The sequence below is a fragment of the Pseudomonas sp. TH07 genome, assembly GCF_016651285.1.
Lineage (GTDB): Bacteria > Pseudomonadota > Gammaproteobacteria > Pseudomonadales > Pseudomonadaceae > Aquipseudomonas.
Map to the genome: position 1 here is coordinate 3,570,451 of NZ_JAEKED010000001.1, position 56,007 is coordinate 3,626,457.

The window sequence follows — 56,007 nt, forward strand, 5'->3', positions numbered from 1 at the left end:
GGCGTGCGCTCGATGTGGGCGATGGCGCTGCCGGCGGTCATCCAACTGACGTCCCCCGGGTTGACGAGTTGGTCTGAGCCGAGGCTGTCCTTGTGCTGGATCTGGCCTTCGAACAGGTAGGTGAGGGTGGACAGGCCGATATGGGGGTGCTGGCGGATATTCATGCCGCTGCCGGCCGGGTAGGCGGTGCTCAGCATATGGTCGAAGAATACGAAAGGCCCGACGCTGCGGCATTGTGCCGAGGGTAGGGGGCGCAGGATGGGTTGGCCTTCGACGTCCTCGGCGCGGGGACGGATCACGATTGATGTGGGCATGGGACATTCCAGGCAGGGCGGGTCATGCCCGAAAGCATAACCCGCCGCTGATGCCCGCGCCGCTACTGGCTGAAGGCGCCTTCGGAAAGGTGGGTCTCGATGCTGACCTCGGTCGTGGTCATCAATTTATGCACCGGGCAGCGATCCGCCACCTGGTGCAATTCGTCGCGCTGGGCGTCGGTCAGCACGCCCTTGAGGGTCAGTTTGACGTGCAGCGCATATTTGCCTTTTTGCTCCTGGCTGCTGTCGTGCTTGACCTCCACCGTGACCCCGGTCAGCGGGATGCCCTTCTTGTGGGCGTACAGCTTCAGGGTCAGGGCTTTGCAGGCGCCCAGCGCCGCGTCGAAGTAGTCGTGCGGGTCAGGAGCCGAACCTTCGCCGCCCAGGGTCTTGGGCAGGTCGGTAAACAGTTCATGGTCATCGATCTGGATGCTGTGGCGAAAACCTTCGCTGGACTCGGTATTGACGGTAATGGTCATGGCAAACCTCAGGCAGTGATGAAACTCGGACAGGCTTCAAAGGTGCTGAAGTTATAGAGCATTACGCTGCCGGTGCGTTCCCCTTTTTATGAACCGCAGCGCCTCGGGACGGGTCTATCCTGCTCGGAACGACTGGAGATTACCCCGTGCACTGGACTCATCTGACTGCCCTGTTGTTGCTGCTGCCCGCGGCCCTGACCCAGGCCCGGGACTACGCCTACAGCGATGCGCACCTGCATTACGTGGACTTTTTCCAGGAAACGGCGGGCATGGACAAGCTGCTCAAGTCCATGGCCGACAATCGCATCGAGCACGTGATGATTTCCGGGATTCCGGTGGCCAAGAAATGGCATGAGGATGAACCCAAGCGCCCGCGCTATTACGCCGGCGATGACGCCGATGCCTACTGGTACAGCGCCACTGACGTGATTGTCGCGGCGGCGGTCAACAAGCTGACGCCCGAGCAGCGCCAGCACTTTCATCCGTTTCTTGCGGGTTTCAATCCCAATGATAAAAACTCCGCGGCCCATATCCAGCGCATGCTCGATCTCAACCCGGGCCTGTGGCAGGGCATCGGCGAGGTCTTCACTCGCCACGACGATCTGACCGCACTGACCTCCGGCGATACGCCGCGTGCCAATAACGAAGCCATGACCCGCATCTATCATCTGGCGGCGGAAAACGATCTGCCGGTGATGCTGCATTCCAACATCACCTCCAAGCGCGAGCGCAACCCGCTGTATCTGGCGGAGATCGAAGAGCCGCTGCGCAACCATCCGCACACGCGCTTTATCTGGGCCCATGCCGGCACCAGCGCGGAGATCCATCGGCACCAGGTGCAGCTGGATTTTCTGCTGCCGACCCTGGCGCGAATGCTCGAGGCCTACCCCAACCTGTACGTGGACCTGTCCTGGAGCGTGCTCACGCCTTATCTGCTGGATGACAAGGGCAAGCCCCGCCCTGAATGGCTGGCGCTGGTCCAGCGCTTTCCGGAGCGCTTCATGCTGGGGTCCGATGTGGTCGGGCGTTTCAACAAGCTGGGCCGGGAGTTGCGCAGTTTCGAGCCGTTTCTCGATGCCTTGCCGCCGGAGGTGGCGCACAAGGTGGCGCGGGACAACTTTCTGGCGATATTGCCCCGCACCGTGGCGCGCTGAGCGCCGGTGCCTGGGGGGAGCGAGTGCGCCAGGCGCGCCTCAGACTGTCATCAGCCTGTCATGCCTGCGTCATAGGCTCGCGCCATCTCAATCAAGGAGCGCGATATGCACCTCACCCGTTTTAGCGCGTTGGCCGCGCTGATGATGCTCAGTGGCCTGGCCAGTGCCGAAGTCCGTGTCGAAGGCCCGGTGGAATATGGCGTGTTCAGCGGGCCCAAGGCCGAGTTGCAGTCGGGCGAGCGCGTGCTGCGCCGCAGCAATGAGAAAATCCAGCAGACCGAAGTGGTCCCGGCCAAGTTGGGCAGCAAGTTCGGCCTGCGTTATTCGCTGGTGGGCAAAGTGGCCGATGACGTGCCGCTGACCCTGCTTTACCTCACGCCAGGGATCCGCACCCCTGACGGCCTGCGCCATGACAAGTTCGAAGTCACCCAGAAGCTGGTACCCGGAGCACCGCAGGATGTGATGGCCTACGAATTCACCGAAAGCCATGAAGTGATACCAGGCGAATGGCATTTCATGGTGTTCCAGGGCGATCGTTTGTTGGCGCAGCAGCGTTTTACCGTACGCTGAATCGATTGAGCCCTGGTATGGAAGTGCTAGGGCGTTTTGATATCACGTTTTTGTCTTACGCAAAATTTCCAAGGGCCGATACCTTCTAAAGCAGCCAGCTGCATGGCGGATGCAGCGCTCTTGGAAGGAACCAGAGGATGAGTATCAGAAGTCTCAATATCGCGCCGCGTGCAGGCCTTGGTTTTGGCTTGCTGGCGCTGATGGTGTTCGGCCTGGGGATGTTCGCCCTGATGCAGATGTCGAACATGCGCCAGCAATCCGATGAGGTCGACAACAACTGGCTTCCCAGCGTTATGTCGGTTGGCGAGATGAATCAGGATCTATTGCGCCTGCGGGCCCTGACCATGCGCTTGCTGGTCAATCGCAATCCCCAGGCCCTGGCCCAGAACGAGGGCAAACTCAATGACATCAAGCGCGGCCTGAGCATTGCCCAGGACCGCTATGAAGCGCTGATCGTATTGCCCGCGGAGCGCGTGCTGTTCGACCGCTTCAAACAGATCGAGCGCCAATACCTTGAGCACCAGAGCCAGGTCATGGCGTTCTCCGGTCAGGGCCGGGTCGAGGACGCGGTGGCGGTGGTCAATGGCGAGATGAGTCAGCTGGCCGACGACATGACCCTGACCCTGAACGAGCTGATGGCCTTGAACAAGCTGAACGCCAGCCAGGCCACTGAACTGGCACGCACGGTATTCAGCAACTCCCGGGTGTGGGTGATCGGCATGATCCTGGTGACTGGGCTGGTGACCATCGCCCTGGCGCTACTGCTGACCCGCAGTATTGTGCTGCCGCTCTCGCAATCGCTGAATGTTGCCGAAGTGGTGGCGGGCGGCGACCTTACCGGAGATATCACGATCAGCGGCAAGGACGAGCCGGCGCGCCTGCTGCAGGCACTCAAGACCATGCAGCACAACCTGCGCGAGACCATCCGCCGGATTTCCGACTCTTCCAGCCAGTTGGCGTCCGCCTCGGAAGAACTCAGTTGCGTGACCGAGGACGCGACCCGTGGTCTGCACCAGCAGAGCCTGGAGATCGAGCAGGCGGCGACGGCGGTCAACCAGATGACGGCAGCGGTGGAGGAGGTGGCAAGCAATGCCGTGGCCACGTCCGAGGCATCGCGGGAATCGGATCGGATTGCCCAGCACGGTCGCGAGCAGGTGCATCAGACGGTGCTGTCGATCGAGGCCCTGGCCGACGATGTGACCGCCAACGCTTCACAAGTTGAAGATCTGGCGCAGAAGGTCTACGGCATCAGCAAGGTGCTGGATGTGATTCGTTCGATCGCCGAGCAAACCAACCTGCTGGCACTCAATGCGGCTATCGAGGCGGCGCGCGCTGGCGATGCCGGGCGCGGTTTTGCGGTGGTGGCCGATGAGGTGCGGGCCCTGGCCCATCGCACCCAGCAGTCGACCCAGGAAATCGAGCAGATGATTGGCGGTATTCAGCAGGGCACCGACCAGGCTGTCAGTTCCATGCAGCACAGCAACACCCGTGCCCGTTCAACCCTGGAGGTGGCCAAGGCCGCTGGCACGGCGCTGGAGGAGATCGCCTCGGCGTTCACCCTGATCAATGAGCGCAATATCGTGATCGCCAGCGCATCGGAGGAGCAGGCGGCTGTGGCACGGGAAGTCGACCGCAATCTGATGAACATCCGTGACCTGGCGTTGCAGACGTCGGCCGGAGCCAACCAGACCAGTGCCGCGAGCCAGGAGCTGTCGCGCCTGGCGGTGGACCTCAACAGCATGGTGGCGCGCTTCTCGGTATAGGTGGTCGGCCTGGAAAGGCCATTGTCCCAGGCATAAAAAAGCCCCGAACCAGTCGGGGCTTTTTCATGGTGCCAAGCTGCGGGGCTTACTTGCCCTGCCAGCGTTTCAGGACCAGGGTGGCGTTGGTGCCACCGAAGCCGAAGCTGTTGCTCATCACGGTGTTGATGGTGGCGTTTTCGCGAGTCTTGGTCAGGATCGGCATATCGGCCACTTCCGGATCCAGTTCGTCGATGTTGGCCGAGCCGGCCATGAAGTTGCCTTCCATCATCAGCATGCAGTAGATCGCTTCATGAACGCCGGCGGCGCCCAGGGAGTGACCGGACAGGCTCTTGGTGGAGCTGATGGCCGGAGCCTTGTCGCCGAACACTTCACGCACGCCCTTCATTTCGGCAACGTCGCCGACTGGAGTCGAGGTGCCGTGGGTGTTCAGGTAGTCGATCGGTGCGTCAACGGTGGACATGGCCATCTGCATGCAGCGGATGGCGCCTTCGCCGCTTGGAGCGACCATGTCGTAGCCATCGGACGTTGCGCCGTAGCCCACGATTTCAGCGTAGATCTTCGCGCCGCGAGCCAGAGCGTGCTCCAGCTCCTCGACCACGACCATGCCGCCGCCGCCGGCAATGACGAAACCGTCACGCTTGGCGTCGTAGGCGCGGGAGGCTTTTTCCGGCGTTTCGTTGTACTGGCTCGACAGGGCGCCCATGGCGTCGAACAGGAACGATTGGCTCCAATGTTCTTCTTCACCGCCGCCGGCAAACACGATGTCCTGCTTGCCCATCTGGATCTGTTCCATGGCGGTACCGATGCAGTGAGCACTGGTGGCGCAGGCAGATGCGATGGAGTAGTTCAGGCCCTTGATCTTGAACGGCGTGGCCAGGCAGGCGGAAACGGTGCTGCTCATGGTCCGCGTAACGCGGTATGGGCCGACGCGCTTGACGCCTTTCTCGCGCAGGATGTCCAGCGCTTCCATCTGGTTCAGGGTCGACGCGCCACCGGAACCGGCGATCAGGCCGGTACGCGGGTTGGAAACCTGCTCTTCGGTCAGGCCGGAATCGGTGATGGCGTCTTTCATGGCCAGGTAGGCGTAAGCCGCCGCGTGGCCGACGAAGCGATAAATCTTGCGATCGATCAGTTCTTCGAGGGGCAGGTCAATGGAGCCGGAAACCTGGCTACGCAGACCCATCTCGGCATATTCCGGGTTGAAACGGATGCCAGGGCGACTTGCACGCAGGTTAGCGGAGACGGTCTCTTTGTCATTGCCCAGGCACGAAACAATGCCAAGACCTGTGATAACGACGCGGCGCATGCGGATAACCCTTAGAAGTTGTCAGTGGAGGTGAATACGCCGACCCGGAGGCCTTCGGCGGTGTAGATTTCGCGGCCGTCGACACTGACCGAACCATCGGCGATGGCCAGGTTCAGCTTGCCTTTCAGGACGCGCTTGATTTGGATGTTATAGGTGACTTTCTTGGCAGTCGGCAGGACCTGGCCGAAGAATTTCACTTCGCCCGAACCCAGTGCGCGACCGCGGCCTGGCAGACCCTGCCAGCCAAGGAAAAAGCCAACCAGCTGCCACATGGCGTCGAGGCCCAGGCAGCCCGGCATTACCGGATCACCTTCGAAGTGGCAGGCGAAAAACCACAGGTCTGGAGTGATATCCAGCTCGGCGACCAATTCACCCTTGCCGTACTTGCCACCCTCTTCGCTGATATGGGTGATGCGATCCACCATCAGCATGTTCGGGGCGGGCAGTTGCGCGTTACCTGGGCCGAACAGCTCACCGCGACTGCAGCGCAGCAGGTCTTCCCGGGTAAAGGCGTTTTGTTTGGTCATGCGAGCTCCTCAATAGTCCCATGCGGCAGGTGGGGCAAATCTTCCCGGCCGATCGAAGCCTTCATGCCTCGAACCGGCAGCCTACTCATAGACTATTGCGTTGTGGTGAAAGTCACAGCACAAGGAACATGAATGTACACTTGTGCACTGAAAATTTAAAACCGGCCCGTTTCCGGGTCCGTTCGGGTGCCTAAGACTGCCGCACTTTCGCCCTTCACGCCAGTCGTAGCAGTACGAAAACCGCTTCTCAGCGCACCCAGCGTTGGAGAATTTGCTGCAAATCCGTGCGTTTGAACGGCTTGGCCAGGTAATCGTTCATTCCAGCCGACAGACAGGCTTCGCGATCACCCTGCAAGGCGTTGGCGGTCAGGGCGATGATCGGCAGATCGGCACAGCCGGGCAGTTGGCGGATCTGCCGGGTGGCTTCATAGCCATCGATCAACGGCAGCCGGCAATCCATCAGAATCGCTTCGAATATCAGGCTCTCGGCACTGCGGATTGCCTGGGCGCCGTCGGTGGCGATGCTCACGGTAAAACCCAGGCTGCGCAACATGGCCTGGATCACGGTCTGGTTGACCGGGTTGTCTTCCACCAGCAGCACATTGCGCCCCTCGCCGTGGGCGTTGCCGGCGTGGGCCCGTGGTGCCAGCACCGGCAGGCTCTGTTGAAACCGCGCCAGAGGGATTTCCAGGGTGAAGACCGAGCCCTGACCCTCTTCGCTCTGGGCGCGCAGGGTGCCGCCCATGCGTTCGGCCAGGGTGCGGGCGATGGGCAGGCCCAGGCCGGTGCCGCCATAACGTCGGGAGATCGAGCTGTCGGCCTGTTGGAAGGCATCGAACATCAGCTCCAGGCTTTGCGCGCTGATACCAATGCCGCTGTCGCGCACGGTGCAGGTGAACCAGAGCAACTCGTGATCCAGCGCTTGCCACTGCGGCTCGATGCTGACACTGCCTTTCTCGGTGAACTTCAAGGCGTTGCCCACCAGGTTCACCAGGATCTGGCGGATCCGCGTCGGGTCGCCCTTGACCTGCAAAGACTCCATGCCGGGCGGGATCTGCAGTTGCAGGTCGAGGCCGCGCTGCGCGGCGTTGTGCTGGAAGGCCTGGGCCGAGCTGATGATCAGTTCCGACAGGTTGAACGCAATATGCTCCAGCTCCAGGGCCGAACGCTCGATGCGCGAGAAATCGAGAATGTCGTTGATCACCTTGAGCAGGTGTTCGGTGGATTCGGAGGCCAGCGCTGCGTATTCAGCCTGCTCCTCGGTCATTTCGGTGGTTTCCAGCAACTGCAGCATACCCAGCACGCCATTCATCGGCGTGCGCAGCTCGTGGCTCATCATCGCCAGGAAGTCCGATTTGGCGTTGTTCGCGCGCTCGGCTTCTTCCCGGGTCTGGATCAGTTGCGCCATGGCCTGGTGCTGCTCGCGGCTGGCGAGTTCGAGGCCGGCGGCGAGGTTGTTGATGTGCCGCGCCAGGTCACCCAGCTCGGCGTCGTCGACAATGGGCAGCGGCGTCTTGAAGTCGCCTTCCTGGATCGCCTTGACCGCCTGGCCCATGGCACTGATGGGCTGCGACAGGCCGGCCGCCAGGCGCCGCGCTAGGAGAAAGGTGAACAGCAGGGCAAACAGCGCCAGCACGGCGGCCTTGAGCAGGATTTCCTGCTGGCGCTGGCTGAAGGCGTCGTTCGACATGCCGACGATGACCCGGCCCAGATACCCGTCGCCCAGGGTGCCGAGGTGGCTGTCTTCATTCTGGAAGAAGTCGTTCTGCACCTGGATCCGCTGCAGGCGTACCGGGGCCTGGAACACCTTGACCTGTTGCGAGCGGTTGTCGGCCTCCGACGGCTGTTCGACGTAGACCAGGATGTTGTTGGCGCTGTCCTGGACTTCCAGGAAGCGCACATGGGGCGTGGCCAGGGTGGCTTTGAGCAGGCTTTCGAGCCCCTCGCTGTTGCCCGAGATCACCCCGTACTCGGTGGCGGGTGCCAGTTGGTTGGCGATCAGTTGGCCGGTGTGGTTGAGCTCCTGGCGCAAATCCTGGATCCGCACGAAGGTGAAGAAACTGATCAGCAGCAACGTCAGCAGCAGGGCCGGGCCAAGGCTGATGACTTGGGTGCGGGTGTTGATGTCCCAATGGCGACGCAAACTCATGGGCGTTGTTCTCCTTCAGCCAGTCGGCGCGCGACGGACGTCTCGTCAATCTCTTCGATACCCAGTGACCGAGCCACCTGCGGGTTGCTCAGCACCTTGAAATTCGTGGGGTAGAGCGCTCCAGGCCAGCGCACCGGGGGCTGGTCGAGCAGGCTGTTGAGGGTGTGCAGCCAGTCTTGCTGATCGCTGTAGGTACTGACCAGGCTGCCGGCCTTGACGAAGCCGGCATTCGGGCCGACCAGCGCCAGGTGGCGGGCGTAGCTGCTGAGCAACAGGTTCTTGGCGGTCTTGGGGTTGTACAGCAGGGGATCGTCGAGCCCCAGCAGGACGTCGCTGTTTTTCAGCAGGGCCTGCAGCGGCCGGCTGTCAGCGGTGCTGTCCCAGCGCTCGGCAACGATTTCCAGCCCCAGGTGGGCGGCGGCGCTGCCCAGCTCCTTGAGCAGAAACTCGCTGTGGGCGCTGTACAGCACGCCGACTCGCCTGGCTTGGGGCAGGACGCTTTGGATCAGGCGCAATTGCCGGGCCAGCGGTGGATCGCTCCACAGCAGGCTGAGGCGTGGAGTGCGGCTGATTACCGGGTGTTTTTCGGCTTGCAGGCGGCTGATGCGCAGCACCAGAGTCCATGGTCCCTGGGCATCCTGCAGGCGCCAGTCGAGGCTGGGAGGGTCGAGCAGGATCAGTCGGGTATTGCTCGGCAGGCGGCTGGGGGCGGGCAGGTCGTGCAGGGCGACGAACCGTACGTTGTCCATCGGTCGTTGCCGGGCCAGTTCCTGGGTGAAGGCCTGGACGCCGAGGCTGTCTTCGCTGGCAGTCAGCAGAACCGAGGCGGCCCAGGCCGGCGCGGCGCCGCACAGGCTGGTCCATAGCGCCAGGCAGGCGACCAGCTTGCGGCCCAAAGCGGACGGTACCCGTGACTGAGCCCGGCCCATGTCAGAACTCCAGCTCCGCGCTGAAGTACAGGACGTGACGCTGGTCGTAATTGTTGTCGCTGAAGGTTGTCGGCTGTTTGTCCAGGCGTTGCTGGAGCATGGCGGCCAGCTCCAGGTTGGCCTTGCCCAGGGCCAGGTGCTTGGCGACACGGCTGTCCACCCGTTCGAAGCGATAGCCGTTGAGCGCATTGTCGCCATAGTAGAAGAGCGCGCTCGACCAACCCTGGCCCCAATCGCGCAGCCAACCCGCCGAACCACTGTTGCTGGCGGTCTGGCGCTGATCCAGGCGATTGCTGGCTTCGGCATGCACATAGGCGTAGGTCAGGCGCAGCCGGTCGGCGCGGCTCAGGTGCCAGTCCAGCTGGCTCTCGGTGCCGCTGAAGCGCGAGCTGTTGGCATTGCTGGCGATGTACTGATTGTTGCGCAAAGGCTCGCTGACCATGCCGGTGATTTCGTCATAGAACAGTTTGACGTCGAGGTTGAGCCCCAGGTCGACGAAAAAGCCGTTGTAACCCAGCTCCCGCGAACGCATGTGTTCCTGGTCGAGGTTGCCCGGACCCCGGGTCTTGACGAAGTATTCGGCGCTGGGCTGGCCATAGGCGCGAGGGCTGAGGCCGGTGACCCGGTAACTCCAGTTGACGTTGTTCTCGAACATGTCCGGTGAGCGGATCGCTTCCGAATACACCGCACGCAGACCATGGCGCGGGTTGATCAGGTAGTTGAGCGCGACCCTCGGGGTCAGCGAACTGCCGGTCAGTTGGCTGTTTTCAAACATGGCTCCGCCCTGCAACAGCCAGTGTTCGCTGGCGCGCCATTCAAGCTGGCCGAACAGGCGCCAGGTGGTGTCATCGAGGGTGCCATTGAAGTAGGTCTCGGAGTCCGCCCGGTCATAACGATAGTTCATGCCGCTGACCAGTCGCAGGCTGTCGGACAGGCTCAGGGTGTCTTGCAGCTCCAGGTCGTAGCGGGTTTCCCGGGCGCTCTGGTCGATATTGCCGCACACGGTCTGGCTCGCGCCTTCCCGCCACTGGGTCAGTACCTGGTTGGCCAGGGCCTGTTCGTCGCTGCGGCCCGCCGGCGCACCGGTGCCGAGGTAGCTGGGAATATTGCGCGCCAGGCGCTCGGCGTAATTTGGGTTGAGCTGCCACAGGCGGGTCAGTTCGGGGCTGAACGAGATCTCGGCATCGCAGGCGCGCCAGGTCTGCTGGCGGTCCCAGTGCTGGGCCGACCCCTGGATGTATAGGCTGTGCCTGGGGTTGAGGTCGAGGTTCCAGCGCAAGGAACTGGCGTAGTCCTTGGCCGCCACATCGGAGTCCTTGCCGGTCTGAGTGATGCCGGCAAACACCGGCCGGTAGGTATAAGGACGCTGGTTACTGCCTTCCTTGGCGCTGAACTGCCAGTCGATGCTCTGCCGCTCATCGAGCATCTGCCCCAGGGCCAGGCTCATGCGGTTCAGGCGCCTGCTGTCGCGGTAGTCGGCACCGCTGCGGTCGGAGTCGAAGCCGTCGTCTTCCTGGCCGGACAGCGACAGCCGCAGGTCGCCGCTGTCCCAGCCGGTGCCCTGGCTGGCGTACCAGTCGCTGATGCCGCGTTGGCCGCGGGTCATCTTGAGCCGGGTGCCGTGGCTGTCGGCCGGGGCGCGGGTAATGATGTTGACCACCGCCATCAGCGCGTTGGCGCCGTAGCTGACGGTGTTGGGGCCGCGGAAGACTTCGATGCGCTCGATGTCTTCCATGGCCACCGGGATATCGCTCCAGTCCACGGTCGCCAGGCCCGCGCGATACACCGAGCGGCCGTCGATCAGCACCTGCATGCGTCGCGCTTCGCTGGCGCTGGTGCCGTGATAGTTGACCGCCGCCTGGTTGCCGTTGATGGCGCCGACCATCATCCCCGGCACCAGGCGCAGCAGTTCGCCGATATCCCGGGAACCGCTGGCCTTGATCAGCTCGCTGTCGAGTACCGTCATGCTCCCGGGCACCGCTGCCGGGGACTGCTTGAGACGGGTAGCCGTCAGCACTTGCGGCAGCGGCTGGTTGTCCACAAACAGGTCGTCGGCCAGCGCCGCAGCACTGAACAACAGTGCCAGGAGCAACGACGAGGGGCGGCAGGGAGGGCCAAAACGCACGGTACAGCCTTGAATCGGAATAATGGCCGCGCATGTTAACCGAGATGGTTGAGTTTTCCAGTCGATAAGCCCGACATTCCCTGATCGAATCCGGCAGATCCCGACATTTCGCGCTAATTGTCCCAGGGGCTGGTAGGCGCAGGACCGAACCGTATAATGCCGCCATCGCCACTGGTATGGATTGACGGATTGCATATGACTGAACAGCGCCCTATTGCGGTCCTGGGAGGCGGAAGTTTTGGTACCGCCGTGGCAAATCTACTGGCCGAAAACGGTCATCGGGTGCGGCAGTGGATGCGCGATCCCGAGCAGGCCGAGGCCATTCGGGTCAATCGCGAGAACCCGCGCTACCTCAAGGGCATCAAGATTCATCCGGCGGTCGAGCCGGTCACCGACCTGTTGGCCACCCTCGGCGAATGCGACCTGTGCTTTGTTGCGCTGCCTTCCAGCGCCTTGCGCTCGGTACTGGCCCCCCATGCGCAACTGCTCAGCGGCAAATTGCTGGTGAGCCTGACCAAAGGCATCGAAGCCCAGACCTTCAAGCTGATGAGCGAAATCCTCCAGGACATCGCTCCCCAGGCGCGGATCGGCGTGCTTTCAGGGCCGAACCTGGCCCGCGAAGTGGCCGAGCATGCGTTGACCGCCACCGTGGTCGCCAGCGAAGACGAAGAGCTGTGCCAGCGCGTGCAGGCCGCGTTGCATGGGCGCACCTTCCGCGTGTACGCCAGTGCCGACCGTTTTGGCGTTGAGTTGGGCGGGGCGCTGAAAAACGTCTACGCGATCATCGCCGGCATGGCGGTGGCGCTGGGCATGGGGGAAAACACCAAGAGCATGCTGATCACCCGGGCGCTGGCGGAAATGACCCGCTTTGCCGTCAGCCAGGGTGCCAACCCGATGACCTTTCTCGGCCTGGCCGGGGTGGGCGACCTGATCGTCACCTGCTCTTCATCCAAGAGTCGCAACTATCAGGTCGGCTTTGCCCTGGGCCAGGGCTTGAGCCTGGAAGAGGCGGTGACCCGCCTGGGCGAGGTGGCCGAAGGCGTCAACACGCTCAAGGTGCTCAAGGTCAAGGCCCAGGAACTGGGGGTGTACATGCCGCTGGTAGCCGGGCTGCACGCGATTCTGTTCGAAGGGCGTACGCTGAACCAGGTGATCGAGTTGCTGATGCGTGGCGAGCCGAAAACCGACGTCGACTTTATCTCCACCAGCGGATTCAACTGAAAGCAGACAGGAGCGAGACATGAACGATAGCAATTCCGAAGCCAAATACGAGTCGATCCTGCTGCGGGTCCTGTGGATGCTGGTGTTTCTGCTGGTGTGGCAGGTGGCGCAATTCATCCTCGGCGTCCTGGTGCTGGTGCAGTTGATCTATCGCCTGATCTACGGCGCGCCCAGCGCCAGCCTGATGAACTTCGGCGACAGCCTGAGCCAGTTCCTGGCGCAGATCGGCCGTTTCGGCAGCTTTCATACCGATCAGAAACCCTGGCCCTTTGCCGACTGGCCTGCGCCGCGCACCCCTGAAGGCGAGGCGCCCCATGCCGTGCCGCCGGCCCCGCATCCGGCCCGTGACGAGGAGCCCAAGCTATGAAGCTCTGGGTGTTGCGCCACGGCGAAGCCGAGCCCCACGCCCGCAGCGATGCCGAGCGCAACCTGACCGAGCATGGGCGCAAGGAAGTCCTGAGCAGTGCCGCGCAATTGATCGGCCAGCCCATCGACGCCATCCTTGCCAGCCCGTATGTGCGGGCCCAGCAGACCGCCGAGCTGGTGCGCGAGGCCCTGGGCTTCGAGGCGCCGATCCGCACCGTGCCCTGGCTGACGCCCGACAGCAACCCGCTGACCGCGCTGGAGCGAATCGATTCGGCGGACAACCTGCTGCTGGTCAGCCACCAACCCCTGGTGGGCAACCTGATTGGCTTGTTGCAGCATGGTCACCTGCGCAGCCCGCAGGCGATGGGCACCGCCTTCCTTGCCGAGCTTGAAGGCGACTGGCCACTGGCCGGGCTGATGGCGCTCAATAGCCTCAAGCAGCCCTAGAGGGACAGCCCTGTCTCCAGGTGGCAGGGCGCAACATTTCTTAACTTGCAGCGCTCCTTTGTGCGTGGAATAGTCGGCCGAGCAAGTGCTTGGTTGGCTAGTCTCACGATCAGAACAAAAACAAGGAGCGAGTCGCATGTCTACTGCTTTTCGTTTGCCGCTGGAAGTGTTCTACGAGCGTGAAGCTCGTCATCCCCGCCAACGTTTTCTGGTCCAGCCCACGGGCGGTGGGCAGGTCGAGGAACTGGACTGGTCCCAGGTCGCTCACCAGGCACGCTGCGCCGCACATTGGCTGCGCGGGCGCGAGCTGCCTCCCGGCAGCCATATCGCGATCATCTCCAAGAACTGCGCGCACTGGATCATTGTCGACCTGGCGATCTGGATGGCCGGCCACGTCTCCGTGCCCCTGTACCCCAACCTGACCGCCGACTCGGTGGCCCAGGTGCTTGAACACTCCGAGTCGGCCCTAGTATTTATCGGCAAGCTGGATGACTGGCCCGCCATGGCGCCCGGGCTCAAACCGGGGTTGACCACCGTCAGCCTGCCGCTGCACCCCGAGGGCGATTTTGATTTCAACTGGGACGATCTGCAGCGCTGTTCACCGATCCTGGACAGCCCCACGCCGGCCGGCGAGCAACTGGCGACCATCATCTATACCTCCGGCACCACCGGCCTGCCCAAAGGGGTGATGCACAGTTTCGCCAACCTGGGGTTTGCCACCACCCACGGCGCCGGGCTGTTCGGCCTGGGCACTTCGGACCGCCTGTTGTCCTACCTGCCGCTGTGCCACGTGGCCGAGCGCATGTTTGTCGAGATGGCGGCCATCTATACCGGGCAGACGGTGTTCTTCGCCGAGAGCCTCGATACCTTCCTCACCGACCTGCAGCGCGCGCGCCCGACCGCGATGTTCGGTGTGCCGCGGATCTGGACCAAGTTCCAGATGGGGGTCTACAGCAAGTTCCCGGCCAAGCGCCTGGACTTCTTGTTGCGACTGCCATTCATCGGCAAGCGCGTGGGCCACAAAGTACTGGCCGGGCTGGGCCTGGACGCGTTGCGCGTGGCGCTGTCGGGTGCGGCTCCGGTGCCGCAGACGTTGCTGCACTGGTATCAGCGTCTGGGGCTGGATGTGCTGGAGGTGTATGGCATGACCGAAAGCTGCGGCTACTCCCATATCGGCCGCCCCGGGGAGCATATTCCCGGCTGGATCGGCAAGCCGTGCCCGGAGGTCGAAGTGCGCATCGATGAGTTCGGTGAAGTCCAGGTGCGCAGCGGCGCGACCATGCTCGGGTACTACAAGGATCCGCAGAAAACCGCCGAGACCCTCACCGCCGACGGGTTTTTGCGTACGGGCGACAAAGGCGAGCAGGACGCCGCCGGCAACCTGCGCCTGACCGGCCGGCTCAAGGAGATCTTCAAGACCAGCAAAGGCAAGTATGTGGCCCCGGCGCCAATCGAGAATCGCCTGGCGGTGCACCCGCGGATCGAGCAGGTGTGCGTGGTCGGCGACGGTCTGGGGGCGCCGCTGGGGCTGTGCGTGCTTTCGGCGGTGGGCGTGCAGGAGGCCGCCGGCGCGGCGCGCGGTGCCCTGCACAGCAGCCTGGAACTGCTGCTGGAGCAGGTCAATCAGGTCCTGGATAAACACGAGCGCTTGCGTCGCCTGGTGGTGGTGAAGGACAGTTGGGCGGTCGAGAACGGTTTCCTGACGCCGACCCTGAAGATCAAGCGCAACGTGATCGAAGCCGCTTACGGCCAGCGCTTTCAGGAGTGGAGCGAGCGCTCCGAAGCCGTGCTGTGGCAGGATTGACCCCCATAAAAACCCTGAAGGATGCAGCGATGAGCCTATGGCGTACCACTCCGAACATCGAACAACTCAATTCGCTTCAGAAAAACACCATCGGCGAAGTACTGGATATTCGCTTCGAGTCCTTTGACGAAGAATCCCTGACCGCAAGCATGGTCATCGATCATCGCACTCACCAGCCTTACGGCCTGCTGCATGGCGGCGCCTCGGTGGTGCTGGCGGAAACCGTCGGCTCCATGGCCAGCTACCTGTGCATCGATGCCAGCAAATTCTATTGCGTGGGCCTGGAAATCAACGCCAACCACCTGCGCGGCCTGCGCAGCGGCCGGGTGAGCGCGGTGGCCAGGGCGGTGCACATCGGCCGCACGACCCATGTCTGGGATATCCGCCTGAGCAGCGATGAGGGCAAGTCCAGCTGCATCTCGCGCCTGACCATGGCGGTGGTGCCGCTGGGGGAAACGCCGCCGGCCCGCTGAGCGGCGCAGGCTTATAGGCTGAAGCGGCGTGTCATCATTCGTGTTCGTTACGGTCATTGCCCTGGTGCGGTGACCTGCGGACAATCAGCCATTGTCCGGTTCATGGGTAACTCGGTATGTCGCAGCAGGTCTTTTTCGCTCACGCCAACGGCTTTCCTTCGGGAACCTACGGCAAGTTGTTTGCTGCCCTGGCGCCCGAGTATGACGTGGCCCATTTGCAGCAACACGCACACGATCCGCGTTTTCCAGTGGACGACAACTGGCAGAACCTGGTCAGCGAGCTGATCCACCATCTGCAACAGCAGGCGCAGCCGGTGTGGGGCGTGGGTCATTCCCTGGGCGGCATTCTGCATTTGCATGCCGCCCTGCGTTGTCCGGAGCTGTATCGCGGGGTGGTGATGCTCGATTCGCCGGTGCTGACCCGTGCCGACCAATGGGTCATCCGGGCGGCCAAGCGCTTTGGATTTATCGACCGCCTGACCCCGGCCGGCCGCACCCTGGGGCGGCGCGAGGAGTTTGCCAGCCTGGAGTCGGCCCGCAGTTACTTTGCCGACAAGAGCCTGTTTCGCCGGTTTGATCCGGAATGTTTCGAAGCCTATCTGCAACACGGCCTGCATCAGGTCGGCGATCGTCTGCGCCTGCGCTTCGACCCGGCGACGGAAATCAGCATCTACCGTGGGGTGCCCCACACCAGCCCGGGCCTCGCCCGCCAATTGCAGGTGCCGCTGGCCATGGTGCGCGGACGGCATAGCCGGGTGGTGATGCGGCATCACGCCAGCGCGGTCGGGCGCATGCCCCAAGGCGAGTCGCTGAGCATGCCGGGCGGGCACATGTTTCCGCTGGAGCGCCCCCAGGACACCGCAGCGCTGCTCAAGGAGCTGTTCAGCCGCTGGGACACACGCCGCGAACGGAGTTGCGCATGAGCCGGGTGGTCGAAGAGGTGCGCCTGAGCCTGCCCCATATCGAACTCGCGGCCCATCTGTTCGGGCCCGAGGACGGCTTGCCGGTGATTGCCCTGCATGGCTGGTTGGATAACGCCAACAGCTTTGCGCGCCTGGCGCCCAAGCTCGACGGCTTGCGTATCGTTGCCCTGGATATGGCCGGCCACGGCCACTCCGACCATCGGCCGGCGGGCGCCGGTTATGCCCTGTGGGACTATGTGTACGACGTGCTGCAGGTGGCCGAGCAACTGGGCTGGAAACGCTTTGCCCTGATGGGCCACTCCCTGGGGGCGATTGTCTCGCTGGTGCTGGCCGGAGCCTTGCCGGAGCGCGTCAGCCACCTGGCGTTGATCGATGGGGTGATCCCGCCCACCGCCGGCACCGAGAATGCCGCCGAGCGCCTGGGCATGGCGCTGCAGGCGCAACTCGCCCTGCAGGACAAGCGCAAGCGGGTCTATGCCACCCTGGAGCAGGCCATCGAGGCGCGGATGAAGGGCCTGGTGGCGGTCAGTCGTGAAGCGGCCGAACTGCTGGCCCAGCGCGGTCTGATGCCGGTACCCGGTGGCTATACCTGGCGCAGCGATAACCGCCTGACCCTGGCGTCGCCGTTGCGCCTGACCGAAGAGCAGGCCATGGCCTTCGTACAGCGGGTCAGTTGCCCGACCCGGCTGGTGGTGGCGGCCGATGGCATGCTGGCCAAGCACGGGCAATTGCTCGAGCGTCTACCCTTTGCCCGGGAGCAGTTGCCGGGAGGCCATCATTTGCACCTGAACGACGAGGCCGGCGCGATCTTTGTCGCAGACTGTTTCAATCGGTTTTTCGCCGTTCCTTGACTTGCGCCGGTCAACTGTCGAGGCTGGGCGGGTTGAAATCGGAGACAACCATGATAGATCTCTACACCGCTGCGACGCCTAATGGCCACAAGGTCTCTATCGTGCTCGAGGAACTCGGCATGCCCTATACGGTGCATGCCCTGAGTTTCGACAAAAAGGAACAGAAGGCTCCAGACTTTCTCAAGATCAATCCCAACGGGCGGATCCCGGCAATCGTCGACCGTGCCAATGGCGATTTCGCCGTGTTTGAATCCGGCGCCATCCTTATCTACCTCGCCGAACTCAGCGGCCAATTGCTGCCCGCCGACCCCAAGGGTCGTTCGCTGGTTCTGCAATGGCTGATGTTCCAGATGGGCGGGGTCGGCCCGATGCAGGGTCAGGCCAACGTGTTCTTCCGTTACTTCCCGGAAAAACTCCAAGGCGCCATCGACCGCTACCAGCATGAAACCCGGCGTCTGTACGAAGTGCTCGACGGTCGTTTGCAGACGGTGGAATTTCTGGCCGGTGACTACAGCATCGCCGACATCGCCACATACCCCTGGGTCCGCGGCCATGAATGGTCCGGGGTCTCGGTCGACGGCCTGCCGGCCCTGCAGCGCTGGATGGCGGCCCTGGCGGCGCGCCCGGCGGTGCAACGCGGCCTGCTGGTCCCCCAACGCACGGATGACGCCAGCGTTGTCAAAGGTGCCCAGGCCATGCTGATCCGATGAGCGTATTTCCAATGAAAGGACTCATCCGTTGCTTCAGCATGCTGGGTTTGTACTGTGCCAGTTCCATGGTGTTCGCCGCCGACGTGCCCGGTAGCCACGACTTGCCGCTGGTACCGCGCCTGGCCGATGCGCAGATTGTCGATTACCGGCCACTGGCGGAGCTGGAGCGCATCTACCCCATGGGGTCGATCCGCAGGATCAGCGGCCAGTTGCGCTTTGACGGCCAGGTTGGCGCCCGGGGCAAGGCCACTTCGGTGACCTATGAGTTGCCGCCCGAGCATTCATCCACCGAAGCCTTTACCGCCGCCCGTGAAGCCCTGCAGAAGCAGGGCGCCGAACTGCTGTTCTGGTGCCAGGCGCGGGACTGCGGGGAAAGCAGCCTGTGGGCCAATGAAGTGTTCGGCAACGCCAAGCTCTTTGGCGCCGACGACCAGCAGGCCTACCTGCTGTTGCGCCTGGCCGCGCCCCAGGACAATTCCCTGGTGGCGCTGTACAGCATCACCCGGGGCAATCGCCGGGCGTACCTGCATGTCGAACAGTTCGAGGCCAGTGCGCCACTGGGTGACTTGCTGCCGACTTCGGCAACCCTATTGCGCCAGTTGAAAGACACCGGCCGCCTGGACCTGCCCAAACTCGGTGCCGACCCGCAGCCGGTCTGGCTGACCCTGCTGTCCCGGGGGCTGAACCTGGATACCACGCTGCGGGTCAGTATTTCCGGGAGCAACGCCGAAGCCTGGCGTCAGGCCCTGATCGGCCAGGGCGTGCGCGCCGCGCGGATGGAAACCGGCAACACCGATACGACGGGCCTGCACTTCGAGCTGTTGCGCTAATACCCTCCAAGGCGAACACACCGGCCCTGTGTTCGCCTACTCTGTGTTCGACGTCCTTTCTCGAGATTCTTCATGCTCAATAACGATCGCCTGTTGGTGCAGATTCTGCTCCTGGTGTTGTTTGGTGCCAGTTTGTGGGTGATGGCGCCGTTTTGGTCGGCGCTGTTCTGGGGTGCGGTGCTGGCGTTTGCCAGTTGGCCGCTGATGCGCCTGCTGACACGCTGGCTCAATGGCCGCGAGTCGTTGGCCGCGGCCCTGTTGACCCTGGGCTGGATGGTGCTGGTGGCCGCACCCATGGTCTGGCTGGGCTTGAACCTGGCTGACCATGTGCGCGATGCCACGGCCTTTATCAAGGACGTGCAGGTCGATGGCCTGCCCGCTGCGCCGGTCTGGCTGGGCAGCATCCCTCTGGTCGGTGAGCGTCTGGTGGGGCTGTGGGACAGCATCGATCAGCAGGGCGCGGCGATGATGCTGGCGGTCAAGCCCTACCTGGGGCAGGTCGGGAACTGGCTGCTGGCGCGCAGCGCACAGATCGGCGGCGGCATCCTCGAGTTGACCCTGAGTATCGTCTTTGTGTTTTTCTTCTATCGCGACGGCCCGCGCCTGGCGCTGTTCGTGCACAAGCTGCTGGAACGCCTGATCGGCGAGCGGGCCGGCTACTACATCGAGCTGGTGGCGGGTACGGTGCAGCGGGTGGTCAATGGCGTGATCGGCACGGCAGCGGCCCAGGCGATCCTGGCCCTGATCGGCTTCCTGATCGCAGGGGTGCCGGGCGCCCTGGTCCTGGGGATCACCACCTTCCTGCTCAGTCTGATTCCCATGGGGCCGCCCCTGGTGTGGATACCGGCCACGGCCTGGCTGGCCTGGAAGGGCGAATACGGGATGGCGGTGTTCCTTGGGATTTGGGGCACGTTCATCATCAGCGGCGTCGACAACGTGCTCAAACCCTACCTGATCAGCCGTGGCGGCAACCTGCCGCTGGTGATTGTGCTGCTGGGGGTGTTCGGCGGCTTGATCGCCTTCGGTTTTATCGGCCTGTTTATCGGCCCGACCCTGCTGGCGGTGGCCTACAGCCTGCTCACCGACTGGAGCGCGAGCCAGGCGCGGGTCGAGGACCAGCGCTGACCGTGCGACCTGCTGGCGTGCAGGCGCTGGCAGGCCAGCGCCGCTTTCCGCGGATCAGGCGGCGACGTTGACGCTGCTGCCGACCTGCGCCACGTTATCGAGCTGATACTGCTTGTTCAGGTTGGCGATCATCTTGCCCAGGGCCTGGGCCAGTTCGCTCTTTTCGCTGGAGGCCGCGCTTGGCTGATCACGACCGGCCTGCAACGCGGCCTTTAGCTCGTCGCTGCTGACGCCACCGCTGTTATCGCTGTCCAGCACCTTGAGCAGGGCGGCACTGCTGTCAGTACTGGTGGTGCTGCTATTGCTGGCCTGCAGCGCGCTGCTCAGTTCGCTGGTGGTAATGCTGCCGTCGCCGTCGGTGTCCAGCTGGCTGAACAACTCCTCACTGGAAACCTGCTGAGGCGGCGGTGGAGGCGGGGCGAGGGCGGCGGCCATTTCTTCCTGGCTGACGCTGCCATCCTGGTTCTTGTCCAGGGCCGAGAAGATTTCCTTGCTGTCGGCGCTGCTGCCGGCACTGCTCAGGCCGTTGCTCAGCTCGTCGCTGCTGACAACGCCGTCACCGTCGGTGTCCAGGGCCTTGATCAGGGCATCGGCCAGCTCGGTATTGGGTGCCTGGTCCTGCGATGGCGGCGGCGGGGGCGCCATGGCGGCCATTTCTTCGCTGCTCAGGCTGCCGCTGCTGTCGCTGTCCAGGTCACTGAAGTTCTTGCTCAGGCTGACCAGGATGCCGTTGTCGCTTTTCTGCGACAGGGCGCTCTTGAGCTCGTCCTGATCCACTGCGCCGTCGCCGTTGCTGTCGAGTTTGCTGAACAGCTCTTTCTGCAACTGCTGGCTGCGGGTGTTGTTGGTCGTACTGCTGCTGGAGCTGATATAGCTCGAATAGTTACTGACGCTACCGATCATGGGGCTCACTCCCTGCGGATGGATAAAGCCGGTGGGTGTGCCGGCTTGTGCAGCCTCGCGGGGGGATTTGTCGTGGGTATGTGGGCTTTGTACCCGGGGCTACACATGCTGCTCGAGGGGGATCAGTGACGCGGCAGGCGGACCACCGCGGTCAGGCCGCCGCCAGGGGTTTGTTCCAGGCTCAGCTGGCCACCCAGGCGCCCGACCGCCTCGCGGGCGATGGTCATGCCCAGGCCGACGCCGCCGGAGTTGCGGTTGCGCGAGCCTTCCAGGCGAAAGAACGGCTCGAATACCGCCTCGCGTTGGGTGGCGTCGATCCCCGGGCCGTGGTCGATGACCCGGATCAGCAACTGTTCGCGGCTGTCCTGCAGGTCGATCGCGGCATGCCCGGCGTAACGCAGGGCGTTGTCGAGCAGGTTGTTCAGGCAGGAGCGCAAGGCCATGGGCTGTACTTGCAACGGCGCGCAGTGGCCGCTGGCCTGGACATCGGCGCCCTGGTCCTGGGCGTTTTCGCAAAGCGATTCAACCAGGGCCTGCACGTCCATGCGCTGCTGGGCTTCACTGGTGCGCTGCTCGTGCAGGTAGCTGAGGGTCGCGTCGAGCATGCTGATCATGTCGTCGAGGTCCTGGCGCATCTGCCCTTGTAGCTTGATGTCTTCGATCTGCTCCAGGCGCAGCTTGAGGCGCGACAGGGGCGTGCGCAGGTCATGGGAAACCGCGCCGAGCATGCGCCCGCGCTGCTGCACCTGCTCGCGGATGCGGCGTTGCATCAGGTTGAAGGTGTGGGCCGCTTGGCGTGCCTCTCGTGGCCCGGACTCATCCAGTGGCGGGCTGTCGAGGTTTTCACTCAGGCGTTCGGCGGCGCCGCTCAGGCGCTGGATCGGGCGGCTCAGCAGCTTGGCGCCGTACCAGGCGGCAATCACCAATGAAATCAGCTGAAAGGTCAGCGGCACGATGGGCCCACCAAACCACGGTCGTGGCGGCCGCGGTTCAAAATTCGGCGGCCCGCGGGGCGGACCGTTGAAGGCTTGTCCGGCCTGGGGAGGGGCGGCGGCGGTGGCGGGCCGTAGTGGTGAAACCAGAAAAAGGCCAGCAGGTGGGCGAGTACGATCGCAATCAGCAACATCCCGAACAGGCGGCTGAACAGCGTATCGAAACGCCCCCGCATCAGCCGATGTCTCGCGCGTCGAACAGATAACCCTCACCGCGTACGGTCTTGATCAGCTGTGGCGATTTCGGATCGTCGCCCAGTTTCTGCCGCAGGCGCGAGACCAGCAGGTCGATACTGCGGTCGAAGGCTTCGATGGAGCGGCCGCGTGCGGCGTCCAGCAGTTGCTCGCGGCTCAATACCCGGCGCGGGCGCTCGATGAACACCCAGAGCAGGCGGAACTCGGCATTCGACAACGGCACCACCAGGCCATCGGCGGAGATCAGTTGGCGCAGGACGCTGTTCAGGCGCCAGTTGTCGAAGCGGATATTGGCCCGCTGTTCGCTGCGATCGTCGCGCACCCGGCGCAGGATGGTCTGGATCCGCGCCACCAGTTCCCGAGGCTCGAACGGCTTGGCCATGTAGTCGTCGGCGCCCAGTTCCAGGCCGATGATGCGGTCGGTGGGTTCGCAGCGCGCGGTGAGCATCAGGATCGGGATGTCCGATTCGTTACGCAGCCAGCGGCACAGGGACAGGCCGTCTTCGCCCGGCAGCATCAGGTCGAGCACCACCACGTCGAAGTGTTCGGCTTGCAGTGCCACGCGCATGGCGGCGCCATCGGTGACGCCACTGGCGTGGATATTGAAGCGTGCCAGGTAGTCGATCAGCAGTTCGCGGATCGGCACGTCGTCGTCAACGATCAAGGCCCGGGTGTTCCAGCGTTTTTCGTCGTTGCTGACGGGCGCTTTCTGATCGTCGTTGAGAGGGGCTGGAGTGTTTTGCATGGGTGCGATCATCTGCCAGGTAGGCTGCCAACCACAAAGATGGGCTGCGAGGTTGTGGCTTCAGCATAGGCGTCCGGCCCGAGGGCTGGAAGTGCTGTTCGGGGTATAGCGGCTGGCGAGGGTAGCGCTGTGGATTGTTGCGGGCGTGTCGGAAGTGTATCGGGCTTGATACAAAGCCCGCCGGGTCGGCCATTGTGCCCGACCTGGCAGCTGATCGGGCGCTCCTGGCGACGATTTACCGATCACCGGGTCCCGGAACATCCCGGCTTGCGCTACAATCCGCGCCGATTTCGACTTGCCTGAGAGCCCATTCATGTCCGCCTGCCAGACTCCTATCATCGTCGCCCTGGATTTTCCCACCCGTGACGCCGCACTGAAACTGGCTGATCAGCTGGACCCGAAACTGTGCCGGGTCAAAGTCGGCAAGGAACTGTTCACCAGTTGCGCCGCCGAAATCGTCGGGACCTTGCGCGACAAGGGTTTTGAAGTGTTCCTCGACCTCAAGTTCCATGACATCCCCAACACTACGGCGATGGCGGTCAAGGCCGCGGCGGAAATGGGCGTGTGGATGGTCAACGTGCATTGCTCCGGTGGCCTGCGCATGATGGCCGCCTGCCGTGAAGTGCTCGACCAGCGCAGCGGCCCGAAACCGCTGCTGATCGGTGTGACCGTGCTGACCAGCATGGAGCGCGAGGACTTGGCCGGCATCGGCCTGGACATCGAGCCCCAGGAGCAGGTGCTACGCCTGGCGGCGCTGGCGCAAAAGGCCGGCATGGATGGCCTGGTGTGCTCGGCGCTGGAAGCCCAGGCGCTGAAAGCCGCCCACCCGTCGCTGCAATTGGTGACTCCGGGCATCCGTCCGGCAGGCAGCGCCCAGGACGACCAGCGGCGCATCCTCACCCCGCGCCAGGCGCTGGATGCCGGTTCCGACTACCTGGTGATCGGTCGCCCGATCAGCCAGGCGGCTGATCCAGGCCAGGCGCTGGCGGCTGTGGTCGCCGAACTGGCCTGAGGGTGAACAGGCCCTGAGTCGCCAGTCCATCGCCGGTGTGCCGGCGATGGACGGTGCCTTCAATCGTCAGCCGCGCTTAAACCTTCAGCACCAACTTGCCAAAGTTCTCGCCGCTGAACAGTTTCATAAGGGTTTCCGGGAACGTCTCCAGCCCTTCGACAATATCTTCCTTGCTCTTGAGCTGCCCCTTGGCCATCCAGCCGGCCATTTCCTGCCCGGCCGCCGCGAATTGCGCGGCATGGTCCATCACCACAAAACCTTCCATGCGCGCACGGTTGACCAGCAACGACAGGTAGTTGGCCGGGCCTTTGATCGCTTCCTTGTTGTTGTACTGGCTGATGGCACCGCAGATCACCACCCGTGCCTTGAAATTCAGGCGGCTGAGCACCGCATCCAGAATGTCGCCGCCGACGTTGTCGAAATACACATCGACGCCTTTCGGGCATTCGCGCTTGAGGCCGGCGTGCACGTCTTCGCTCTTGTAATCGATGGCGCCGTCAAAACCCAGTTCGTCGATCAGGAACTTGCACTTGTCCTGGCCCCCGGCGATGCCGATCACGCGGCAGCCCTTGATCTTGGCGATCTGCCCGGCAATGCTGCCCACCGCTCCGGCGGCCCCGGACAGCACCACGGTCTCGCCGGCCTTGGGCGCGCCGACGTCGAGCAGGGCGAAGTAGGCGGTCATGCCGGTCATGCCAAGGGCCGAGAGGTAGCGCGGCAGGGGAGCGAGCTTGGGGTCGACCTTATAGAAGCCGCGAGGCTCGCCGAGGAAGTAGTCCTGCACGCCCAAGGCGCCATTGACGTAGTCGCCGACATTGAAGCCCGGGTTGTTCGACGCAATCACCTGGCCCACGCCCAAGGCACGCATCACTTCGCCAATCGCCACCGGCGGGATGTAGGACTTGCCCTCGTTCATCCAGCCGCGCATGGCCGGGTCCAGGGACAGGTATTCGTTCTTCACCAGAATCTGCCCCGGCCCCGGTTCACCGACCGCAACCTGCTGGTAGGTGAAGGTCTCGCGGGTCGCCGCGCCTACAGGGCGCTTGGCGAGCAGGAACTGGCGATTGGTCTGGCTGGTCATGGCAGGCACTCAAGGTCAATGAAACCCTAGTTGATAGACCTTCAGCGCCGCTGCCGCAAGGATTGCCGGCGCAGCGAATAGGCGCCGATCCAGTGCAGTGATGGTCACCCCGGGCGGTTTATCACTGCCGCGCATAAGTCCTCAACCGGGCTTCTGATAGTGCTGCCGCAGGGCCCCGGCCTGTGGCTAGACTCCCGGCACGCGACCCGCATTCCATCGAGGACATAACAATGAGCATGACGTTTTCCGGCACAGTGGCCCTGGTTACCGGTGCCGCCGCCGGTATTGGCCGAGCCACCGCCCTGGCATTCGCCGGCGAAGGCTTGAAAGTGGTGGTGGCGGACCTGGATGTCGACGGCGGCGAAGGCACAGTGGAGCTGATTCGCCGTGCCGGTGGCGACGCCTTGTTCGTGCGCTGCAACGTGACCCTGGAAGCAGATGTACAGCAGCTGATGGCCCAGGCGGTGAATGCCTACGGGCGGGTCGATTACGCCTTCAACAATGCCGGAATCGAGATCGAGAAGGGCCGGCTGGCCGACGGTACCCAGGATGAGTTCGACGCGATCATGGGGGTCAACGTCAAGGGCGTCTGGCTGTGCATGAAGTACCAGTTGCCGCTGATGCTGGCCCAGGGCGGCGGTGCCATCGTCAACACCGCTTCGGTGGCAGGCCTCGGGGCGGCACCGAAGATGAGTATCTACGCCGCTTCCAAGCACGCGGTGATTGGCCTGACCAAGTCCGCAGCCATCGAGTATGCGAAGAAGAAAATCCGCGTCAACGCGGTCTGCCCGGCGGTGATCGACACCGATATGTTCCGCCGCGCCTATGAGGCCGATCCAAAGAAAGCCGAGTTCGCGGCAGCCATGCATCCGGTGGGCCGGGTGGGCAAGGTCGAGGAGATCGCCAGCGCCGTGCTGTATCTGTGCAGTGACGGCGCGGCCTTCACCACCGGCCATGCGCTGGCGGTCGACGGCGGCGCCACCGCCATCTGAGGAGATTTTTCGTCGAGGCGGGACGGTGATGTGCCCTGTCGCATCCAGGCCCGCCCGATCGACCTCGACCGTCCTGAAAACGACCTGCACCTAGCTTTTTGCCATTATTCCGACGCCAGAGACTTGTGTTGCGGTACAGCCCGTTGCGAACCTGCAGTACTCGAAAATGGCCTTGCCGCCATTGGGTATCGGAAGGGGACTGAGCGCAATGAATTCGGCCACGAGCGGACGTTTTGCCAACCTGGGCATGGCAAAGAAACTGGGCATCGGGTTTACCCTGGTCCTGTTGTTGACGGCAGTGGTGGCGGCCATTGGTGTCTGGTCGTTGCAAACCATCAGCCATCGTTTTGATGGCCTCAAGCAGATGTCGTCCCTCAACAGCGGTTTGCTCAACGTGCGCCTGCTGGAGCAGGAGTACGCCCTGCGTGGCGACCCCAAGACCGTCGATGCCCTGCATGAGGGGGTCGAGGGTTTGCTGCGGTTGGCGTCCGAGCTCAAAAGCCAATCGGTGGCGAACGTGCCGGTAATGAACGATGTCGAGCAGGCTTTGGCGGCTTATCGCAAGGCTTTCGATGAGTTTGTCGAGCTGACCCAGGCCAAGGACCTGGCGCTGGAGATGGCCAGTTGGTCGGTCTCCAGCGTGGCCAATAACCTCGATGTCCTCCAGGCCGGGCTGGCCGACGATGGCACCTACGGATTGAAGGAGTCCCAGGGCAAGGAGGGCAGCGAATTCATCGACCAGGCCAATCAGGTCAGCCAGGTCTCGCGGCTGATGTTGCAGGCCATGAATGAAGCGCGCCTGCGCCTGGATCAAAGCCGCAAGGGCGACGAAGAAAATGCCGGCCAGGGCAAGATCGAGCAGGCCGAGCAGGCGCTGGCCCAGGCCGAACAGCTCAAGACCGCAGTCAAGGATGCCGGCTATCAGACGGTGCTCAATGAGGTCGCCGGGCACATTGGCAACTTCGGCGAAAAACTCGCGGAGTACACCGGGCTGCTGGCTCAGGAGAAAACCGTTTACCAGCAGCTGCGCGAACGCGCCGCGCAGGTGACGGAGCGGGTCGACCAGGCCTACGCCGCCCAGGACCTCTCAATGCAGGCCGAGCTGAAGCAGAACGCCTGGCTGATCATCGGCTCTTCGGCCCTGGCCCTTTTGGTGGGCCTGCTGGCGTCGTGGATCATTACTCGGCTGATAGTCGCGCCGCTGCGCAGCGTGATTCGCGTGGCCCAGCAAATCGCCGCCGGCGATCTCAGCGCCACGGTCGAGGTCACCCGGCGCGATGAGATCGGTCAGTTGATGCTGGCGATGCAGCAGATGGGGGCCGGCCTCAGCAGTATTGTCAGCGGCTTGCAGGCTGGTATCGAGCAACTGGCCAGTTCGGCCCAGTCCCTGTCGGCGGTCACCGAGCAGACCAACCTTGAAGTCAGCAGCCAGAAGGAAGAAACCGAGCAGGTTGCTACCGCCATGAATCAGATGACCGCCACCGTCCACGACGTGGCGCGCAACGCCGAAGAGGCGGCGCTGGCGGCGCAGTCCGCCGACAACAAGGTGGAGAGCGGGCAACAGGTGGTGCGCCAGAGCATGCAGCGCATCGAGCAACTGGCCGACTCGGCGAACAGTGCCAGCAGCAGCATCGAAAGCCTGAGTGCCGAGATCCAGAACATCGGCGCGGTATTGGGGGTGATCAAAAGCGTGGCCGAGCAGACCAACCTGCTGGCCCTCAACGCTGCCATTGAGGCTGCGCGTGCGGGCGAGCAGGGCAGGGGTTTTGCGGTGGTGGCCGACGAAGTGCGGGCGCTGGCCAAACGGACGCAGCAGTCCACCGAGGAGATCGAGCGCCTGGTCAGTGCCTTACGTGCGGCGGCGGACTCTTCGGTGCAGCAGATCCAGGGCAGCGGCGAGCTGGTCAAGCTGGCGGTCAGTGATGCCCTGCAAACCGAAAGCGCCCTGGGCAGCATTGCCGCGGCGGTGTCCCTGATCCAGCAGATGAACCAGCAGATCGCCGCCGCCGCCGAGCAGCAGAGCTCGGTGGCCGAAGAGATCAATCGCAGCGTCACCAGCATCCGTGCCAGCGCCGACCAATCGTCACTGGCGATGCAGGGCAATGCCGCATCGAGCATTGAGCTGGCGCAGTTGGGGGTGGAGTTGAAGGGGATGGTCGGGCACTTCCGGCTCTGAGGCCGTGTGCTTCACCTGCGGGTTATTGGCCGCAGGTTGAGGGCAGGTCCTGGCCCTTGCCGCACGAGGAGCTCGTGGGGCAAGGGGCTGGCATCAATCGTAGATCGCTTTCTTCTTCCAGTCGGCATCGGTTTCGGCGGTCTTCAGGCCTTCGGTCAACTGGTTGACTTCGCCTTCGACCGGCTGGGTGCTGGCCAGCACCATCGAGTTGGCCCGGGCCAGGAGCTTCTCCAGGTACTCAAGTTGCTCCCTGTAGGTGTTCGGGTCCTGCTGCTTGCGCAGGTACTGGGCGCCGCGCTCGAAAGCCAGGCGCGCCTGGCCGGGCTGGCCCTGCTGCAGGGCATGCTGGCCAAGGTTGTTGAAGAACTCGATGTGCAACAGCACCAGCAGATGGCGGATCTCGCGGATCCAGCGCTTGGCTTCATTGGTCGGCAAAAAGCCGTCCTGGGCCGCGCGCGTCACCTGGCCGTGCATGGCTTCTAGCAGAAAGCGCACATCCTTGGCCTTGGCTTCGGTCTGGATCGGGCAGGGTGGGTTGTTCACCGGGATCGATTCGCCCTGGGCGATCAACGCATTGAGCTCGGCGATACGGGCCTTGATCCCGCTATCGGACTTGTGCAGGTTGAGCAGGCGCTGGTTGACGTTGAGTTCCAGTCGGGTCAGCAGCAGCTTGAGCGCCGGTGTCATCAACTGGCCGGGGAATGTCTCGGTGATTTCGCCGCAACGACGCAGGCGATCATTGAGTTCGACCTTGGTGCGGGCCTTTTCCAGTTTGCTGTTTTCCACCACATGGTTCATGTAGCCAATGGCGATCAGTATTACGATCCCGGCTACAACTAGCAGGGTGATCATGAGTGGTGTCACCGTTAAGACCTCTTTATAGGATTTCGCGTGCGAGTGTAGTGGCTTCGCATGGGGGCGCATAGCGCCGCTCGACGAGCCGGGCCAAGCTGCAACGCTGCTTATATAGGTAGTGGCGGCAATAGGTGCACATTGCCATCATTGGCAGCGCTGGACTATAACGCCTTGTCGGGTGCCAGAATATAGGCGTCAAAGCCCGGGCGACAGAAATGCTCGCCCAGCCTGGTAATCGGCGGGGAAGTCATTGATTTAAATAAATTTATATCAGGGGGTTGACGACCCCCCAATCCATCCATAGAATGCGCGCCACTTACAGCGTAAAGCACACAGCGAAACGCAGTAAGCAGTGAATGTTGTACGTGTGTCCCCTTCGTCTAGTGGCCTAGGACACCGCCCTTTCACGGCGGTAACAGGGGTTCGAGTCCCCTAGGGGACGCCATATGCGGGAATAGCTCAGTTGGTAGAGCACGACCTTGCCAAGGTCGGGGTCGCGAGTTCGAGTCTCGTTTCCCGCTCCAATTTTAAACAGCAGTGCCTTCGGGTGGTGCTGAGTGAAACCAGGACCAAGTCTCCGGATTCGGGTCTGGGCACTGGAATACACACCATGTATTTCAGTTAGCGTGTCCCCTTCGTCTAGTGGCCTAGGACACCGCCCTTTCACGGCGGTAACAGGGGTTCGAGTCCCCTAGGGGACGCCATTTGCGGGAATAGCTCAGTTGGTAGAGCACGACCTTGCCAAGGTCGGGGTCGCGAGTTCGAGTCTCGTTTCCCGCTCCAATTTCACAAAAACGCCGCTCATTGAGCGGCGTTTTTGTTTGTCCGCGATTTACCGATCCACTGTTTTTTCAAACAGTGGATTATTGATCTCCAGGCACGAATCCGAGCCTGCCATCCCTCCTGAAGTCCTCGAATCTCCCAAGAAGTTCCGCCTGCACCATGGCATATCAGCCATTTTTTCAGTCTTTCAGTCGGAGCCACTCAATCGCCTGACGTGGCGTCGATCCTAGGGAAACCGCTTTAGATCGGGCGTCTTGCCGCTATGGGCGCAGTCCTTTTTATAGAGCGACTCTATATTGTCGTCAAACAAATGGCATTTTATTGGCGTATTACCGTTTGTCCGCGAAAAAATACAAAGCAAAAACAAAATATTGACACTCTTGGGCGGGTATCTCACTATCGGCGCCGCATTCGATGGCGCATAGCCAGCTATGCGTCGCGGCGAATCGCGTTCAAATTCGGCCGAAACGCCGTCTTTGGCGGGGTTTTCCGACGAAAACAGCGGCAGGCATTGATGCCCTGCGCCGGCCCAGCCCCTTGGCAGGCTGAAAGTGGCAGGCGGATACAGTTTCTTGGAGTTTTTGCATGTTTTCTGAGCGGATATTGGTGACGGGCGGAGCTGGCTTTATCGGCTCTCATTTGGTCGAAGCGTTGCTGGCCATGGGCTACAAGGTCCGTGTGCTGGATAACCTGTCCACCGGTAAGGTGAATAACCTGCCCATGGACAATGGCAACCTGAGCCTGATCATCGGCGATGTCGCCGACAGCGATGCCGTGGCCCAGGCCATGTCTGGCTGCCAGGCCGTGGTGCATCTGGCTGCCGTGGCCTCGGTACAAGCGTCGGTGGACGACCCGGTCGCGACCCATCAGAGCAACTTCGTCGGCACCCTCAACGTCTGCGAAAACATGCTGCACGCCGGCATCCACCGGGTGGTGTTCGCATCCAGCGCGGCGATCTACGGCAATAACGGCGAGGGCACGGCGATCCCCGAGGACACCGCCAAGTCACCACTCACGCCTTATGCCGCCGACAAGCTGGCGAGCGAGTACTACCTGGACTTCTATCGCCGCCAGCACGGCCTGGAGCCGGTGATCCTGCGCTTTTTCAATATTTTCGGGCCGCGCCAGGACCCGTCTTCGCCGTATTCCGGGGTGATCAGCATCTTCACCGAGCGGGCCATGGCCAAGCAGCCGGTGGCGGTCTTCGGTGATGGTGATCAGACCCGTGATTTCGTCTATGTAGCGGACCTGGTCAGCATCCTGATCCAGGCGCTGCAAGCCGATCAGCCGGCCCCTGGTGCGGTCAACGTCGGCCTCAGCCGTTCCACCAGCCTCAATGACCTGATCGGCGAACTGGGCCGCGCCACCGGCAGCCCCCTGACCGTGATCCACCACGCGCCACGTCTGGGCGACATTCGCCACTCGCGCGCCAATAACACTCGTCTGCTCGAGCGCTTCACCCTGCCAGCACCGACCTCTATCGGCGATGGCCTGGCGCAACTGATCCGCAGTTTGTAACTCGGTCCGTCACATCAGCCGAGACATCCACGTATCGGCTCAGTCATCTCAAGAGTGAGTTATGGAAAACGTTTTTCGCGGGACGCACTTCTGCTCGGCCATCAAACGCCTGCTGGCTGCCCTGACGCTCTGTTTTACTGGCGCGGCGGTGCATGCCGCGGCCCCGGTGGCGCCTTCCAGTGTTGCGTTCTGGTACGCCGATAAACCGCCGTTGCCGGAGCTGGCGCAATTTGACTGGGCCGTGGTCGAGCCGGGGCACATGGCGGCCGCGGATGTCAAAACCCTGAGTGGGATGGGCAGCCAGCCGTTCGCTTATCTCTCGGTGGGTGAGTTCCACGGCGGCAAGCGCGAGCTGGACCAGCAAGCCCTGGGCGCCGCCGTCAGCCCGACGCGCAACAAGGCCTGGAACAGCCAGGTGATGAACCTGGCAGCACCGGCCTGGCGCGAGTATCTGTTCGCCCAGGCCAAGGCGCTGCAGGCCCAGGGTTATGCCGGTCTGTTCCTCGACACCCTGGACAGTTTTCAACTGCTTCCGGCCGCAGACCAGGAAGCCCAACGCCTGGCCCTGGCCAGTTTCCTGCGGGAACTGCATCAGCGCCAACCGGCCCTGAAGCTGTTTTTCAACCGCGGCTTCGAGGTGTTGCCGGAGCTGGAGGGTGTGCCTGCGGCGGTCGCCGTGGAGTCGATCCACGCCGGTTGGGATGCTTCGGCCAAGCGTTATCGCCCGGTCCCGGAAGCGGATCGCCAGTGGCTGGAAACTCACCTGCAACCGTTGCGCGCCAAGGGCATCCCGCTGGTGGCCATCGACTACCTGCCGCCGGAACGGCGTGAAGAGGCGCGCAAACTGGCTCGGCGCCTGCGCGACGAGGGGTTTATCCCTTACATCGGCACCCCGGACCTGGATTCCCTAGGCATCAGCAGCATTGAAGTCCAGCCCCGGCGTATCGCCCTGGTGTTCGACCCGCGTGAAGGCGACCTGATCCGCAATGCCGGGCACACCCTGCTCGGCGGCTTGCTGGAGTACCTGGGCTATCGCGTGGATTACCTGGCGGCCGATGCGCTGCCTGAGTACAGCTTCAGCGGCCTGTACGCCGGCGTTTTGACCTGGATGACCAGCGGTGCGCCGCAAGACAGCCAGGTGTTCAACCGCTGGCTCAACAAGCGCCTCGACGAGCAGGTGCCGCTGGTGTTTTTCGCCGGCCTTCCGGTGGAGGACAAGGTCCTGCTCAAGCGCCTGGGGCTCGAACGCTCCGCGCCGCCGGCGACCCAGGCGTTGCAGATTACCTACCAGGACAAGGCCCTGATCGGCGCGTTCGAAGCACCGGTGCAGCCGCGTTCCCGTGACCTGACCGCCATCTCTCTGTTGCCCAAAGGCCCCAAGGCCGCATTGCTGCTCAAGGGCGAGGGCGGCCAGGAGTTTGCGCCAGTAGCGGTCGCGGCGTGGGGCGGCCTGGCGCTGGCGCCTTATGTTCTGGAAGTGAACAACGAGCGCAGCCGCTGGATTCTCGATCCGTTTGCCTTCCTCCAGGCGGCCTTGCGCCTGCCGGTGCAGCCGCGTCCGGACACCACCACCGAAAACGGTCGTCGCATTGCCACGGTGCACATTGACGGTGACGGCTTCCCCTCGCGCGCCGAGGTCCGGGGTACGCCCTATGCCGGCAAGCAGGTGCTGGATGATTTCATCCGTCCCAACCCGTTCCTGACGTCGGTGTCGATCATCGAAGGCGAGATTTCCCCGCGCGGCATGTTCCCGTTCCTGGCCCGGGAGCTGGAGCCGATTGCCCGGGATATTTTTGCCGACCCGAAAGTCGAAGTCGCCACCCACACCTTCAGCCATCCGTTTTTCATGCAGCCGGAAGTGGCGAAGAAACGCGAAGGTTTCAACCCTGAGTACGGCTTGAAAATGGCCATTCCGGGCTACGACAAAATCGATTTTCGGCGTGAGATCTTCGGTTCGCGGGACTACATCAATCAGCACCTGACCACCCCCGAAAAACCGGTCAAGGTGGTGTTCTGGCCGGGTGACGCTTTGCCCGCGCCGTCGACCATCAAGCTGGCCTACGACGCCGGGCTAAAGAACGTGAACGGCGCCGAGACCATGCTGACCCGCGCCAACCCGTCGCTGACCGGGCTCAACCCGCTGCTGCGTCCCACCGAAGGCGGCTTGCAGTATTACGCGCCGATCATCAACGAGAACCTCTACACCAACCTGTGGAAAGGCCCGTACTACGGCTTTCGCGATGTGATCGACACCTTCGAGCTGACCGACAGCCCACGGCGCATGCGCGGCCTGCACCTGTATTACCACTTCTATTCCAGCACCAAGCAGGCCTCGATCAAGGCCATGAACGAGATCTACGGCTACATGAAAGGCCAGCAGCCGATCTCCCTGTGGATGAGTGATTACCTGGATCGCCTGCACGGCCTGTACCAGTCCAGCCTGGCGCGCACCGCCGATGGCGCCTGGCAGGTACGGGGCATGGATGCCTTGCGCACCCTGCGCCTGGACCCGCAGATGGGCTGGCCGGACCTGGGTCGCTCCAGCGGTATCGCCGGGGTTCGCGATTTGCCCCAAGGGCGATATGTGCACTTGAGCAGCGACCGTGCGTTGCTGGTTTTGCGGGCCGATCGCGACCCGCGTCCGGCCCTGGAGGAAGCCAACTTGCCGCTGCAGGAATGGCGCTACCTGGATGAGCGCCGGGTGAGTTTCTCTTTTGCCGGCCAGATCGATTTGAGCTTCTCGGTACGTGCGCCTGGCGTCTGCCGGGTTGAAGTCGACGGCCAGCGTTTCGCGGGTCAGGGGTCGGCAGGCCTCTGGCATTTCCAACTCCCCATGAAGCAGGTGAGTCATGCCCAACTCCTCTGCAACTGAAAGCAGCCGGCTGCTCAATCCCTGGGCACTGGTAGTGATAGCGGTCGCCGTGGGCGGCCTGTTGTGGCTGACCTTCCAGCGAGAAGAACTGTTCGAGCCCGATGGCCGGCAGCCGGACGCCGTGTCGGCCAATTACGCCGAACTGCTGCTGGCTGCGCACCCGGAAGATGACCGCCTGCGCTTGCAGTTGGTGGACCTGTTGATCCAGTTGGGCGACTACACCAAAGCCCGACAGAACCTGGACAGCTGGGCCCATCCGCAGCCGACGTTGCTCGCGTATTACCAGCTGGAAATCGACACCCTGGTCGCCGCCAGCAGCCAGGAACAGGGCGCCGCAAAGGGCCTGGTGGAGCGTCTGCAAGCCTTCGACCATCGCCAGTTGCCGCTGCCGCAATTGCAGCGCCTGGCCAAGTTGGCGCTGAGCCTGCAAGCCCCGGCGTTCGCCGCCGGGGTTTATGAAGAACTGGCCGAGCGCGACCCGCAGCAGCGTATCGAATCGCTCAAATCCGCTGCCCAGTGGTACCTGGCGGGGGAGGAGCCGGGCCGTGCCGCGGACATCTACCTGCTGCTCAAGCAGGACACTCAGCAACCCGAAGAGCGCCGTCGCTACGCGCAGCTGGCTTTCAACAGCCTGCTGGCCGCCGGACGTGGCGAGCAGGCGGCGCAGGTATTGGCCGATGAACTGGACCAGCTCAACAACCCGGAAACCGATGCGGCCTGGCTGGAACAGGGCGTGGATGTGGCCGTGGCCAACAAGCGCTTCGACCTCGCGCAGCGCCTGGTGCAGCAATGGCGCACCTTGCAGCCGGATAACCCGCGGATCCTGGCCAAGGACTTCACGATGCGCCTGGCTCTGGGCGACCTCGACGGCGCCTGGAGTGCCGGCCAGCAACTGCTGGCGGCTCACCCGGATGACCCCGAGCTGCTGGAGCAGATGGGCCACCTTGGCGAATGGCGGGGCCAGACCTATGAGGCACTGGGGTACTGGATCCGCCTGCTGGCGTTGCGTGAAGACCCGCAGACCCGCGAGCACGCCTGGCGCCTGGCGAGCCAGCAATTCGACTTTGATCGCAGCATCCCGTTACTGGCCGGCATCATGGACCAGCGGGCGCTGACTGACGTCGAGCTCGATGCGCTGATCTACGGTCATGAATCCCGCGGCACCCCGGAGCAGGCCGAGGCCTGGCTGCACACCTATCTGCGCAAGTACCCGAAACACCGCCTGGCCTGGACCCGCCTGCTGCAGAACCTGGAAAACACTGGCCAGTTCGCGGCCAAGACCAAGGCCTACAGCGGCATGTCGAGCCGCTTTGCCCTGACCAGCACCGAACGCGTCGACTGGGCCAACACGTGGCTCAAGCTCTTCGACAATCAGGCCGCCTGGAAGGTGTTGCAGGTGGATAACCGCAAGATCACTGACGACAGCTACTGGCGTACCCGCGCGGCACTGGCCTGGGACCTGGAGCTGGATGATGAGTTGCAGGTTTCCCTGGAGAAACTGCTGGCGCTCAAGGGCTCGCTGAACAGCGGCGACGAGAGCCAGTTGATCACCCTGTATCGCACCAGCGATCCGCAACGAGCCTTGGCCCTGATGGTCGCCGGCTGGCAGCGCAGCCATGATCCGCAGCGCCTGGTGGAAGCCTTGCAGCAAGCCCAGGAACTGCAGGACTGGCCGCAGGTGGCCGCGTTGATCAAGGACGCCGAGCAGTACCCGGCGGTCTACGATCAGGCCCAGGTGGTGGCGGCGCGCGGTGCCCTGGCGATGCAGCAGGGGCAGTTCGACGAGGCGCAGCGCCTGTACCTGTCGGGCCTGGCCCGCTTCCCCTACGACAACCTGTTTCGCGAACGGTTGATGTGGCTGTATGTCGATCAGGGCCGGGTCGAGCAGCTCAAGCCATTGCTCAGCCAGTGGCGGACCCAGGCGCGGCAGGACCGGACCCTGTGGCTGCCATTCGCCAGCGCCAGCCAGATGCTTGGCCGCAACAGCGAGGCCTTGGCCTGGTATCGCCTGTACCTCAAGGGCAGCCCCAACGATTGGCTGGTGCAGGCGGCCTATGCCGATGCCCTGGACGGCGCCGGTTATCAGGACGCGGCCCAGCGTTTGCGCCTCAAGCTGTTGCGCAGCCCCGAGGGCGACAACTTGCAGCCGCAATCGCCGCGCTACGGGATCTGGCTGCGCCTGGTGGCCAGCAGTTACTCGCCGCGCAAGGCCCAGCAGCAGGTGCTGAAGTGGCAGGACGGTTCGCCGGCCATGCTGCAGTTGTGGTTCGACCGCTTGCTGGCGCGCCTCGACGCGACCAATCAGGAAGCGCAAAAGGATCAATGGCTGGCCTGGGCTCGCCAGCAAGGCCTGAAGGTCGAGCGCTATGAGCAGATCCAGGAAGCCTTGCGCAGCCGCAACACGGCGCAGGTCGAAACCTTGCTTGCCAGCAGTGACCTCAACCCGGCCCAACGGGCCCAGGCCCTGAGTCGCCTGGGGCGTGACGGCGCGGCCCTGGACGTGAGCCTGTCGGCCCTCGGCGACGAACAGCCCCAGGCCGTACGCGAGCAGTTGCGACGCCAGGCCGTGGAGATCCACGAGCGCACGCCCCAGGGCGCGCAACTGTCGTGGCAGGAGCAAGACTACGGCGGGCTGGAGTTCAACGCGCCGCGCCTGCGGGTTGCGCGCAACCTGGGGGACCAGTGGTACGCCAACCTGGTCCTGGAGCAGGGCACCTACAACAGTGACCAGCTGATTTCTTCGCGCCTGGGTCAGGAGCGCAATGGCGAATTGACCTTGCAGCGTCAGGTAGAGAACGGCAGCTACAAACTGATCGCCGATACCAGCCAGCGTCGGGACGATGACCGCAATGGCCTGGGGCTCAGCCGCACTTGGCAGCTGGGCGTCAGCGATGAGCTGGAGACCGGGGTCGACTGGCACCGCAAGAGCGAGGACAGCGGGCTGATGCGTGCTTTCGGCCAGCACGACAGTGTCTGGCTGGCCGGGCGCCATGGGTTGTCTGCCCGTGACCAACTGAGCTGGGAAGTGGCACAGAAGTCGTTTTCCACCCGGGGTGGCGACTCCCTGGGCCAGGGGCAGGCATTGAAGATGGAATACAACCACACCCTGGAATTCGAAGGGCCGAACTGGACCCTGCGCAGCGGTATCGACTACCAGCACAACCGGGTCGATGACCGCACCCTGGACGACTTGGCCAGTGGCAACGGTGGCCCGGTGAAGAACCCGGACAACCCGCTTGAGTCGCCCACGGTGCTGGCCAGTGATCTGTTGCAAAGCCGTTACGGCCAGCTGTATGTGGGCAGTTCGTGGCGGCGCGGCATGCCCGGTGCCTTGAACCGCACACGTCCGCAATACACCTGGCTGGTGGATGTCACGGCCGGCTGGCAGTGGTTCGACAAAAGTTTCAACTACGGCCTCAGCACCGGTATCGGTGTCGAGATTCTTGGGGATGACGAACTGGCCCTGACCCTTGGCTACCAATCTGCGCCACAAGGCGGGGACGGGCAGTCCGGCGGCATCCTGGGTGTGAGCTACGGCGTGCGTTTCGGACGCTGATCATGGAATGTCTACAGGAGATAAAACCTATGCAATCAATTCGTAACCTGAGCCTGGCGCTGGCCGCCCTGCTCATGGCCGGTTGCGCCAGCTTCACCAGCGAAACCAGCCCGGGCCTGCCGCGCAATGCACAGTGGGGCATCGTGCCGATGGTCAACTACTCGCAGACGCCCCAGGCCGGTGAACGCAGCGAGCAGATTCTGCTCAGTGTGCTCAGCAGCCATGGCGTGCAGCCGCAGGTTTACCCGGTCTCGACCCAGGGCGAACAGGCGCTGATGGATGACAACGAGCGCCTGGCCGGTGCCCTGGATTGGGCCCGTGAGCAGAAGCTCGATTACGTGGTCGCCGGCAGCGTCGAGGAATGGCAGTACAAGAACGGTCTCGACGGCGAGCCGGCGGTAGGCATCAGCCTGCGCGTGCTGGAAGCCGGCACTGGTCGTGTGCTGTGGAGCAAGAGTGGCGCGCGCGCCGGCTGGTCCCGTGAAAGCCTGGCCGGCACTGCGCAAAAGGTGCTCGGCAAACTTGTTGGCGCCCTTCGGTTCGAGTGATCGCAATGAATTCTCCGCACATGGATTACAGCCTGGCGCCTCGCGCCAGCGGCCCGGTGTCTTGGCTGGAAACCTTCCTGGTCACCGGCCTGGCCATCGGCCTGGGGCTGTGGCTGGCCCCGAACGACCCGCTGCAGATGTTCGCGCCCTTTCCCTGGCCGGTGCTGGCGCCCTTGCTGGTCGGGGTGCGCTACGGTTTTGTCCGCGGGCTGCTCAGCGCCGGGCTGTTGGTGCTGGCGGTGTTTGTCCTGCGTCATAACGGGCTTGAAGGTTATGCCGAGATCGAACCGTCATTCATTGTCGGCGTACTGGTCTGCGGGATGCTGGTGGGCGAGGTCCGGGATCTGTGGGAGCGGCGCCTGCAGCGCTTGCAGATGGCCAACAACTATCGCCAGTACCGCCTTGACGAGTTCACCCGCTCGCACCAGATCCTCAGGGTCTCCCACGACCTGCTCGAGCAGCGTGTGGCGGGCAGTGACCAGAGCCTGCGCAGCTCCCTGCTGGGCCTGCGCGACAAACTGCGGCTGATGCCGGGGCAGGGCGATGGCCTGGCGCTGTTGGCCGATGCGGTGCTGGCGGTGTTGGGCCAGTACGGCTCGTTGCGGGTGGCCGGTTTGTACCGGGTGCATGAGAACGAAAAACAGGTGCTGCCTGAGGCCTTGGCCAGCATCGGGGTCATGGGCGCGCTGGATGTCGACGACGAGCTGATCAAATTGTGCCTGGAGCGCGGCGAGCTGGTGAGCGTGCGTCAGGAACTGATCGATGCCGGTCATTCGATGCAGTTTTCTTCGTTGCAGGCCTGCATCCCGTTGATCGACGCCGAAGACCGCCTGCTGGCGATCCTGGCGGTGCGGCAGATGCCGTTCTTCGCTTTCCAGGAGCGCACCTTGAGCTTGCTGGCGCTGTTGGCCGGGCACATCGCCGACCTGCTGCGTCGCGACCAACAGGTTCTGCAACTGGCGGATGCCGATGCGCAGCATTTCACCCAGCAGCTCAAGCGTTCGCTGGTGGATGTCGAGCAGCACGGCCTGACCGCCGGCCTGTTCGGTTTCGAAATGACCCGCGCCAACGACGAACTGGCGCGCCTGTTCGAACGTAGCCAGCGTGGGCTGGACCTGCAGTTACCGTTACTCAACAGCCGAGGCAATCGCCTGCTGCTGGTGCTCCTGCCTCTGACCAGCCCGGAAGGCGGCGAAGGTTATCTGGCCCGTATCGGCCTGATGCTGCACGAGCACTTCGGCATCGACAGCGACCTGGCCAGCCTGGGTGTGCGGGTGCTGCCTTACAGCCTGGAACCTGCCGGTGAGCGTAATGAGCTGCGTAATTTCCTGTTCAATGAGTGTGGTCTGAATGATCAGCAAGTGGCTGTTTAGCGGCGCACTGCTGCTGGAAGCGGGGAGTTGGGCCAGCCTGTGGATGGTCGCCCCGCAATGGCAGCAATTCCTGGCGTTTACCCTCAGCCATGGCCTGGCCAGCGCGCTGTTGTGCGCGGCCGTGTGGCGCCTGTTGCCGGCACGCTACCGTGCGCCGCTGCCCTGGAGCCCGCTGTTTATCTTCAGCCTGGCGTTCTTCGTGCCGGTGCTGGGCACCCTGGGCGTGGTGACGGCGATCTTCCCGGCGCTGTACCTGCCGCGCAAACGCGACAAGCAGGCCTGGCAGGCGGTGGGCATTCCCACGCTGCCATTCCGCGCCCAGGTGCAATTGCATTCGCCAACCTTCGCCGATGCCGGGCTGCAGGATGTGCTGCGCCATGCGCCGGACCCGGATCAGCGCCTGGCCGGTCTGCTGGCCACCCGGCGCATGCCCGGGCGGGACGCGGTGCCGATCCTCAAGCTGGCCCTGGGCGACCCGAGCGACGATGTGCGGCTGCTGGCGTATTCGATGCTCGACAAGCAGGAAAACGACATCAACCTGCGGATCCAGCTGGCCCTCGCGCAGTTGCCCAGCGCAAACGCGCAGGCGGCGGGAGCCTTGCATGCCACCCTGGCGCGCTGGTACTGGGAGCTGGCCTACCTGGGCCTGGCCCAGGGCAGCGTGCTCGAACACGTGTTGAACCAGGCCAGTGAACATGCCGAGCAGGGCCTGCAGGCCGGCAAGGGCGGCGAATTGTTACTGCTGGCCGGGCGCATCGCCCTGGAGCGGGGCGATATTCCACGGGCCGAAGTGCTGTTGAACCAGGCCCGCGCCAGTGACATGGATGAAGCCCAGGTGCTGCCGTTCTGTGCCGAGCTGGCCTTCGAGGCCAGGCGCTACCACGAGATCGGCGGGCTGCTGGCCCGTCTGCCGGAAGACATGCGCCAGCGTCCGCCCTTCGCGGCATTGGTCAGGAGCTGGACATGAGCCATAGCGACGACACCCCGTTGACCGATATCTGCCTGCTGCTCGAAGGCACCTGGCCGTACGTGCGCGGCGGTGTTTCCAGCTGGATCCACCAGATGATCCTCGGTTTGCCGGACCTCACCTTTTCCGTGATGTTTATCGGCGGCCAGCGCGAGGCGTACGCTGAACGACGCTACGGGATTCCGGCCAATGTGCTGCATATCGAGGAGGTGTTTCTCGAGGACGCCACGCATCTCAGCGAAAGCCGGGCCGCACCGCGAGCGGCCGACGAGCAGCAACTGTCGGACCTGTACCGCTTTCTGCATCACCCGGAGCAGCCGGCGGTCGAGCTCGGTGAGCGCCTGCTGGCGAGCATCGCCCAGGGCCAACTGACCCTGGATGATGTGCTGCGCAGCCGCGCGAGCTGGGCCACCCTCAGCGAGGGCTATCGCGAGCATTGCGCCGACCCGTCGTTCGTCAATTATTTCTGGACCCTGCGCTCGATGCAGTCGCCGCTGCTGATGCTGGCCGAAGCGTCGCGGCGCATGCCCCGGGCGCGGGTGCTGCATGCGATCTCCACCGGGTATGCGGGCATGCTGGGGTGCATTCTCAAGCAGCGCTGGAATTGCGCCTACCTGCTCAGCGAGCACGGCATCTACACCAAGGAACGCAAGATCGACCTGGCCCAGGCCAGTTGGATCGCCGAGAGTTCGGGCCAGGCGCTGAACGGCAGCCTGGATGCGGGTTCGGGTTATATCCGCACCTTGTGGGTACGGTTTTTCGAACGCATCGGGCAACTGACCTACAACAGCGCCGACCAGATCATCGCCCTGTACGACGGCAACCGCCAACGGCAGATCAAGGACGGTGCCGACCCGGCGCGGACCCAGGTGATCCCCAACGGCATCGACCTGCCGCAATGGAGCGCCGCCCTCGAGGCTCGTGCGCCGGGCATCGCCCCGGTGGTGGGGCTGATCGGCCGTGTGGTGCCGATCAAGGATGTCAAAACCTTCCTGCGGGCCATGCGCGGGGTGATCAGCGCGATGCCCGAGGCCGAGGGCTGGATTGTCGGCCCGGAAGAAGAAGACCCGGAATACGTCAGCGAATGCCGCAGCCTGATGGCCAGCCTGGGGCTGGAAGGCAAGGTGCATTTCCTCGGTTTCCAGCGCATCCAGGACATCCTGCCGCAACTGGGCCTGATGGTGTTGACCTCCATCAGCGAGGCGCAACCCCTGGTGATTCTCGAGGCCTGGGCCGCCGGGACGCCGGTGGTCAGCAGTGACGTGGGTTCGTGCCGCGAGCTGATCGAAGGCGGCAGCGCCGAAGACCGTGACCTGGGCAGCGCGGGCAAGGTGGTGGCGATTGCCGACCCCCAGGCCACCTGCGCGGCGATCCTCGAGCTGCTGCGCAGTCCGGCGAGCTGGCAGGCGGCCCAGGCCAGTGGCCTGCTGCGCGTGACCCGTTATTACACCGAGGCCTTGATGCTCAAGCGCTATCGCGAGCTGTACCAGACTGCCATGGAGAATTGCTAATGGCCGGGATCGGCTTCGAACTGCGGAAAATCCTCTCCCGGGATTCCTACACCGCCACCCTGCACGCCTATGTCTATGCCGGGCTGATCAGCTCGGGGCCCTGGGTCCTGTCGATTGTCAGTGTGATGCTGGTGGGCATCATCAGCCTCGGCCTGCTGTTGCCCGATGTGCTGGTGCGGCAGTTTCTGGTGACGGTCACTTACCTGATGGCCACCTCGCTGATCCTCACCGGCGGCTTGCAGCTGTTTTTCACCCGCTTCGTTTCCGACCGATTGTTCGAGCGGCGCTTTGAGCAGATCCTGCCCAACCTGCTGGGGGTGTTGTTGCTGGTGACCCTGGCGGCGGGAATCCTCGGGACGTTGATCCTGGCGCTGCTGTTCGATCAGCCGCTGATCTACCGGTTGCTGGTGCTGGCGAACTTCGTGGTGCTGTGCAACCTGTGGCTGGTGATCATCTTCCTGTCGGGGATGAAGGCCTATAACCGCATCCTGCTGGTGATGCTGGTGGGCTATACGCTGATGGTGGTTAGCGCCTACCTGCTGAGTTTCCTGCAGATGCCCGGGCTGCTGCTGGCGTTGTTGATTGGCCATAGCACGCTGCTGTTCCTGTTCCTGTACGACATCCTGCGCGAGTACCGCGCCGAGAAACTGATCGCCTTCGATTTCCTCGAGCGCCGCCAGGTATTCCTCAGTCTGTTGGCCACCGGCTTCTTCTATAACCTGGGAATCTGGATCGACAAGTTCATGTTCTGGTTCAACCCCGGGACCTCGGGGCAGGTGATCGGCCCGTTGCGCGCGTCGATCCTCTATGACTTGCCGATCTTTATCGCGTACCTGGCGATCATCCCCGGCATGGCGGTGTTCCTGGTGCGCATCGAAACCGACTTCGCCGAATGGTACGACCGCCTGTTCCGGGCGATTCGCGATGGCGAGACGCTGCAACACATCGGCCAGTTGAAAACCGAAATGACCTTGTCGATTCGTCAGGGGCTGCTGGAAATCTGCAAGGTGCAGGGGCTGACGGTGGTGCTGCTGTTTCTGTTTGCCCCGCGTCTGCTGGACTGGCTGGGGATCTCCAGTTACTACCTGCCGCTGTTCTACATCGACCTGGTGGGGGTGAGTATCCAGGTGGTATTCATGGCCTTGCTCAACGTGTTTTTCTACCTCGACAAGCGCACCGTGGTCCTGGAGTTGTGCGTGTTGTTCGCGGTGTTGAACGCAGTCCTGACCCTGTTCAGCCAGTACCTGGGCCCGAGTTTCTTCGGCTATGGGTTCACCCTGTCGCTGCTGGTGTGCGTGCTGCTGGGGCTGCATCGTCTTTCCAGCGCTTTGGAAGACCTGGAGTACGACACTTTCATGCTGTCGCGCTGAATCTTCAGCACACGCGGAAACCAAAAAGGCCCGTCGGCAAATATTGCCGGCGGGCCTTTTTGGTATGCGTGAGGCTACATCGACAGGATCAGGCGCCCGGCGAAAAGAATCAGGATCACCCCCATGCAGCGTTCGAACCAATGCCCCAGGCGCATGAACAACTGGCGCACGCGGGCGCTGGAAAAGAACAGTGCGACGATGATGAACCACAGCGCGTTGACCATGCACATCCACATCCCGTACAGCGCCTGAATCTTCAGCGGCGTGCTGGCGCTGATGACCGTGGTGAAAATCGCCAGGAAAAACAGCGTGGCCTTGGGGTTGGTGGCGTTGGTCAGAAAGCCGGTCATAAAGGCTTTGCCCAGCGTCTGCTGTTGCGCCGGTTCGACGCTATCGTTGCTGCCTTCGACGGCGGTCTTGGGTTTGCTGCGCAACAGGCTGATCCCCAGGTACAGGATGTAGGCCCCGCCGATCACCTTGGCCACCGTCAGCAGCCAGGGCGTGGTGTGCATCAGCGCGCCGACCCCCAGCAGGGTGTACAGCACGTGTACGGAAATACCGGCGCCAATGCCAATGGCGGTGCACAGCCCGACCATTCGCCCGAAACGCACGCTCTGGCGGATGGTCACCGCAAAGTCCGGGCCGGGGGCGACCACGGCCAGGAAGTGGATGGTCGCCAGGGCGAGGAATTCGCCTAGATAGTTGGAAAGCATTTCAACTCCAGAAAGTCAGGGGCGACGAGTTGCCGCGGTAGCCGACAAAGAACGACAGGCTCAGGCGCGGCGCAGCGATGCCGGGCGTGACCGAGTGCATGCGTCGCGAATTGAACATGATGAAATCCCCGGGCTCGGGCAGGATTTCCAGGGTCGGCGGGCCGAGCAGGGCAGGGTCGATGCCGTAGCTGTCGCCGCGCATTTCGTCGAACTGGTCGGGGGAAATGTCGTGGTCCCACATCTGCAAGGCGCCCCCGGCGTCGGGCATGTTCAGGTAGACGTTGCAAGCAAACTGCGCTTCCAGGCTGCGGGCCTGAAAGCTCTCCGGCGCGTCCTTGGCGAAGATGTCGTGGTGAGCCAGAAAGCACACGCCGGGTTTGACCACGCGCGACAGGCCGACGTACATCTTGCGTCCGTAGAGGTTCTCCAGGTGGGCGCCGGCGGGCCAGGATTCGTCGAGCATGCAGCGCAGGGTGTCGACGGGGGAGGCGAAGGGCGCGCAGCGATTGCGCAGTTCGGTGATGTTGGAGGTGGCGCGCTCGAAGTAGTCCTCGATCAGCAGCGGCTGGTTTTCCGCTTCGTAGAACGCCATGCCGATGCGCCCGATGCTGGGGGCATTGATATAGCCTTCGAAGCCGGGGGCGAGAATCTTATCGCCCAGTTCGATCGCCTGGGGCTGGCCCAGGAAGTTTTTCAGCCTCAGGGCGAGCACTTCCTCGTTGGCCAGTTTTTTTATGCACGTTTCATCGAGCCGCTCGACGTCAAGCATCATGTCCTAGATCCCTCTATTAGATAGTCCTGGGGACCGCGCACGCGCAATCCCCCCTTGCTTCAGGCGATGAGTCGCGCGTGATGTCTGCAGCGACATCGCTGAATGAGTCAGTCCACGCTGTAGTGAACCGAGAGCGTTCCCTTCTTGTTGGAAAGGGAAGCGATATTGACTGTGCCCAACTCCTGTAGGCGCTTGACATGAGTGCCGCCGCATCCGTAGGCAGGCAACTCGCCGAAGCCGATTTCCCGCGAGCCTTCGCGTAGGGAAATCAGGCGTGGCAGGTCATTGTCGATCCATTGTTCGAGGGCGTGCTGAATGGTCGCGGTGTCGAAATCCTGAGGGTTTTCCCCGGGTTTGAATGACACCCGACCTTCGCCCGGCCAGTGGTGGGCCTTGGTCGGTATCCAGCCCAGGGTTTCGGCGAAGTGGCCGATCAGGTGGCCGGCCGAGTGCATCCGGGTATTGAATTGGCGTCGCTGGGGGTCGACCTGGATCTGAATCATCCCCGGTTTCACCGGCTGGTCGACGTAATGCACGATGCGCTCCGGTTCCTGGACTACTTTCAGTACCTGGCTTTCGCCGATCCAGCCGGTGTCGCAGGGTTGTCCGCCGCCTTGAGGGTGGAAAAGGGTGGCGCGCAGCACGACCGCAAAGTGGTCCTCGTGAGCGCTGCACTCGAGAACTTCCACGTTGGCCTTGAGTTCATCGCTGTGGAAGAAGAGGCGAAGCGTCATATTCCCGGCTCTTATTAAAATTGAATTTTTAATTATATGAAGGGGCTGATTGCGTGATAATCCATTCAAACATCAAAGGACTGTTGCGTTGTGAGCATAAATCTTCCGCTGCCGCTGCTGGGTGAAATGGCGATTTTCGTCAAAGTCGTGGAGACCGGAAGCTTCTCGGAAGCCTCGCGGCAACTGGGCTCGTCGCCCTCGGCGGTGAGCCGCAGCATCTCCCGTCTGGAAAAGGCCCTGGCCACGCGTTTGCTACAACGCACCACGCGCAAGCTGCGTTTGAGCGAAGGTGGAGAGGAGGTGTTCAAGCGTTGCAGCGAGATGGTCAGCGCCGCCAAGTCAGTGATGGAGATCAGCGGCCAGTTCACCCACGAGGCCGAAGGATTGGTGCGCATCAGCGTGCCCAAGGCCGTGGGGCGGTTTGTCGTGCACCCCCATATGCCGGAATTTCTGCGCCGTTATCCCAAAGTGGATGTGGAGTTGCTGCTGGAGGATCGCAGCGTCGATCTGATCGACGATAACGTCGACCTGGCGATCCGCATCACCGATCGGCCGCCGGCGGGGCTGGTGGGGCGCCAGTTGTTGACCATCGATCACATCCTCTGCGCGACACCCCATTACCTGGCGCAGCATGGCACTCCCAGCCACCCCCATGACCTGCTCGATCACAGTTGCATCTACTTGGGAGAAACCCCGAGCGACGCCCGCTGGAAATTCAAGAAAGGCTCGAAAGCGGTGACTGTGGGCGTCCGCGGGCGCTACGCCGCCAATCACACCGGCGTGCGCCTGGGCGCGGTGCTGGAACATATCGGCATCGGCAGCCTGCCTTATTTCACCGCGCGCCATGCCCTGGCCCAGGGGCTGATCGTGCAGGTACTGCCGGACTGGACCTTCCACGCCTCCTACCACGGCGGCGCCTGGCTGCTGCATTCACCGACCCGTTATCTGCCGCCCAAGTTGCGGGTGTTTATCGACTACCTGGTGGAGTGCCTGGCCAAGGAGCCGACCTTGAGCAAGCCGGGCAAGCAGGGCGACGTGATGCGGGTTGCGGGTAAATACGAATTGCCCGAGTGCGACGGCCTGCTCTAGGGCGCCGGTTCCAGCATAAAAAAAGGCCCGCCGGGGTTACCGTGCGGGCCTTTTTAGCAAGCGATTCGGGCTCAGTGCTTGCTGTCCTGGGCGGAGAGCGCCAGCAGCTGTTTTTCCTGGTTCCAATCGAACGGCTCGTCATTCTGCTCCGCTTCGAAGCGACGCTCTTCGAGGGCCTGGTACAGGTCGATTTCTTCATCGGGCATGTAGTGCAGGCAGTCACCGGCGAAGAACCACAGCAAATCCCGCGGCACCAGGTGTGCCACTTGTGGATAACGCTGGATAACCTGGCACATCAGGTCCTGGCCCAGGTACTGGCTTTCGATCGGGTCGACCGGCAGCAGGGCACGCAGTTCGTCGAAACGTTCCAGAAACAGGGCGTGGCTTTCTTCGGGAACCTGCTCGGCTTCACCTACCGCGACCAGAATGCTGCGCAGGTGGTCAAGCAGGACAAGATGATCGGCGACGACGTTGGACATGACATAAGTCCTCAAGAGCAAAACGGGCGCGGGAGTATATAGCTCCGGCGCCCGGTTTCATAATCGCCCCGCTGCGAGGCGATCTGGCCTAGCGGATTTTCCCCTCGCTCAAGGTCAACTCTTCCTTGGCGAAATCATCCACATCAATCACACGGCGGCGCGCAGCTTCTGCGTCACGCAGGGTCTGGGCTTCCCCAGGCTGCAGGACGCCGGCTTGCAGCGCGGCGTCGATGGCATGTTCACCCGCGGCAGGTTTGACCTGGCCGCTTTTGAGCGCCTCGTGGAGTTTTTTCTGCAGCGGATGGCTGGCGCCCAGCAAGTCATAGGCGTGTTGCAGGGCACCCACCGGGTCGTCGCTCGATTGCGGGCGATAACAGCCGGCAAGCACCGCCTCCAGCGCCGGGTCACCTTTGGCCCGACCCAGGATGGCCGCGACTTCAGCGTCCAGCGTGTCCGAAGGCCCGGTGTGACGACGGCCAAAGGGAAATACCACCACTCGCAACAGGCAGCCGAGAATCCGGCTCGGGAAGTTGCTCAGCAGTTCATCCAGTGCGCGCTCGGAATGCCCCAGGCTTTCCTCCATGGCCCAGGCGAACAGCGGCTGCAGGTATTCCGGCGAGTCGAGATCGTGATATCGCTTGAGCGCCGCCGAGGCCAGGTACATATGGCTGAGCACGTCGCCCAGGCGCGCCGAGAGGCGTTCACGACGCTTCAATTCGCCCCCCAGCAGCATCATGCTCAGGTCGGCCAGCATGGCAAACGCCGCCGCCTGCCGGTTGAGGGCGCGGAAATAACCCTGGCTGAGCTTGTCGCCGGGGGCCTGTTCGAGATGCCCGAAGCCGAGGTTCAGTACCAGGGTGCTGGCGGCGTTGCTCACCGCAAACCCAATGTGGTCAAGCAGCAGGCCATCGAATTCGCGCAGCGCCTGATCCTTGTCTTCACGCCCGGCCAGGGCCATTTCCTTGAGCACGAACGGATGGCAGCGAATCGCTCCCTGGCCAAAGATCATCAGGTTGCGCGACAGGATATTCGCGCCTTCCACGGTGATGAAGATCGGTGCGCCCTGCCAGCTGCGGCCCAGGTAGTTGTTTGGGCCCATGATGATGCCCTTGCCGCCGTGCACATCCATGGCGTGGCTGATGCATTCGCGGCCGCGTTCGGTCAGGTGGTACTTGAGGATGGCCGAGAGCACCGAGGGTTTTTCCCCGAGGTCGACGGCATTGGCGGTCAGCATGCGCGCGCTGTCCATCAGCCAGGCGTTGCCGCCGATGCGCGCCAGGGCTTCCTGAATACCTTCAAAGGCGGCCAGGGGCACGTTGAACTGCTCACGCACCTGGGCGTACTGGCCGGTCACCAGGCTGGTGAACTTGGCCGCGCCGGTGCCCACCGCCGGCAGGGAGATGGAGCGCCCGACCGACAGGCAGTTCATCAGCATCATCCAGCCCTTGCCGAGCATTTCCTGGCCGCCGATCAGGAATTCGAGGGGGATGAACACATCCTTGCCCGAGTTCGGGCCATTCATGAACGCCGCGCCCAGGGGCAGGTGGCGCCGGCCGATGTCGACACCCGGGGTTTCGGTCGGGATCAACGCCAGGCTGATGCCCAGGTCTTCCTTGTCGCCCAGCAGGTGGTCCGGGTCATAGGCCTTGAAGGCCAGGCCAAGCAACGTGGCGACCGGGCCGAGGGTGATGTAGCGCTTTTCCCAGTTCAGACGCAGGCCGAGGGTTTCCTCGCCTTGCCATTGTCCTTTGCAGATCACCCCGGTATCGGGCATCGCACCGGCGTCGGAGCCGGCCAACGGGCCGGTCAGGGCGAAGCAGGGAATATCGTCGCCACGGGCCAGCCGCGGCAGGTAGTGGTTGCGTTGCTCGTCGGTGCCGTAGTGCAGCAGCAATTCGGCCGGGCCGAGGGAGTTGGGGACCATCACGGTGGAGGCGAGGTCGCCACTGCGGGTCGCCAGCTTCATCGCCACTTGCGAGTGGGCGTAGGCGGAAAAGCCCTTGCCGCCGAACTCCTTGGGAATGATCAGGGCAAAGAAGCCATGTTGCTTGATGTGGTCCCAGGCTTCAGGCGGCAGGTCCATGGATTGGCCGATCTGCCAATCGCTGACCATGGCGCAGAGCTCTTCGGTCGGGCCATCGATAAAGGCCTGTTCCTCTTCGCTCAGCTGGGCTTTGGGGTAGGCCAGCAGGGTGTCCCAATTCGGCCGCCCGCTGAACAATTCGCCGTCCCACCAGACGGTGCCGGCATCGATGGCGTCGCGTTCGGTCTGCGACATCGGTGGCAATACTTTTTGAAACCAATTGAACAGCGGCGCGCTGAAATGCTTGCGCCGCAGGTCAGGCAGCAGCAACGGCGCGGCAACGGCCGCCAGCAGCACCCAGAAAATCAGCAGCAGCCAGCCTGGCGCGTGGCTGAATGCGCCCATGGCCAACAGGTAAACGGCGACCACACCCAGGGCGGGCAGGGGGGCGATGCGCCGGTGTGCCAGATAGGCAATACCGACCACCAGAACCAGTATCCACAACAACAGCATATTTAATCCTCCGTGAAACCAGGGGCAAAATCACCCTCAGAGCTTAGTCGGCATCCGATAAAACGGGTGATCAGCGCGGTACCTTTGAATCGGTAAGAAATAGCCGACAGACAACGTCAGGCGGGTTCTTGAGTGGGGTGCAGCACACAGCGCCAGGCACTGATAATTGGCCGAAACGTCGTTATCTCTGGGCCGGATGCCTGGTTAGACTCCAGGTTTGCGCCGGAGACCAGCCTCATGCATCAGTACCTGAGCCCCAGCCGCTTCATCGATAGTGACCACCCAGCGGTGGTGGAGTTCGCCGAAACTCATCGAGGTTCCAGTCGTGACCCTCGACAGCAGGCGATAAGCCTCTACTACGCGGTTCGCGAAGCGGTGCGCTACAACCCCTACACCTTCAGTCTCGATCCCCAGACCCTGTGCGGCAGCTACGCGTTGCAGGTTGGCGAAAGCTACTGCGTGCCCAAGGCCACCCTGCTTGCCGGTTGTGCCCGGCAGTGCGCGATACCGGCGCGGATCGGCCTGGCCGACGTGCGTAATCATCTGTCGACTCCGCGCCTGCTGGAGTTGCTGCGCAGCGATGTGTTTGCCATGCACGGCTATACCGAGCTGTACCTGGAAGGCCGTTGGGTCAAGGCCACGCCTGCCTTCAACGAAGGTTTGTGCACCCTGTTCGATGTGGCGCCGCTGGAGTTCGACGGGGTGCACGACAGCGTGTTCCACCCGTTCAACCGTCAGGGCGCGCCGCTGATGGAGTATCTGGTGGACCACGGCCAGTTCCCCGATGTGCCCGAGACCTTCTTCTTTGCCCACCTGGAAAAATGCTATCCCCACCTGTTTGGCGAGCAGCAACCCCTGCTGTTGGGGGACATGCAGAGTGATTTGAGTCGCGGCTGATCCGGCGTAGACTGCTGCGCACTCACTATTTAGGAGCGGTCATGCTGAAGATCTGGGGTCGGAAAAACTCATCGAACGTCAGGAAGGCACTGTGGTGCGCCGAGGAGCTGGGGCTGAGCTACCAGGCATTGGATGCCGGCGGCGCCTTTGGTGTGGTGGACACTCCTGAATACCGGGCGATGAATCCCAACGGGCGGATTCCGTTGATCGAGGACGACGGTTTCGTGCTCTGGGAATCCAACACCATCGTGCGCTACCTGGCCGCGCGCCACGCCGCCGATTCGTCCTGGTACCCCGCTGATCCCCAGGCCCGAGCCAGCGCCGAGAAGTGGATGGACTGGACCACCTCGACCTTTGCCGAACCGTTCCGGCATCTGTTCTGGGGCGTGTTGCGCACTCCTGCGGCGGAGCAGGACTGGGTCAAGATCAACGCTGCGCTGAAAACTTGCGGTGATCTGTTGCAGGTGGTCGATCAGGCACTGGCGCAGCATCCGTACCTCTCCGGCGAGGAAATCGGTGTCGGCGATATTCCCCTCGGCAGCTTTATTTATGCCTGGTTCGAGATGCCCGTCGAGCGGCCGCAGATGCCCAATCTAGAGGCCTGGTATCAACGTTTGAAGGCGCGTCCGGCGTATCGCCTGGCGGTCATGACCGCGTTGACTTAATACTGACTATCACTACGCGTGACTGTACTTGTGCGGCGTCGCCAAGCAACATTGCCGGGTTCGACGCCGTTGTAATTGCAACGGTGCGCCCTTATTTATTCTCTTTCCCCCTTCTTGGTGCATGAATCCGATATGAGTTCCGCTCTGTCCATCCGGCAGTTAACCAAAACCTACGGCAACGGTTTCCAGGCCCTGAGTGGTATCGATCTGGACGTCGCCGAAGGTGACTTTTTTGCCTTGCTCGGCCCCAATGGCGCCGGTAAATCCACCACCATCGGCATCCTCTCGACCCTGGTGAACAAGACCAGCGGTACGGTGAACATCTTCGGCCACGACCTGGATCGTCAACCGGCCGCGCTCAAGCGCTGCATTGGCGTGGTGCCGCAGGAATTCAACTTCAACCAGTTCGAAAAGACCTTCGACATCGTCGTGACCCAGGCGGGCTACTACGGCATCCCGGCGAAAATCGCCAAGGAGCGCGCCGAGCAGTACCTGACCCAGCTTGGCCTGTGGGACAAGCGCGATGTGCCCTCACGCTCGCTGTCCGGTGGGATGAAGCGGCGCCTGATGATCGCCCGGGCCCTGGTGCACGAACCGCGGCTGTTGATTCTCGACGAACCGACGGCTGGCGTGGACATCGAGCTGCGGCGTTCGATGTGGACCTTCCTCACCGAACTGAACCAGAAAGGCATCACCATCATCCTCACCACCCATTACCTGGAAGAGGCTGAACAGCTGTGCCGCAACATCGGCATCATCGACCACGGCACCATCGTCGAGAACACCAGCATGCGTAACCTGCTAGGTCAGCTGCATGTGGAAACCTTCCTGCTCGATCTGAAAAACGACATGCAGGTGGCGCCGCAACTGATCGGTTACCCGAACCGTCTGGTCGACAGCCACACCCTCGAAGTGCAGGTCGACAAAGCCGTGGGCATCACTGCGTTGTTCGGGCAGTTGGCATTGCAGAACATCGAAGTCCTGAGCCTGCGTAATAAAACCAATCGCCTTGAGGAGTTGTTCGTGTCCCTGGTGGAGAAAAACTTGTCGAAGGTGGCGGTATGAGTTCCGAGCTGCAGCCCAACCTTGTCGCGCTCAACACCATTGTCTACCGCGAGGTGCGGCGGTTTACCCGGATCTGGCCCCAGACCCTGCTGCCGCCGGCGATCACCATGGTTCTGTACTTCGTGATCTTCGGCAATCTGATCGGTCGGCAAATCGGCGATATGGGTGGTTTCACCTATATGGAGTACATCGTGCCGGGGCTGATCATGATGTCGGTGATCACCAACTCCTACGGCAACGTGGTGTCGAGCTTCTTCGGCAGCAAGTTTCAGCGCTCCATCGAGGAACTGATGGTATCGCCGGTGTCGCCGCACACCATTCTGATCGGCTACACCTTGGGCGGCGTGCTGCGCGGGTTGATGGTCGGGGTGATCGTGACCTTGCTCTCGCTGTTCTTTACCCATTTGCAGGTGCATCACTTGGGCCTGACGATCCTGGTGGTGGTGCTGACGGCGACGATCTTCTCCCTGCTGGGCTTTATCAACGCCGTTTTTGCGCGCAACTTCGACGATATCTCGATTATCCCGACCTTCGTTCTGACGCCGCTGACGTACCTGGGCGGGGTGTTCTACTCCATTACCCTGCTGCCGCCGTTCTGGCAGACCGTGTCCCTGGCTAACCCGGTGCTGCACATGGTCAATGCCTTCCGGTACGGCATCCTGGGTGTCTCGGACATCAAGATCAGCGTGGCCATCACCTTTATGCTGGTGGCGACCGTGGTCCTGTACATCGGGTGCGCGCGGTTGCTGGTCAGCGGGCGCGGCATGCGCCAGTAGGCGTCATGGCCACGACCGTTGCATGAAAAAGGCCTCCCATGTGGAGGCCTTTTTGCATTTCAGGAGCGGCTGCGCTTGCGGCGCTTCCATTGTCGAGCCACCCACCAGCGCCAATAGAGCATCGTCAGGCAATAGGCGAGGGCGCCAAGCACCACGCCGGCCACCACTGAACCCAGCAGGAATGGTTGCCACAGGGTCGAGAGCTGGCTGCTGATCCATTCCCAGGTCAGCTCATCGGGCAAGCTGCGAGGCGGTACATTCATCAGCCAGGCGCCGAGCTGGTAAGTGCAGAAGAACACGGGAGGCATGGTGATGGGGTTGGTCAGCCACACCAGGCTGACTGCAATCGGCATATTGCCGCGCACCGTCACCGCGAGCACGGCGGCGAGCAGCATCTGCATCGGTATCGGGATAAAGGCCGCGAACAGACCCACGGCCATGGCTCGGGCCACCGAGTGCCGGTTCAGGTGCCAGAGGTTCGGGTCATGCAGCAGGGTGCCTAGAAAGCGTAAGGACTTGTGTTCCCTGATGCTGCTCGGATCGGGCATGTAACGTCTGATTAAGCGCCGGGGCATAAGGCTTCTCGGTCGGTTCGAGGGGCAAGTATGCCCGGATTCTACGAGGCGCCCATTCAGACTTTGTGACAAATGATATAGCGGTGGCGGCCGCCGCTGAGCTAAGCCAGGAGAGGGGATTCTCAAGGACTGGCTTATGCGCACAGGGATGTTGGCGCTGGCTACGGGGCTGCTGACGCTGCGTTTTCTGCCGCAGTTGCCGCCTGGCTGGCTGTTGTGGCCGATGCCGTTACTGGCATTGATGCTGTTGCCGTTTCGCAGTTATCCACTGGCTTTTTGGCTGCTTGGCTTCAGTTGGGCCTGCATCAGCGCGCAGTGGGCGTTGAATGACCGTCTGTCGCTCGAGCTCGACGGCCAGACCCGCTGGCTTGAAGGGCGGGTCAGCGGCTTGCCGCAGCAGGTGGACGGCGTGGTGCGTTTTGAGTTGGAAGAGGCCCGCTCCAGGCGTGGGCGCTTGCCGCAGCGTCTGCGCCTTGCCTGGTATGGCGGGCCGCCGATTCATGCCGGCCAGCGCTGGCGGCTGGCGGTCAAACTCAAGCGTCCGGTGGGGCTGCTCAATGTGCAAGGCTTTGACTATGAGGCGTGGTTATTTGCCCAGCGCATCGGTGCCACCGGCACGGTCAAGGACGGCCAGTTACTGCGCTCCGCCCGCGCGCCCTGGCGTGATGACCTGCGCCGGCGTCTGCTGGAAGTCGATGCCCAAGGTCGCGAAGGCGGCCTGGTGGCCCTGGTACTGGGCGACGGATCAGGTCTGACGAGGGAGGACTGGCGGGTGCTGCAGGACACCGGCACCGTGCACTTGATGGTGATTTCCGGGCAGCACATCAGCCTCCTGGCCGGGGTGATCTACGCCGCGGTTGCAGGGCTGGCACGCTACGGGCTGTGGCCGCGACGCGTGCCCTGGCTGCCGTGGGCCTGTGCGCTGGCTTTTGCCGCTGCGCTGGGTTACGGGCTGTTGGCGGGGTTCGATGTGCCGGTGCAGCGCGCTTGCGTGATGGTCGGCCTGGTATTGCTCTGGCGCCTGCGCTTTCGCCATCTGGGGGCCTGGTGGCCGCTGCTGCTGGCATTGAATGCGGTGTTGTTGTGGGAGCCGCTGGCCAGCCTGCAGCCGGGATTCTGGTTGTCTTTTGCCGCGGTGGCGGTGCTGATCTTCACCTTTGGCGGGCGATTGGGGGCGTGGCGCTGGTGGCAGGCCTGGACCCGTGCCCAATGGCTGATTGCCATCGGCCTGTGCCCCGTGTTGCTGGCGTTGGGGCTGCCTATCAGTCTCAGCGGCCCCTTGGCCAACTTGCTGGCGGTGCCCTGGGTCAGCCTGGTGGTGTTGCCGCCGGCCCTGCTCGGGACCTTGTTGCTGCCGCTGCCGCCTGTGGGCGGAGGGTTGCTGTGGTTGGCCGGTGGATTGCTCGACGGCTTGTTCTCGGCCCTGGCACTGGTGGCCGGCTACTGGCCGGCCTGGGTCGCACCGCTGATTCCGTTCTGGGCCTGGGTGATCAGCACCTTGGGCGCACTGTTGCTTTTATTGCCCAAGGGCCTGCCGATGCGCCTGCTGGGTTGGCCGATGTTGCTGCTGGCGGTGTATCCGCCGGGCAACCGGGTGCCCGAAGGACAGGTCGAAGTCTGGCAACTGGATGTCGGACAGGGCCTGGCGGTTATTCTGCGCACCCGCGATCACGCGATGTTGTACGACGCCGGCCCGCGCTTTGGCGACTTCGACTTGGGCGAACGCGTGGTGCTGCCGGCCCTGGGGCAACTGGCGATCCGACGCCTGGATCTGTTGTTGCTCAGTCATGCCGATGCCGACCACGCGGGCGGAGCCTTGGCGGTTCAGCGCGGCTTGCCCGTGGCTGAGGTCGTCAGTGGTGAGCCGGGTGCCTTGCCCGCCGGCTTGCAGGCCGGTCCTTGCGAAAGCGGACGCGGTTGGCAGTGGAATGGGGTGAACTTCAGGCTCTGGCAGGCACTCGACGGGGCGACCGGCAACCAGCGTTCCTGTGTGCTGCAAATCGAGGCCAATGGCGAGCGCCTGTTGCTGACGGGAGATATCGACACCTGGTCCGAAGCCCGATTGCTCGCCGGGCCATTGGCGGTCGCTACCGACTGGTTGCAGGCGCCGCACCATGGCAGTCGCAGTTCGTCATCCATGGCCTTGTTGCAGCAGTTGTCACCGGAGGCGGTGCTGATTTCCCGGGGCCAC

At 63.1% G+C, this 56,007-nt stretch carries 47 protein-coding genes, 4 tRNA genes and 3 pseudogenes (2 of these 54 cut by a window edge); 35 read left to right on the top strand and 19 right to left on the bottom strand.

Annotated elements, in window-relative coordinates:
* A protein-coding gene (locus JFU57_RS16600; RefSeq protein WP_201130077.1) for a pirin family protein crosses the window boundary here: on the bottom strand, positions 1 to 314 show its start. 559 nt of this gene lie to the left of the window's left edge; the window shows 314 of its 873 coding nt (coding positions 1–314); its start codon is at positions 312 to 314; its stop codon lies off the left edge, out of view.
* A 62-nt stretch (positions 315 to 376) separates the two neighbouring features.
* On the bottom strand, positions 377 to 793 hold the full coding sequence (locus tag JFU57_RS16605; RefSeq protein WP_201130078.1) for an OsmC family protein: 417 nt from the start codon (positions 791 to 793) through the stop codon (positions 377 to 379).
* A 146-nt stretch (positions 794 to 939) separates the two neighbouring features.
* On the opposite strand from JFU57_RS16605, the gene JFU57_RS16610 reads away from it, so the two are divergent.
* From JFU57_RS16610 to JFU57_RS16620, 3 genes are all read left to right on the top strand, one after another.
* The gene (locus JFU57_RS16610) at positions 940 to 1,947 is read left to right on the top strand and encodes an amidohydrolase family protein (protein WP_201130079.1); all 1,008 of its coding nucleotides are present in this window, start codon (positions 940 to 942) and stop codon (positions 1,945 to 1,947) included.
* Positions 1,948 to 2,052: 105 nt separating this feature from the next.
* Complete coding sequence (locus tag JFU57_RS16615; RefSeq protein ID WP_020299210.1) at positions 2,053 to 2,517, top strand: DUF3859 domain-containing protein; 465 nt, start codon at positions 2,053 to 2,055, stop codon at positions 2,515 to 2,517.
* Positions 2,518 to 2,717: 200 nt separating this feature from the next.
* Positions 2,718 to 4,280, top strand: coding sequence for a methyl-accepting chemotaxis protein (locus tag JFU57_RS16620; protein WP_443217343.1), 1,563 nt, complete (start codon positions 2,718 to 2,720; stop codon positions 4,278 to 4,280).
* 85 nt (positions 4,281 to 4,365) lie between these two features.
* Here the strand turns inward: JFU57_RS16620 and fabB are convergent, their stop codons facing one another.
* The 5 genes from fabB to JFU57_RS16645 all read right to left on the bottom strand — a co-directional run bounded on the left by fabB (position 4,366) and on the right by JFU57_RS16645 (position 11,316).
* A complete protein-coding gene (fabB, locus tag JFU57_RS16625) occupies positions 4,366 to 5,586 on the bottom strand; it encodes a beta-ketoacyl-ACP synthase I (protein WP_020299208.1) in 1,221 nt (406 codons plus the stop codon).
* A gap of 11 nt (positions 5,587 to 5,597) precedes the next feature.
* The gene (gene fabA / locus JFU57_RS16630; protein WP_010211704.1) at positions 5,598 to 6,113 is read right to left on the bottom strand and encodes a 3-hydroxyacyl-[acyl-carrier-protein] dehydratase FabA; all 516 of its coding nucleotides are present in this window, start codon (positions 6,111 to 6,113) and stop codon (positions 5,598 to 5,600) included.
* A gap of 247 nt (positions 6,114 to 6,360) precedes the next feature.
* Entirely contained in the window at positions 6,361 to 8,262 is a 1,902-nt protein-coding gene (locus JFU57_RS16635) for an ATP-binding protein (protein WP_020299207.1), read from the bottom strand.
* Positions 8,259 to 9,191 carry an ABC transporter substrate-binding protein gene (locus tag JFU57_RS16640; RefSeq protein WP_201130080.1) on the bottom strand — a complete coding sequence of 311 codons (933 nt, stop codon included), beginning with the start codon at positions 9,189 to 9,191 and terminating at the stop codon, positions 8,259 to 8,261. Before JFU57_RS16640 ends, JFU57_RS16635 begins: the two co-directional genes overlap by 4 nt.
* A gap of 1 nt (position 9,192) precedes the next feature.
* Entirely contained in the window at positions 9,193 to 11,316 is a 2,124-nt protein-coding gene (locus JFU57_RS16645; protein ID WP_201130081.1) for a TonB-dependent receptor domain-containing protein, read from the bottom strand.
* Positions 11,317 to 11,511: 195 nt separating this feature from the next.
* Here JFU57_RS16645 and JFU57_RS16650 point away from each other — a divergent pair, with 195 nt between their 5' ends.
* The 10 genes from JFU57_RS16650 (at position 11,512) to JFU57_RS16695 (ending at position 20,066) form a co-directional block, all read left to right on the top strand.
* Complete coding sequence (locus JFU57_RS16650; protein ID WP_078471044.1) at positions 11,512 to 12,537, top strand: NAD(P)H-dependent glycerol-3-phosphate dehydrogenase; 1,026 nt, start codon at positions 11,512 to 11,514, stop codon at positions 12,535 to 12,537.
* 19 nt (positions 12,538 to 12,556) lie between these two features.
* A complete protein-coding gene (locus tag JFU57_RS16655) occupies positions 12,557 to 12,904 on the top strand; it encodes a DUF4389 domain-containing protein (RefSeq protein ID WP_020299203.1) in 348 nt (115 codons plus the stop codon).
* Positions 12,901 to 13,350 (top strand): phosphohistidine phosphatase SixA, encoded by a 450-nt coding sequence (gene sixA, locus JFU57_RS16660; protein ID WP_078471045.1) that lies wholly within the window; start codon positions 12,901 to 12,903, stop codon positions 13,348 to 13,350. Before JFU57_RS16655 ends, sixA begins: the two co-directional genes overlap by 4 nt.
* A gap of 136 nt (positions 13,351 to 13,486) precedes the next feature.
* Positions 13,487 to 15,154, top strand: a complete 1,668-nt coding sequence (locus JFU57_RS16665) for an AMP-binding protein (protein ID WP_201130082.1) — start codon at positions 13,487 to 13,489, stop codon at positions 15,152 to 15,154.
* 29 nt (positions 15,155 to 15,183) lie between these two features.
* Positions 15,184 to 15,627: a hotdog fold thioesterase gene (locus JFU57_RS16670; protein WP_020299200.1), complete on the top strand. Its 444-nt coding sequence runs from the start codon at positions 15,184 to 15,186 to the stop codon at positions 15,625 to 15,627.
* Between the two features lie 116 nt (positions 15,628 to 15,743).
* The gene (locus tag JFU57_RS16675; protein ID WP_078471047.1) at positions 15,744 to 16,550 is read left to right on the top strand and encodes an alpha/beta fold hydrolase; all 807 of its coding nucleotides are present in this window, start codon (positions 15,744 to 15,746) and stop codon (positions 16,548 to 16,550) included.
* On the top strand, positions 16,547 to 17,401 hold the full coding sequence (locus JFU57_RS16680) for an alpha/beta hydrolase (RefSeq protein WP_020299198.1): 855 nt from the start codon (positions 16,547 to 16,549) through the stop codon (positions 17,399 to 17,401). Before JFU57_RS16675 ends, JFU57_RS16680 begins: the two co-directional genes overlap by 4 nt.
* A gap of 50 nt (positions 17,402 to 17,451) precedes the next feature.
* Positions 17,452 to 18,111 carry a glutathione S-transferase family protein gene (locus tag JFU57_RS16685; RefSeq protein ID WP_078471048.1) on the top strand — a complete coding sequence of 220 codons (660 nt, stop codon included), beginning with the start codon at positions 17,452 to 17,454 and terminating at the stop codon, positions 18,109 to 18,111.
* A gap of 23 nt (positions 18,112 to 18,134) precedes the next feature.
* Positions 18,135 to 18,941, top strand: a complete 807-nt coding sequence (locus JFU57_RS16690) for a DUF4892 domain-containing protein (protein ID WP_201132134.1) — start codon at positions 18,135 to 18,137, stop codon at positions 18,939 to 18,941.
* A 72-nt stretch (positions 18,942 to 19,013) separates the two neighbouring features.
* Positions 19,014 to 20,066 (top strand): AI-2E family transporter, encoded by a 1,053-nt coding sequence (locus JFU57_RS16695; RefSeq protein WP_078471050.1) that lies wholly within the window; start codon positions 19,014 to 19,016, stop codon positions 20,064 to 20,066.
* Between the two features lie 54 nt (positions 20,067 to 20,120).
* On the opposite strand, the gene xopAW is transcribed toward JFU57_RS16695, so the two are convergent.
* The 3 genes and pseudogenes from xopAW to JFU57_RS16710 all read right to left on the bottom strand — a co-directional run bounded on the left by xopAW (position 20,121) and on the right by JFU57_RS16710 (position 22,901).
* Entirely contained in the window at positions 20,121 to 20,969 is an 849-nt protein-coding gene (gene xopAW, locus JFU57_RS16700) for a XopAW family type III secretion system calcium-binding effector (RefSeq protein ID WP_201130083.1), read from the bottom strand.
* A gap of 122 nt (positions 20,970 to 21,091) precedes the next feature.
* A pseudogene (locus JFU57_RS16705) lies at positions 21,092 to 22,137 on the bottom strand (sensor histidine kinase).
* Positions 22,137 to 22,901 (bottom strand): response regulator, encoded by a 765-nt coding sequence (locus JFU57_RS16710; RefSeq protein ID WP_020299192.1) that lies wholly within the window; start codon positions 22,899 to 22,901, stop codon positions 22,137 to 22,139. The pseudogene JFU57_RS16705 and the gene JFU57_RS16710 overlap by 1 nt, the downstream one beginning before the upstream one ends.
* Positions 22,902 to 23,214: 313 nt before the next feature.
* On the opposite strand from JFU57_RS16710, the gene pyrF reads away from it, so the two are divergent.
* Positions 23,215 to 23,913: an orotidine-5'-phosphate decarboxylase gene (pyrF, locus tag JFU57_RS16715; RefSeq protein ID WP_020299191.1), complete on the top strand. Its 699-nt coding sequence runs from the start codon at positions 23,215 to 23,217 to the stop codon at positions 23,911 to 23,913.
* A gap of 76 nt (positions 23,914 to 23,989) precedes the next feature.
* Here the strand turns inward: pyrF and JFU57_RS16720 are convergent, their stop codons facing one another.
* Positions 23,990 to 24,994, bottom strand: a complete 1,005-nt coding sequence (locus tag JFU57_RS16720; protein WP_201130084.1) for an NADP-dependent oxidoreductase — start codon at positions 24,992 to 24,994, stop codon at positions 23,990 to 23,992.
* 230 nt (positions 24,995 to 25,224) lie between these two features.
* On the opposite strand from JFU57_RS16720, the gene JFU57_RS16725 reads away from it, so the two are divergent.
* The 3 genes and pseudogenes from JFU57_RS16725 to JFU57_RS33660 all read left to right on the top strand — a co-directional run bounded on the left by JFU57_RS16725 (position 25,225) and on the right by JFU57_RS33660 (position 28,162).
* Positions 25,225 to 25,986 (top strand): SDR family oxidoreductase, encoded by a 762-nt coding sequence (locus tag JFU57_RS16725; protein WP_078471055.1) that lies wholly within the window; start codon positions 25,225 to 25,227, stop codon positions 25,984 to 25,986.
* Between the two features lie 1,090 nt (positions 25,987 to 27,076).
* Positions 27,077 to 27,253: pseudogene (locus tag JFU57_RS33655) on the top strand (HAMP domain-containing protein); the annotation flags it as partial.
* 204 nt (positions 27,254 to 27,457) lie between these two features.
* A complete protein-coding gene (locus JFU57_RS33660; RefSeq protein ID WP_446739672.1) occupies positions 27,458 to 28,162 on the top strand; it encodes a methyl-accepting chemotaxis protein in 705 nt (234 codons plus the stop codon).
* Positions 28,163 to 28,255: 93 nt separating this feature from the next.
* Here the strand turns inward: JFU57_RS33660 and JFU57_RS16735 are convergent, their stop codons facing one another.
* Complete coding sequence (locus tag JFU57_RS16735) at positions 28,256 to 29,014, bottom strand: hypothetical protein (protein WP_078471057.1); 759 nt, start codon at positions 29,012 to 29,014, stop codon at positions 28,256 to 28,258.
* 372 nt (positions 29,015 to 29,386) lie between these two features.
* Here JFU57_RS16735 and JFU57_RS16740 point away from each other — a divergent pair.
* The 4 genes from JFU57_RS16740 to JFU57_RS16755 all read left to right on the top strand — a co-directional run bounded on the left by JFU57_RS16740 (position 29,387) and on the right by JFU57_RS16755 (position 29,800).
* Positions 29,387 to 29,462: transfer RNA gene (locus tag JFU57_RS16740), tRNA-Glu, on the top strand.
* Positions 29,463 to 29,465: 3 nt separating this feature from the next.
* Positions 29,466 to 29,541: transfer RNA gene (locus JFU57_RS16745), tRNA-Gly, on the top strand.
* A gap of 104 nt (positions 29,542 to 29,645) precedes the next feature.
* A tRNA-Glu gene (locus JFU57_RS16750) sits at positions 29,646 to 29,721 on the top strand.
* Between the two features lie 3 nt (positions 29,722 to 29,724).
* A tRNA-Gly gene (locus JFU57_RS16755) sits at positions 29,725 to 29,800 on the top strand.
* A gap of 429 nt (positions 29,801 to 30,229) precedes the next feature.
* Here JFU57_RS16755 and JFU57_RS33665 read toward each other — a convergent pair.
* Positions 30,230 to 30,523: pseudogene (locus JFU57_RS33665) on the bottom strand (hypothetical protein); the annotation flags it as partial.
* Between JFU57_RS33665 and JFU57_RS16760 the strand changes: the two are divergent.
* The 8 genes from JFU57_RS16760 to pelG all read left to right on the top strand — a co-directional run bounded on the left by JFU57_RS16760 (position 30,407) and on the right by pelG (position 43,515).
* Complete coding sequence (locus JFU57_RS16760; protein WP_443217345.1) at positions 30,407 to 31,318, top strand: NAD-dependent epimerase/dehydratase family protein; 912 nt, start codon at positions 30,407 to 30,409, stop codon at positions 31,316 to 31,318. The pseudogene JFU57_RS33665 and the gene JFU57_RS16760 overlap by 117 nt on opposite strands.
* Positions 31,319 to 31,379: 61 nt before the next feature.
* Entirely contained in the window at positions 31,380 to 34,190 is a 2,811-nt protein-coding gene (locus tag JFU57_RS16765) for a bifunctional glycoside hydrolase 114/ polysaccharide deacetylase family protein (RefSeq protein ID WP_201130087.1), read from the top strand.
* A complete protein-coding gene (locus JFU57_RS16770) occupies positions 34,168 to 37,746 on the top strand; it encodes a tetratricopeptide repeat protein (protein ID WP_201130089.1) in 3,579 nt (1,192 codons plus the stop codon). The genes JFU57_RS16765 and JFU57_RS16770 overlap by 23 nt, the downstream gene beginning before the upstream one ends.
* Before the next feature lie 29 nt (positions 37,747 to 37,775).
* Positions 37,776 to 38,294: a hypothetical protein gene (locus JFU57_RS16775; protein WP_020300236.1), complete on the top strand. Its 519-nt coding sequence runs from the start codon at positions 37,776 to 37,778 to the stop codon at positions 38,292 to 38,294.
* A 5-nt stretch (positions 38,295 to 38,299) separates the two neighbouring features.
* Positions 38,300 to 39,667 carry a PelD GGDEF domain-containing protein gene (locus JFU57_RS16780; protein ID WP_078471060.1) on the top strand — a complete coding sequence of 456 codons (1,368 nt, stop codon included), beginning with the start codon at positions 38,300 to 38,302 and terminating at the stop codon, positions 39,665 to 39,667.
* Positions 39,645 to 40,634 (top strand): HEAT repeat domain-containing protein, encoded by a 990-nt coding sequence (locus JFU57_RS16785; protein ID WP_201130091.1) that lies wholly within the window; start codon positions 39,645 to 39,647, stop codon positions 40,632 to 40,634. Before JFU57_RS16780 ends, JFU57_RS16785 begins: the two co-directional genes overlap by 23 nt.
* Positions 40,631 to 42,145 (top strand): GT4 family glycosyltransferase PelF, encoded by a 1,515-nt coding sequence (pelF, locus tag JFU57_RS16790; RefSeq protein ID WP_201130093.1) that lies wholly within the window; start codon positions 40,631 to 40,633, stop codon positions 42,143 to 42,145. Before JFU57_RS16785 ends, pelF begins: the two co-directional genes overlap by 4 nt.
* Positions 42,145 to 43,515: an exopolysaccharide Pel transporter PelG gene (gene pelG / locus JFU57_RS16795; RefSeq protein WP_078471063.1), complete on the top strand. Its 1,371-nt coding sequence runs from the start codon at positions 42,145 to 42,147 to the stop codon at positions 43,513 to 43,515. The genes pelF and pelG overlap by 1 nt, the downstream gene beginning before the upstream one ends.
* A gap of 74 nt (positions 43,516 to 43,589) precedes the next feature.
* Here pelG and JFU57_RS16800 read toward each other — a convergent pair whose 3' ends face one another.
* The 3 genes from JFU57_RS16800 to JFU57_RS16810 form a co-directional block, all read right to left on the bottom strand.
* Positions 43,590 to 44,228 (bottom strand): LysE family translocator, encoded by a 639-nt coding sequence (locus JFU57_RS16800; protein WP_078471064.1) that lies wholly within the window; start codon positions 44,226 to 44,228, stop codon positions 43,590 to 43,592.
* Position 44,229: 1 nt separating this feature from the next.
* Positions 44,230 to 45,000, bottom strand: a complete 771-nt coding sequence (locus JFU57_RS16805; RefSeq protein ID WP_078471065.1) for a 2OG-Fe(II) oxygenase — start codon at positions 44,998 to 45,000, stop codon at positions 44,230 to 44,232.
* Positions 45,001 to 45,107: 107 nt separating this feature from the next.
* Complete coding sequence (locus tag JFU57_RS16810; protein ID WP_078471066.1) at positions 45,108 to 45,734, bottom strand: hypothetical protein; 627 nt, start codon at positions 45,732 to 45,734, stop codon at positions 45,108 to 45,110.
* A gap of 90 nt (positions 45,735 to 45,824) precedes the next feature.
* Between JFU57_RS16810 and JFU57_RS16815 the strand changes: the two genes are divergently transcribed.
* Positions 45,825 to 46,823, top strand: coding sequence for a LysR substrate-binding domain-containing protein (locus JFU57_RS16815; RefSeq protein WP_201130096.1), 999 nt, complete (start codon positions 45,825 to 45,827; stop codon positions 46,821 to 46,823).
* Positions 46,824 to 46,894: 71 nt separating this feature from the next.
* Here JFU57_RS16815 and JFU57_RS16820 read toward each other — a convergent pair whose 3' ends face one another.
* Positions 46,895 to 47,302 (bottom strand): PA2817 family protein, encoded by a 408-nt coding sequence (locus JFU57_RS16820; RefSeq protein ID WP_020300245.1) that lies wholly within the window; start codon positions 47,300 to 47,302, stop codon positions 46,895 to 46,897.
* Positions 47,303 to 47,390: 88 nt separating this feature from the next.
* On the bottom strand, positions 47,391 to 49,838 hold the full coding sequence (locus JFU57_RS16825; RefSeq protein ID WP_201130098.1) for an acyl-CoA dehydrogenase: 2,448 nt from the start codon (positions 49,836 to 49,838) through the stop codon (positions 47,391 to 47,393).
* A gap of 237 nt (positions 49,839 to 50,075) precedes the next feature.
* On the opposite strand from JFU57_RS16825, the gene JFU57_RS16830 reads away from it, so the two are divergent.
* The 4 genes from JFU57_RS16830 (at position 50,076) to JFU57_RS16845 (ending at position 53,241) form a co-directional block, all read left to right on the top strand.
* Positions 50,076 to 50,735, top strand: a complete 660-nt coding sequence (locus JFU57_RS16830) for a transglutaminase-like domain-containing protein (RefSeq protein ID WP_201130100.1) — start codon at positions 50,076 to 50,078, stop codon at positions 50,733 to 50,735.
* Positions 50,736 to 50,776: 41 nt separating this feature from the next.
* Complete coding sequence (locus JFU57_RS16835; protein WP_078471070.1) at positions 50,777 to 51,400, top strand: glutathione S-transferase family protein; 624 nt, start codon at positions 50,777 to 50,779, stop codon at positions 51,398 to 51,400.
* 132 nt (positions 51,401 to 51,532) lie between these two features.
* A complete protein-coding gene (locus JFU57_RS16840; protein ID WP_020300249.1) occupies positions 51,533 to 52,465 on the top strand; it encodes an ABC transporter ATP-binding protein in 933 nt (310 codons plus the stop codon).
* Entirely contained in the window at positions 52,462 to 53,241 is a 780-nt protein-coding gene (locus JFU57_RS16845) for an ABC transporter permease (RefSeq protein WP_020300250.1), read from the top strand. Before JFU57_RS16840 ends, JFU57_RS16845 begins: the two co-directional genes overlap by 4 nt.
* A 59-nt stretch (positions 53,242 to 53,300) precedes the next feature.
* On the opposite strand, the gene JFU57_RS16850 is transcribed toward JFU57_RS16845, so the two are convergent.
* Positions 53,301 to 53,816, bottom strand: a complete 516-nt coding sequence (locus tag JFU57_RS16850) for a DUF2062 domain-containing protein (RefSeq protein ID WP_078471071.1) — start codon at positions 53,814 to 53,816, stop codon at positions 53,301 to 53,303.
* Positions 53,817 to 53,952: 136 nt separating this feature from the next.
* Here JFU57_RS16850 and JFU57_RS16855 point away from each other — a divergent pair, with 136 nt between their 5' ends.
* A protein-coding gene (locus tag JFU57_RS16855) for a DNA internalization-related competence protein ComEC/Rec2 (RefSeq protein WP_201130102.1) crosses the window boundary here: on the top strand, positions 53,953 to 56,007 show its 5' portion. It continues 177 nt past the right edge of the window; only the first 2,055 of its 2,232 coding nucleotides appear in the window; the start codon lies at positions 53,953 to 53,955; the stop codon falls past the right edge of the window.

What these genes read in the sequence shown, in the direction of transcription:
- JFU57_RS16675 (WP_078471047.1), top strand. Translation starts at nt 15,744, where the DNA reads ATGTCGCAGCAGGTCTTTTTCGCTCACGCCAACGGCTTTCCTTCGGGA.
- JFU57_RS16765 (WP_201130087.1), top strand. Translation starts at nt 31,380, where the DNA reads ATGGAAAACGTTTTTCGCGGGACGCACTTCTGCTCGGCCATCAAACGC.
- pyrF (WP_020299191.1), top strand. Translation starts at nt 23,215, where the DNA reads ATGTCCGCCTGCCAGACTCCTATCATCGTCGCCCTGGATTTTCCCACC.
- JFU57_RS16615 (WP_020299210.1), top strand. Translation starts at nt 2,053, where the DNA reads ATGCACCTCACCCGTTTTAGCGCGTTGGCCGCGCTGATGATGCTCAGT.
- JFU57_RS16850 (WP_078471071.1), bottom strand. Translation starts at nt 53,816, where the DNA reads ATGCCCCGGCGCTTAATCAGACGTTACATGCCCGATCCGAGCAGCATC.
- JFU57_RS16670 (WP_020299200.1), top strand. Translation starts at nt 15,184, where the DNA reads ATGAGCCTATGGCGTACCACTCCGAACATCGAACAACTCAATTCGCTT.
- pelF (WP_201130093.1), top strand. Translation starts at nt 40,631, where the DNA reads ATGAGCCATAGCGACGACACCCCGTTGACCGATATCTGCCTGCTGCTC.
- JFU57_RS16680 (WP_020299198.1), top strand. Translation starts at nt 16,547, where the DNA reads ATGAGCCGGGTGGTCGAAGAGGTGCGCCTGAGCCTGCCCCATATCGAA.
- JFU57_RS16775 (WP_020300236.1), top strand. Translation starts at nt 37,776, where the DNA reads ATGCAATCAATTCGTAACCTGAGCCTGGCGCTGGCCGCCCTGCTCATG.
- JFU57_RS16845 (WP_020300250.1), top strand. Translation starts at nt 52,462, where the DNA reads ATGAGTTCCGAGCTGCAGCCCAACCTTGTCGCGCTCAACACCATTGTC.
- JFU57_RS16810 (WP_078471066.1), bottom strand. Translation starts at nt 45,734, where the DNA reads ATGACGCTTCGCCTCTTCTTCCACAGCGATGAACTCAAGGCCAACGTG.
- JFU57_RS16840 (WP_020300249.1), top strand. Translation starts at nt 51,533, where the DNA reads ATGAGTTCCGCTCTGTCCATCCGGCAGTTAACCAAAACCTACGGCAAC.
- JFU57_RS16785 (WP_201130091.1), top strand. Translation starts at nt 39,645, where the DNA reads ATGATCAGCAAGTGGCTGTTTAGCGGCGCACTGCTGCTGGAAGCGGGG.
- pelG (WP_078471063.1), top strand. Translation starts at nt 42,145, where the DNA reads ATGGCCGGGATCGGCTTCGAACTGCGGAAAATCCTCTCCCGGGATTCC.
- JFU57_RS16640 (WP_201130080.1), bottom strand. Translation starts at nt 9,191, where the DNA reads ATGGGCCGGGCTCAGTCACGGGTACCGTCCGCTTTGGGCCGCAAGCTG.
- JFU57_RS16725 (WP_078471055.1), top strand. Translation starts at nt 25,225, where the DNA reads ATGAGCATGACGTTTTCCGGCACAGTGGCCCTGGTTACCGGTGCCGCC.
- JFU57_RS16830 (WP_201130100.1), top strand. Translation starts at nt 50,076, where the DNA reads ATGCATCAGTACCTGAGCCCCAGCCGCTTCATCGATAGTGACCACCCA.
- JFU57_RS33660 (WP_446739672.1), top strand. Translation starts at nt 27,458, where the DNA reads ATGACCGCCACCGTCCACGACGTGGCGCGCAACGCCGAAGAGGCGGCG.
- JFU57_RS16695 (WP_078471050.1), top strand. Translation starts at nt 19,014, where the DNA reads ATGCTCAATAACGATCGCCTGTTGGTGCAGATTCTGCTCCTGGTGTTG.
- JFU57_RS16605 (WP_201130078.1), bottom strand. Translation starts at nt 793, where the DNA reads ATGACCATTACCGTCAATACCGAGTCCAGCGAAGGTTTTCGCCACAGC.
- JFU57_RS16665 (WP_201130082.1), top strand. Translation starts at nt 13,487, where the DNA reads ATGTCTACTGCTTTTCGTTTGCCGCTGGAAGTGTTCTACGAGCGTGAA.
- JFU57_RS16800 (WP_078471064.1), bottom strand. Translation starts at nt 44,228, where the DNA reads ATGCTTTCCAACTATCTAGGCGAATTCCTCGCCCTGGCGACCATCCAC.
- fabB (WP_020299208.1), bottom strand. Translation starts at nt 5,586, where the DNA reads ATGCGCCGCGTCGTTATCACAGGTCTTGGCATTGTTTCGTGCCTGGGC.
- JFU57_RS16780 (WP_078471060.1), top strand. Translation starts at nt 38,300, where the DNA reads ATGAATTCTCCGCACATGGATTACAGCCTGGCGCCTCGCGCCAGCGGC.
- JFU57_RS16710 (WP_020299192.1), bottom strand. Translation starts at nt 22,901, where the DNA reads ATGCAAAACACTCCAGCCCCTCTCAACGACGATCAGAAAGCGCCCGTC.
- JFU57_RS16770 (WP_201130089.1), top strand. Translation starts at nt 34,168, where the DNA reads ATGCCCAACTCCTCTGCAACTGAAAGCAGCCGGCTGCTCAATCCCTGG.
- JFU57_RS16635 (WP_020299207.1), bottom strand. Translation starts at nt 8,262, where the DNA reads ATGAGTTTGCGTCGCCATTGGGACATCAACACCCGCACCCAAGTCATC.
- xopAW (WP_201130083.1), bottom strand. Translation starts at nt 20,969, where the DNA reads ATGATCGGTAGCGTCAGTAACTATTCGAGCTATATCAGCTCCAGCAGC.
- JFU57_RS16655 (WP_020299203.1), top strand. Translation starts at nt 12,557, where the DNA reads ATGAACGATAGCAATTCCGAAGCCAAATACGAGTCGATCCTGCTGCGG.
- fabA (WP_010211704.1), bottom strand. Translation starts at nt 6,113, where the DNA reads ATGACCAAACAAAACGCCTTTACCCGGGAAGACCTGCTGCGCTGCAGT.
- JFU57_RS16620 (WP_443217343.1), top strand. Translation starts at nt 2,718, where the DNA reads ATGGTGTTCGGCCTGGGGATGTTCGCCCTGATGCAGATGTCGAACATG.
- JFU57_RS16825 (WP_201130098.1), bottom strand. Translation starts at nt 49,838, where the DNA reads ATGCTGTTGTTGTGGATACTGGTTCTGGTGGTCGGTATTGCCTATCTG.
- JFU57_RS16650 (WP_078471044.1), top strand. Translation starts at nt 11,512, where the DNA reads ATGACTGAACAGCGCCCTATTGCGGTCCTGGGAGGCGGAAGTTTTGGT.
- JFU57_RS16820 (WP_020300245.1), bottom strand. Translation starts at nt 47,302, where the DNA reads ATGTCCAACGTCGTCGCCGATCATCTTGTCCTGCTTGACCACCTGCGC.
- JFU57_RS16805 (WP_078471065.1), bottom strand. Translation starts at nt 45,000, where the DNA reads ATGATGCTTGACGTCGAGCGGCTCGATGAAACGTGCATAAAAAAACTG.
- JFU57_RS16720 (WP_201130084.1), bottom strand. Translation starts at nt 24,994, where the DNA reads ATGACCAGCCAGACCAATCGCCAGTTCCTGCTCGCCAAGCGCCCTGTA.
- sixA (WP_078471045.1), top strand. Translation starts at nt 12,901, where the DNA reads ATGAAGCTCTGGGTGTTGCGCCACGGCGAAGCCGAGCCCCACGCCCGC.
- JFU57_RS16685 (WP_078471048.1), top strand. Translation starts at nt 17,452, where the DNA reads ATGATAGATCTCTACACCGCTGCGACGCCTAATGGCCACAAGGTCTCT.
- JFU57_RS16835 (WP_078471070.1), top strand. Translation starts at nt 50,777, where the DNA reads ATGCTGAAGATCTGGGGTCGGAAAAACTCATCGAACGTCAGGAAGGCA.
- JFU57_RS16735 (WP_078471057.1), bottom strand. Translation starts at nt 29,014, where the DNA reads ATGATCACCCTGCTAGTTGTAGCCGGGATCGTAATACTGATCGCCATT.